Origin of the sequence: Streptosporangium sp. NPDC002721, from assembly GCF_042888905.1 — a bacterium.
Lineage (GTDB): Bacteria > Actinomycetota > Actinomycetes > Streptosporangiales > Streptosporangiaceae > Streptosporangium.
In genome coordinates this window covers 226,215-283,885 of sequence record NZ_JBIAQI010000005.1, presented here as the reverse complement: position 1 = coordinate 283,885, position 57,671 = coordinate 226,215, and the positions used below count along the sequence as shown (strand labels likewise).

The window sequence follows — 57,671 nt, the reverse complement described above, 5'->3', positions numbered from 1 at the left end:
GCTGGAGCACGGCGTCGCCGCCGCCGAGGACGCGCCCGTGTCCGGGACCGGTCCCGAGTGGCGGGTCACCGCCGACCACGGGATCAGGCTGGTGCTGCGCCGCGCCGTGGACCCGGCCGCGGTGAACCCGGTCACCGGGAAGCGGGCCTTCGGGGAGCGGATCGAGGTCCACGGCGCCGAGGAGTCCGAGGCCTCCTTCCACGTCCGCTACTCGACCAGGGACTACACCGCCCCCGACGCCGCCCACCCGCAGGCGCTCGCCGCCAACCGGTGGAACCTGCCGGACGGGCTGGCCGACGCCCCGTTCGCCAAGGTGGACGCCGCCTTCACCGGCAAGGACGGCCTGGTCTACCTGTTCCACGGCGGCCAGTACGCCACCTTCGACAACAAGCGCCGCTGGTGGTCGGAGCCGCAGCCGCTGCGCAGGCAGTGGGACGACCTGCCGTTCGGCCAGGTCGACGCGGCCCTGCTCGGCAAGGACGGCCGGACCTACCTGTTCTCCGGCACGAGCTACGTCCGGTACTCGACCGGCAACCACACCCGGATCGACGACCGCTACCCGGCGACGATCACCCGCTTCTGGGGGAACGTCGTCAGCGCCATCGCCCGCACCGGGCGGGTGGACGCGACCCTCGTGGCGGCCGACACCGGCGCGGACGGCGTCGAGCGCACCCGTACCTACCTGTTCTCCGGCAACCAGTACGTCCGCTACACCGGCACCGACCTGTCCACGCCCGACCTCGGCTACCCGCAGGTCCTGTCCGCGCTGCCGCGCGAGCCCCGGCTGGGCAACCTGAAGGAGGCCCCGGCCGCCCTGGACGCCGCGTTCGCCGACCGGGGCACGGTGTACCTGTTCGGCGGCGGGCGCTGCCACGCGGTCTCCCAGACCGCCTACCGTCGCCACGAGAACGCCCTCCCCGAGCCGGTCGGCTGCGCGTTCGACCAGGACGGCGCGCTGCTGGCCGAGCGGTCCGGCCGGTGGTACCTGCACGGCCAGCCGGAGCGGGGGGCCGTCGAGCCGAGGCGGGCCCGGCCGCGCTTCCCGCGCGCGGTGCCGCCGGACTTCCGCACCGGCCTGGACGCCGTGCTGCACGGCGCCGACGGCAACACCTACCTGTTCAAGGGCACGTCCTGCTTCGACACCCGGCTGGGACGGGCCTACCCGCTGGCCGAGGAGTGGGGCCGGCCGCGCAACAACGTCTACCACGACAACGCGGTGGACGCCGCGTTCGTCGGCACCGACGGGAAGACGTACCTGTTCAGCGGCGACCAGTTCGTGGTCTACGCCGGCGCCGCCACCGTGGACGCCGACGTCGAGGGCGCGCCGCTGCCGATCGCGGCGCACTGGGGCGGGCTGACCCGGGTGACGCTCGCCTACGTGCAGGACGGCACCACGTACCTGTTCGAGCCGCCCGGGGCCGACGGCACGATGCGCTACGTCACCTACACCGGCCGCGACTACACCCGGGCCCCGGAGGGCGGGGTGCCGCGCGTCGCCGCCGCCGGGTTCTGGGGCGTGCCCGAGGAGTACCTGCCCGTCGGGTTCACCGTGCCGGACGCCGTGCTCTCCGTCGGCGAGACGACGCTGCTGCTGTTCGACGGCCAGTACGTACGCAGGGATCCCGCCGACCCGGCGGGCCCGGCCGGGACGGCGACCGGCGGGCCGGTGACCGGGGCGTGGTCGAGCCCGCGCCCGCTGGAGCGCGCCTGGCGCGGGCTGGCCAAGGCCGACGGCCTCACCAGCGCGTTCGTCGGCCGTGACGGCGCCACGTACTTCTTCTTCCCCGGCGAGTTCGCCCGCCACGACGGCACCCTGGCGGCGCGGCGGCCGATCAGGGAGGCCTGGGGCCGGACCCGCAACAACTTCCTGGGCACCGGCGAGGACGTGATCGACGCCGCGTTCGCCGACACCTCCGCCGACGGGAGCCGGGTCACCTACCTGTTCTCCGGCGACCAGTACGTCCGCTACACCGGCACCTCCTACCGGCACGCCGACCCCGGCTACCCCAGGCCGATCGTCGGCAACCTGCGCACCGAGGAGGCGTTCACCGGCCTGCCGGTCTCGTTCGACGAGGACCTGGCCGACCGGCTGGAGACCGACGGGCGGGCCATGGTCGACGCGGTGACCGGGAGCGGGCGCACCGTGCGCGTCCTGTCCGGAACCGTCTGCCACGTGCTGTCGCGCGGCCTGACCGCGAACCTCGACCAGACGGCGCTGGCCAGGGTCCGCAACACCGTCGCCGAGCGGCGGCGGGTCGACGCCGCCCTCGTGGTGAACGGGGACGCGGGCCCGCGCACCCTGCTGTTCTCCGGCGACCAGTACGTCCGCTACTCCGACGCCGGAGGCTACGACCAGGCCGACGAGGGCTACCCCCGGGTCATCGCCGAGGCGCTGCCCGCCGAGCTGGGCGTCGCCGAGCTGCCCGAGGCCTTCCGCGACGCGATCGACGCGGCGTTCCAGGACGCCGACGGGGCCGTGTACCTGTTCGCCGGGTCCCGATACCTGAGGATCGCCGCGGGCCAGGCGGCCGAGGGGGCGATCGCCGGTGCCTGGGGCGTGGTGGACAACGCCTTCCGCCGCCCCGGCGCGACCGTGGAGGCGGCGTTCACCTCCCGCGACGGCGACCTGTACGTCTTCTGCGGCGGCCAGTACGCCCGCTACCGGATGACCAGGCTGAAGACCGTCGAGGACGGCTACCCGAGGCCGGTGGCCGGTGACTGGGGCAACCTGCCCGAGGCGTTCGACGCCGGGCCCGACGCCGCGTTCTCCTTCGAGGGCCGCGCCTACCTGTGCCGGGGCACCGAGCACGTCCGCTACTCCGCCGACCGCTACGACACCCCCGACCGCACCTACCCCCAGCCGTTCGGGCACCGCTGGTCGGGGACGGCCGACTTCCGGCTGAGCGACGTGCGGACGATCGCCCGGTTCGCCGAGCTGGCCCGCGCCCACCCCGGTGACCTGGCCGCCTTCCTGCTGCCCGGCGAGGCCGCCGTCGAGGACCCGTACCGCTACCTGGCCGACCTGTTCGGCTGGGACGCCGACGAGATCCGGTGGTGTCGGCGCCGGGTCGGCCTGCTGACCGCGGGCGCGGCCGACGAGTCGCTGTTCGAGCTGGAGTTCCTGATCCGGATCGCCGCCCTGTTCGCGTTCGCCGCGCGGCTGGGCACCGTGCCGTCCGCGCTGCACGCCGACGTGTGGTCCCGGCTGTACGGCGACGCCAAGGACGGCGGCGACGGCGACGGCACTGTCCTGGACGCGGCCGCCGAGGCGTTGCAGGAGCTGCTGATCCGCCGCAACGCCCCGGCCGACCGGCCCGCGCTGAGGCGCACCCTGCACGACGAGCTGAACGTGCTGCGGCGCGACGCGCTGGTCGCGGCCGTGCTCGCCGGCCGCCCCGGCGACGGGCTGCGCACCCCCAGGGACCTGTTCGACCGGCTCCTGATCGACGTCGAGATGGGGCCCCGGGGCAACACCTCCCGGGTCAGGGAGGCTATCGCCGCCGTCCAGCTCTACGTGCACCGCTACCTGCTCAACCTGGAGTCCTCCGCGCCCGACGGGTCCGCGTCGAACGGGTCCGCGCCCAACGGGTCGGCCTCCACCGTGGTCGCGTTGAACGGGTCCGGCGGGTCCGCGGGCGTCGTCGAGTCCGCCGAGGACGCCCGCCGCCGCATCCGCGAGTGGTGGCGGTGGATGCGCGGCTACCGGCTGTGGGAGGCCAACCGCAAGGTCTTCCTCTACCCCGAGAACTACGTCCGGCCCGAGCTGCGCGCCGACCGCACCCCCGCCTTCCGCGCGCTGGAGGGCGACCTGCTGCAGAACGAGATCACCCCCCTGGCGGTGGAGCAGGCCTACAAGCGCTACCTCGACGAGTACACCGAGGTCTCCCGGCTCACCATCGCCGGAGGGTACGTCTACACCAAGGACCGGGCGGCCGACGGCCCGTACCGGCTGGCGCTGTTCGGGCGCACCAAGACCGACCCCCGGCGCTACTACCACCGCAGGGCGGAGTTCACCAGCCGGGACCGGCTGTCGGCGTCCTGGGAGCCGTGGCAGAAGGTCGGCCTGCAGATCGACGCCGACGAGGTGCACCCGGTGCACGCCTTCGGCCGGCTGTTCGTCTTCTGGGCGGCGGTGGAGCCGGTCGCCGACGACGGGGCGACGACCACCGTGGTGGCCGAGTCCAAGGGCGACGAGCAGAAGGTCAGCGGGAAGCCGCCGACCCGGCAGGTCAAGATCTTCTACTCGTTCGAGAACCTGAACAAGGAGTGGGTGACGGCGCAGACGCTCGGCGTGGGCGCCCCGCGCAGCGGCACGATCGACGACATCACCCTGTTCATCCAGCCGGTGGCCGCCGGTGAGGACCGTACCTCCGTCGTGGTCGCCTGCGCCCACACGGTGACCACGCCGAACCCGCCGGACAAGGACGGCAAGCCGCAGGCCCCGACCGTGTGGCGCACCGGCCTGATGTTCTCGCTCAGCCCCGAGCTCGTCGCCGAGGACCTCACCATGCGGGCCCTGGCCGACATCCCCGGCATCAAGGACCTGCCCTTCGGGATCTTCCACGGCACCGTCCTGGAGGTGCTGGCCGGGGTGTGGGTCGCCGGCGAGACCGACGACAAGGTCGCCCAGGCCCTCACCGCGGCGGCCCAGCGGGTCGCCGAGGTCTTCGTCGACCCGGTCACGGCGGCCGACGTCGTCCGGTTCGACACCCCGATCGCGGCCGAGTCCGGTTCCTGGTTCAGCGTGGACGTCAAGGGCGGCAGCTTCCTGTGCCGCCCGGCCGACGTCGGCCCGGACGACTCGGCCACCCTGCTGCCGCTGGCAGGCAACGAGGACGGGCTGCCCCCGTGGGGGCAGGTGGACGCCGCGGTCGAGCTGCCCGGCGGTGCCCGCTACTTCTTCGACAACACCGCGGGCCAGTACGCCGAGTCGGTGCCGGGCAAGGTTCCGGACGGGGCTCCGGCGGGCACGCCCGCGGGCGCGCTGAGCGGGCGGCTGGCCACCGCCTCCCGGTGGGGCCTGGTCCCCACGGTCCTGCCCAAGGCCGACAAGGTCGACACGGTGCTCACCCGTGGCCAGCACACCTTCGTCTTCTTCGGCCAGCGCTACGTCCGCTTCACCGGCGTCCCGTTCCAGGTCATCGACGAGGGCTACCCGAAGAACATCAGGACCAGCGGGGAGGCCCTCCCGCCGTGGACGAAGGTGGACGTCGCGTTCACCACCCCCGACGGCGTCGAGTACTTCCTCTCCTACGGCCTGGGCCGCTACATGACGTCCGAGGACATCGCCGCCGGGGCGGCCAAGAACCCCCCGGAGGCCCCGGCCGACCACCGGCTGGAGGACCTGCGGATCTTCGAGGACATGCCGAGCACCCTGGGGCAGCTGGACGCGGTGCTGGTCAACGACCGCTACGCCTTCGCCCTCGCCGGGAACTCCTACGCCCGCTTCGTCTGGAGGACCGACTCGAACGGGAACGGGAGAGGACACGGCGGGGGTCAGGGCGAGGGGAACGGCGGGCAGCGGCGGCGCCGGTTCGTCCTCGACGAGCTGCAGGGGCAGGACAGGTACCCGCTTCCCCTCACCGGCAACCGGACCGGCCTGCCGCAGACCCGGGTCAACGCCGCCGCGTGGCGCGACAACGTCACCTACTTCTTCGACAACGGCGACAACGGCACCGTCGGCGGCACCGGCAGCGGCTTCTACCGGAGGATCACCTCCAACGGGACCACCACCCAGCACAAGATCGGCGCCACCACCGCGCTGGCCTCGACCGGCAAGGTCGGCGCGGCCTACACCGGCGACGGCAAGCTGTACCTGACCAGCGGCACCGAGTACGTCCGCTACACCCTGGACGGCGGACTGCCGGGCCGCCTCGTCGACGAGGGCTACCCCAAGCCGCTGACCAGGGAGATCGACACCGCCTTCACCCGCGGCGACAAGGTCTTCCTGTTCTCCGGCGCCACCTACGCCCGGGGCACGACCGGCGGCGGGCCCGACGCGGCCGGTGAGTACCTGCCGGTCGCCGGGGCCTGGGGCGGGCTGCCCCGCGAGTCGCCCACCCCGTTCGACGCCGCGATGGACTCCGACGAGGGCCTGTTCCTGTTCGCCGGAGCCTTCTACGCGCGCCGCACGAGGGCCGCGGCCGTGCCCCGCCCGTACGAGCGCACCGCCCTGCCCTTCGAGATCATCCGGCTGACCACGGGTACCGCCGCCGTGCTCAACCAGCGGCTGCTGTCGGGCGGGGTGGCCGCGCTGCTGGACACCGCCACCCAGGAGAGCGACGAGGTGGCGGTCACCGTCGACCCCGACGCCGTCACGGCGGTCCGGGTCCAGAAGGGCAAGGTCGACGAGGGGCGGCTGCCGACCGGCGCGCACCTGGACTTCCAGAGCGCCAACGGCATCTACTACTGGGAGATCTTCTTCCACGCGCCGCTGCTCATCGCGCAGGCGCTCAACGAGGCGCAGCGCTTCGAGGACGCCAAGCGGTGGTACGAGTACGTCTTCGACCCGACGAACCCGCACGGTCACTGGCGGTTCCTGCCGTTCCTCGGCACCGACCTGCGGGCGCTCGCCGAGGGCTGCGCGCGTGACCTGGAGGTGCTGCGCGACCTCGGCGTCACCGCCACGACGGTCGAGGAGGCCGGGCTGACGGACGTGCTGGCCGCGCTGCGGCGGCTGGCCGACGCCGACGTCGGCGACGGCAAACCCCGCGAGATCGACGTGCTCACCGTCACCGACGAGGACACCCACCACGCCGTCGCCGACGCCGTCACCACGCTGGCCGCCACCGAGGGGCTCACCGCCGGGCAGGCCGCCGCGGTGGCCGCGCTGGGGGAGCGCGTCGCCGTCCTCGCCGACCTGGAGAAGCAGCTCCGCGCCCTGGGCGGCCGGGCCGACCTGCTGCGGGCCTACCGGGAGGACCCGTTCGACCCGCACGCCATCGCCCGGCTGCGCCCGGTCGCCTACCGCCGCGCCGTGGTGATGGGCTACGTCGACAACCTGCTCGACTGGGGCGACATGCTGTTCCGGCAGTACACGCCGGAGAGCGTCGACGAGGCGCGGATGCTGTACATCCTCGCCTTCGACCTGCTCGGCGAGGCCCCGGAGCGGCTGGGTACCGCGCTGCCGCCGAAGACCCGGTCCTTCACCGAGCTGGAGGACGAGCCGGGCGACCTCGACCTGCTCGGCTACCTGACCGGCGGCGGCTCCCTGCTGGAACGGGCGGGCGAGGTGCACGCGGGCGTGGCCGGCGCCTACTTCCACATCCCGGACAACAGCGTGTTCGCCGAGTACTGGCAGCGGGTCGCCGACCGGCTGCGCAAGATCCGCGAGTCGCTGAACATCCTGGGCGTGAGCCAGCCGCTGCCGCTGTTCGAGCCGCCGCTGGACCCGATGCGGCTGGTGCGCGCCGCCGCGGCGGGCACCCCGCTCGGCGAGGCCGCCGCGGCCGCGACGGCCGTGCCGGTGCCGCCGCAGCGGTTCCCGGTGGCCCTGCGCCGGGCCCAGGAGCTGACCGACCGGGTCCGCCAGTTCGGCGCCGACCTGCTGGGCGTGCTGGAGCGGCGCGACGCCGAGGAGCTGAGCCTGCTGCAGGTCAGGCAGGAGGGGACGATCCTCGGCCTCACGCTCGCCGTCCGGCAGGCGCAGGTGCGGATCGCCGAGGAGGACCTGGTCGAGCTGCAGGAGAGCCTGTCCTCGGCGAAGGGGCGCTCCGAGCACTACGGCGACCTCATCGACTCCGGGCTGTCGGCGCTGGAGCACGGCCAGCTCGCGATGATGTCCACCGGCGCGTCCCTGCATGTCGTCGCCGCCATCCTCAAGACCGGCGCGGCGTTCGCCTACCCGGCGCCGCAGGTCAAGGTCGGCCCGTTCATCCTGGGCACCGAGTGGGGCGGCGAGCAGGTCGGCCGTGGCCTGGACAAGGCCGGGGAGGTGTCGGAGTCCGCCGCCGAGGGCCTCAGCATGATCGGCGAGGCGCTGGGCGTGCGCGCCCAGCACGAGCGCTCCGTCGAGGACTGGACGCTGCAGCTGGCCATCGCCGACAGCGACGTACTCCAGATCGGCTACCAGATCACCGCCGCGCAGCACCGGCTGGAGTCCGCCCGGCAGGAGCTGCGGATCCTGGAGCAGGACATCGCGCACAACGCGTCGACGGCGACGTTCATGCGGGACAAGTTCACCGGCGCCGAGCTGTACGGGTGGCTGTCGGCGCGGCTGTCGGGCCTGTGCTTCCAGGCATACGGGATGGCCCACGACGCGGCGCGGGCGGCCGAGGCGGCGTACCGCTTCGAGCGTGGCGTGCGCGACGGCGAGCCCGAGCTGATCCAGCCGGCGTACTGGGAGAGCAGGCGCAGCGGCCTGCAGGCGGCAGAGGGCCTCGGCATGGACCTGGAGCGGCTCGGCCAGGCCTACGCCACCGGCAACACCCGTGGCCTGGAGATCACCAAGAAGGTCTCCCTGCTGGAGCTGGACCCGGTGGCGCTGCTGCGGCTGCGCTCCGGCGGCCGGTGCGAGTTCACCCTGGGCGAGGACCTGTTCGGCCGGGACTTCCCCGGCCACTTCCTGCGCCAGATCCGCACGGTGTCGGTCACCTTCGCCGACGCGGCGGGCGAGCCGCTCGGGCTGAACGCGACGCTGACCCAGCTGAACAGCAAGACCGTGCTGGAGGCCGACCCGAAGGCGGTCAAGTACCTGCTCGACCCGCAGGGCGAGGCCCCCGCCACCCTGCGCGGCGACTGGCGCCCCAGCCAGCGGATCGCGCTGTCCCAGGCCGAGTACCCGCAGGAGAACAACGGCCTGTTCGAGCTGCGCTACGACGACGAGCGCTACCTGCCGTTCGAGGGCACCGGCGCGGTGTCCACCTGGCGGCTGGAACTCGGCGGCGGGCCGCGGGGCATCGCGGCGGCCGGTGCCCTGACCGACGTGGTGCTCACCGTGCGCTACACCGCCGAGCACGGCGGCGACGTGTTCACCGAGTCGGTCAAGGGCATGCTGCGCCCCTACCCGGCGGCCCACCTGGTCGACGTGGCCCGCGACTTCCCGAAGGAGTGGGCGGCCTTCCTCGACGGCGGCGACCGCCTGGTGCTCCCGCTCTCCCCGGAGCGGTTCCCCGGGATGAGCAGCCGCAGGATCACCGGCCTGTACCCGAAGTACGAGTACGCCGGCGAGAGCACGGCGGGCACGGCGCGGCTGGTGCTGGAGACCGGGCGGCGGCTCCCGCTCGCCGACGGCGTCCCGCTCACCACCCCCGGCCTGAGCCTCAACGGCGGCGGCGACCCGTCCCACTGGGCCTTCACCGTCGAGGGCGACCGGAGCGCCCTGAGCAACGTCACCCTGGTGCTGACCTACCAGGCCGCCGTCCGATGACCCGTCCGATGACCCGTCCGACGACCGGCCCGTGCCGGGGCTCCGGGCGGAGGGCCGCCACCCTCCGCCCGGCCGCCCCGGCCGCCGGGAGTACGACGAGGCCGACCACGCAGGAGGAGGAACGATGAGCGGCAGCGGAAGCTCGAGGAGAAAGTCGTTACGGCGCAAGAAGGCCTTCGGTGTCACCGACCTTGGCACGGACTCCTCCGGTGAGGATTCGTCCTCGGAGGAGACCGTCGTCCCGGCCCCGGTGGAGACCGGCGAGACCGGCGAGATCGACGAGATCGACAAGATCGACTGGGACAAGATAATGCGTGACCTGGGCGTGGCGGCGGACTCGTTCACCGTCGACGACGAGTCGGCGGCCGTGAAGACCGACGAGCCGGTCGACCCGGAGATGCAGAAGATCCTGGACGATCTGAACGCGCTCAGCCAGGGGGAGGTCTGGGGGGCCTCGCAGGAGACCCCGCTGGAGACGACCGTGCCCGAGTGGCAGCAGGACACCGAGGAGGTCGGCGAGCTGACGGCCTTGAACAAGCGAGAGGTCTGGGCGGACTTCGACTTCGAGTTCGATTTCGGAGCGCTCCTCGGTGTTCCCGCGTCGAAGGTCAAGCTGGTGGCGCACCCGAAGTTCAAGGCGTCGTCCGAGGCCAGTGCGCCCATCTACGAGCGGATGCCGAACGGCGACCTCGGCGGCGTCCAGGAGGATCCGCTGAAGTACGCCGACTTCCACCTGTACACGATCGACCGGCCGGTGTCCGTTCGCGACGCGAAGGGCGTGCCGATGGTCGCCCTCAGCTATCTTTACGGCGGTGAATTCCTCGTCAGCCGGGACGCTTTCGTCGAGGAGACGTACCAGAAGACGCTGAACGCGATCGACGCGATCGACGCGCTGTCCGACCAGCTGCTCGTGGACTTCTGGACGAAGATGTTCGAACCACTCCAGGAGTTGACGGAGGTGACGCTCTCCGTCCAGCTGATGGGGATCCCCAAGAGCGCGGTGGACCAGCGCCAGGTCAGGAAGACACCGCCCGTCGCCGTCCCGCGGGGAACCTACCGGAAGGTCGGGCTCGTGAACCAGCGGCTGGACCCCACGCAGCGCTCTCCGTTCAGCCTGGTCATCGAGATGGGGGGCCAGGAGATGGTGATCGTCCCCGACTACATCATCGGCGACCTGATCGAGGGAAATCAGACGGGCTCGTCCGAGGAGGAAGTGGGCGCGCCCGAGAAGGTGAGCACGTCCGAGAAGGCGGACGTGCCCGAGGAGAACCCGTTCCAGACCATCGACGTGCCGCCGCAGGTCGCCGAGGGGCTGCAGCAGGTCGTCCCGGAGCCCGAGAAGGCGCGGGCGCCGCGGCTGAACGCGAAGCAGATCGTGGATCTCTTCACCGGCAGCACCGAGCTCGCGAACTACGTGACACTGCCCGAGCGGCCCGACTGGCTCCGCGACGAGCACATCCACTACGTCACCCAGGACCAGCTGGGCGCGGTCTTCGTCCTCGGCAGGATGCCGAACGACCAGCAGGAGATCGACGCCGCGCGTAAGGACGACAGGTTCGCCCAGTCGGAGACCACGAACGGGCTCCAGGTCGGGGAGAAGATCTACGTCCGGGAGGACCGCACCGGCGGCGGCACCGAGTACCACGAGACGGTCCACAAGCTCTCCCACCCGGCGGTGCTGGACGTCCTCGGCTTCTGGTTCAACGAGGGCCTCACCGAGCACTTCACCCGGATTCTCCTGGAGGGCGGGGAGCTAGTCCGGGACAAGAACCAGTACGGCCAGCAGCAGGAGGCGATCACCGCGCTCATGGACTACGCGGGGGTGACCGAGCAGGAGCTGGCCGGCGCCTACTTCCGGGGTGAGCTCCAGCCGCTCTACGACCGGGTCGCCTCCAGGGCCGTCCACGACCCGTTCAGCCGGGACAGCCCGTTCAGCCTCGACGCCTACGTGGCGCGCCTCGACGACAAGCGCTCCTTCGCGGCGCGGCGGACGCTCATGGACGCCTGCGGCATCGTCGAGCCCGCCACCGAGACCGCGATCGAGACCGAGACCGCCACCGAGATCGCCACCGAGGCCGACGACACGATCGACGAGCCCACCACGACCACGATCGACGACACCACCACGATCGTCATCACCCCGTCCGGGAAGACCGGGAGCGAGATCAGCTAGACGAAGGGCTCTGGGGCGGCCGGCCCCGGGGCCGTGTGGCCGTGCCGTCGTGACGGCTGGAAACGGCGGGCGGCGCGGAAGCGGCGGGTGGCGCGGACCGCCCCCGTCCCGGCTCCCGGGACGGTACGGACGCGCGCCACCGGCCGCCTCCCGCCGGATCGTCAGAGCCGGAGCGCGTCCTCCTGGGCCGAGGCGAGGTCGCTGGGCCAGAGCCGGTAGACGTTGAGGCGCGTCTCGTAGTACTTGTCCGTCTCCCCGACCCACTGCATGCCGATGCGCTTGGCCGTCCCCGCGCCGCGGTCGTTGTTCACCCGGACGACCGCGACGAGCTCGTGGGCGCCGATGGAGAACGCCCACCCGGCCAGGGCGCGGCCCGCCTCGGTGGCGTAGCCGTTCCCCCAGGCGTCGGGGGCGAGCTGCCAGCCGATCTCGATGTCCTCCTCGTCGGGCGGCAGGTACCTCAGGGAGAGGCCGCCGACGACCCGCTGGTCGGAGTTGCGGACGATCGCCCAGCGGCCCAGCGGGGGCGTCAGGGTGCTGCGGCTGCGGGTCCACGACTCCAGCGTGGCGCGCATCGCCTGCTCGCCGTCGAGCTGGGTCATCGCCGGGGAGAGCCACCGGGTGACCTCGGGGACGCCGTAGATACTGAGGGCCTCAGCGGCGTCGTCGGGACTCCAGTCACGCACCGTGAGGCGGGCGGTGGTCAGTAGTGCCATGTTTTCCTCTCCCTGACGAGTTGGCCGGCCATGCGGCGACGAGAGGACGCCGAGCTGGAGCAAATATCATTTTCTTGCCGGAAATGTCCGATGTATTGCCCTTGTGAGGGTACGCCTATTCGCCGGGTGACGACCAGGCCGGAGGGAAACTGCCTGGTCACGGACGGATCCGCGCGGAGGGTCAGCCCTCCAGGGCGTACTGCATCACGCGGAGCTTGGCCTGGGCCTCGGCGAGCTCCGAGGCGGGGTCGGAGTCGCCCATGATGCCGCAACCGGCGAACAGGCGGGCCCTGGAGCCCTCGATCTGGGCGCAACGCAGCGCGATGCCCCACTCCCCGTCGCCCCGCGCGTCGATCCAGCCGACCGGCCCGGCGTACCCGGCCCGGTCCATGCCCTCCAGCTCCCGGATCACGCCGAGCGCCGCCCCGGTCGGGGTGCCGCCGACGGCGGCGGTCGGGTGCATGGCCGCCACCACGTCCAGGACCGAGGTCCCCTCCGACAGCCGCCCGCTCACCGGGCTGGCCAGGTGCTGGACGTTAGAGAGCACCAGGAGCTCGGGCTCCTCGGGGATCTTCAGCTCGGCGCAGAGCGGGTCGAGCGCCTCGCGCACCGACGCGACCGCGCAGGCGTGCTCGTAGCGGTTCTTCTCCGAGGTGAACAGGGCCGTGCCGCGCGCCACGTCGTCGGCCTGGTCGGCGCCCCGCGCGATCGTGCCGGCCAGCACCAGCGACTCGACGGTCTCCCCGGTACGCCGGACCAGCAGCTCGGGGGTGGCGCCGACCAGCCCCGCGCAGGAGAAGGTGTAGCACTCCGGGTAGCGCTCGGCCAGGCGGGCCAGCAGCAGCCGGACGTCGATCGGCCGCTGCGCGACGGCGGTCAGGTCGCGGGCGAGCACGGCCTTCTCCAGGTGGCCCGACCTGATCCGCCGGACGGCCCTGGCCACGGCGTGCTCCCACTCGGGCGCGGTCAGGCTGCCGTCGCCGTACCGGATCCTGCCGGGGGAGCGGGGCGGGGCGATCGCGTCGAGCCGCCGGTCGCCGATGGTGGTCAGCCAGGCGTGGCCGTCGCGGCGGGCGAGGATGGTCTGGGGGACGACGAGGACCGAGCCGTGCGCCTCCGGATCGAAGGTGAACGAGCCGAAGGCGACGGGGCCCGAGCCGGGCGCCGCCACGCCGTCGGCGACGTGCGCCTCGCCGAAGAGGTCCGCCAGGCGGTCGCGGGCCCAGTCGAAACGCCGGGGGCCGGGCGGTACGGTCAGGCGGATGGCCTCACCCCAGGCGACCAGGCCCTCGCCGTGCCTGACCCAGGCGTAGGGGGCGGTCTCCGGCAGGCGTGCGAACAGGTCACCGGGGTCGTCGACAGAGGCGGTCGTCACCGCGAGAGGACGGGTTGATCCGAGCGCTACACTCACCCCCGCCACTCTATGCGGGAAACTGAACGTGTTCGACGGTGGTTCCCCCGTCAGCACACCCGCCACGCGGTGTCAAGAAAACCAAGGTACTCGGTCAACGGGCCGTACCGTCCTGGCCTGCGGTGATACATCCGAAGCAGACGCGATCTCTCAGCGGAGGTGTCATGCTTCGCACGACTGTGACAGCATTCACAAGTCTCGGCGCCCTCACGACCGCCCTGCTGGCCCCGGCCGGAGCGGTCCAGGCGGCACAGCCCTGGCGGCCGGTGGTCATGGCCGCGCTCGGCGACTCCATCAGCGCGGGGTTCAACGCCTGCGGCTGGTATCTCACCTGCGCCTCGCGCTCCTGGTCCACCGGTGACCACCGGAGCGTCCGGAGCCAGTACGTCAGGCTGCGAGCCCTGAACGCCGCCCTCGCCGGGCACAACGTGAACCTCGCCGTCCCCGGCTCCACCAGCGCCGACCTCGCCGGGCAGATGACCCGGGCGGTCGGCCGGCGCGCCGACTACGTGACGGTGCTGATCGGCGCCCAGGACGCCTGCGTGTCCGAGGAACGGCTGATGACCCCCGTCGCCGTCTACGAGCGGCGGGTGGCCGAGGCCCTGGCGCTGTTCCGGGCCGGGCGGCCCGGCGGCCGGGTGTTCGTGGCGAGCGTCCCCGACCTCAAGCGGCTGTGGCAGATCGGCAAGGGGAACCCGGTGGCGCGCGGGTTCTGGGCGGTGGGCCGGATCTGCCCCACCATGCTGGCGCGGCCCACCTCGACCTCGGCGGCCGACCGGGCGCGCCGCGACCGCGTGCGCGCCCGGGTGGCCGACTACAACACCGCGCTCGCCAGGGTCTGCGCGGCGTACGGCCCCGCCTGCCGGTTCGACGGCAACGAGGTGTTCAGGCAGCGGTTCACGGTCGACCACCTCAGCCCGTGGGACTTCTTCCACCCCAACGCCGCGGGCCAGAAGCTGATCGCGGAGAAGACCTACGCGATGATGCGCGACTGGCTCACCGAGGAGAGCACCGAGCCCGCCCCGGCGCCCGTCCCGGCGCCCGTCCCGGCGCCCGTCCTGTGATCCCGTCCTCGCGTCGCTCCTTCGACCTCGGAGCAAGATTCGGTGAAGGCGTGCCGGGTCCCTTCCCGGCATCGGCGCCCTGACGCGCCGGGAGGCCCCGAAGACGCGGATCATGGCTCTGCCGGTCCGATCCGCCCGGATCCGGGTGACCAGGAGAGCACGACCACGCCGACGCTCAGCCGGGGGCGGGAGGGCGCGGCCGGGCCCCCTCGGTCTCCCCGCGCAGGCGGTCGGCGTGACGGGCCTGGTTGCGCAGCGCGCGGCCCAGGAACGTCTCGATGAGTTCGAGCTCGGTGACGCTGAACTGGAGAAGCTCGGCCCGGGCGTCGTCGGCGATCGGCCCCCAGACCTCCTGGACGGCTCCTCGGCCCCGTTCGGTCAGACGCACCAGAACGCGGCGCCGGTCCGCCGTGTCACGAGCCCGTTCGGCCAGGCCGGCCCGCTCCAGCCGGTCGATGGCGGTGGTGGCGGCGCCCCCGGTGAGACCGGCGGCGGCCGCCAGCTCGCTCGCGGTGAGCGGGCCGCGCGCGGTCAGCCGGCTCAGGCATCTCAGGTCGGTGCGGTTGAGGCCGAGGCGCCGGGCCGCCAGCTCGTCGATGAGGTCGGTGGCGTCCTGCAGCTCCTGGACGGCCCTGGCCACGGCCTGGATCCTGGATTGCTTTGACAATCTAATCCTTAGAAAGTTGAATTAATGGGGTCGCACGAAGTTTAACCCTCCCGGAGATCGCAATGCCACGACCCTCTCCCGAACTACGACCGGCCACGGCCGGCGACGTCGCGGCCCTGCTGACCCTGATGGACTCCGTCCACGCGTGGCTCGTCGCCCGGAACCGGCCGGAGCAGTGGGGAACGGTGCCCTTCTCCCGCATCCCCGGCTTTCCCGGCCGGGTCGCCGACTGGGCGCGCCAGGGCGTCATCACCCTGGCCGAACGAGACGGCCGCTGCGTCGGGATGCTGGCCGCGGCCCCCGTGGTCCCGCCGCGCGTCCCCGCCGGGGCCGTGCCCGGCGGGTCGATGTTCATCCACACCGTGATGACCGATCGCGGCCCCGACGGCCACGGCGTCGGGGCGGCCCTGCTGGAGGAGGCCGAACGGCTCGCCGGAGCGCACGGCGCTCCCGCGCTGGCCCTGGACCACTGGGCGGGCAGCCCCGAGCTGGGCCGCCTCTACGACGAACGCGGCTACGTCAAGGTCACCGAGTACACCGACGACCAGGCGGACACGCCCATCCGCAACGCCGTACGCGTCCGCTCCCTGCACGTCCCCGGCTGAGCGTGCCGGAACCGGGCGTCCCCGGCCGAGCGCGCCGGAACGAGGCGTCCCCGGCTGAGCGTGCCGGGACCGGGCGTCCCCAGCCGAGCGCGCCGGAACGAGGCGTCCCCGGCCGAGCGCGCCGGTACGAGGACCGCGATCGGTGTGAGCGATCAGAGCCAGCCGTTGTGCCGGGCGGTGCGGGCGGCCTCGATGCGGTTGCGGGTGCCGGTCTTGCCGATCGCGGCGGACAGGTAGTTGCGTACCGTGCTCTCCGACAGGTGCAGCCGCAAGGAGATGTCGGAGATCGTCGCGCCGTCGGCCGCCGCGGCCAGCACGTCCCGCTCGCGATCGGTCAGCGGGCTGGCACCGGTGCTCAGCGCGGCGGCGGCCAGCGCGGGGTCGATTGTCCTCTCGCCCGCGAGGACCCGGCGGATCGCCGCCGCGAGCTCCTCCACTGGGCCGTCCTTGACCAGGAACCCCGCGGCGCCCGCCTCCATCGCCCGCCGCAGGTAGCCGGGCCTGCCGAACGTGGTCAGGATCAGCACCCGGCACCCCGGCAGCCGGTCCCGCAGCTCGGCCGCGGCGTCCAGGCCGCTGCCCCCCGGCATCTCGATGTCCAGCAGGGCGACGTCGGGGCGCGCGGCGAGCGCGGCGGGCACGACCCCGTCGCCCCGGTCGACCGTGGCGACGATCTCGATGTCGTCCTCCAGGCCGAGGAGCAGGGCGAGCGCGCTGCGCATCATGCCCTGGTCCTCCGCCAGCAGCACCCTGATCATGGGAGCGTCACCCTCAGCAGGAAACCGTCGCGGTCGTGGGTCTCCAGCGTCCCGCCGTACGCGACGACCCGCTCGGTGAGGCCGCGCAGGCCGTTGCCCGGCGGGCTCCCGCCGCGCCCCCGGCCGTCGTCGCGGATCTCCAGCATCGTTCCCTCCAGGGTGATCTCACAGGTGCGGGCGGCGCTGTGGCGGACCACGTTGGTCACGCCCTCACGCACGGCCCAGCCCAGCAGGGCGTCGGCCTCCGGTGCCGGCCGGTCCCCGGTGACGGCGACGGTGACGGCGATGTCCGCGTCGGCCAGGACCGTACGCGCCGAGGCCAGCTCGGCGGCGAGCCCCCGGCCACGGTAACCGGTCACCGCGGCCCTCACCTCGGTCAGCGCCTCCCTGCCGACGGCCTCGATGTCGGCGGCCTGCCGCGCCGCCGCCTCCGCGTCGCGGGGGGCCAGCCGCCGTACGGCCTCCGCCTTGACCACCATCACCGACAGGGTGTGCCCGAGCAGGTCGTGCAGGTCGCGGGAGAACCGCAGCCGCTCCTCGGCCACCGCGACGCGGGCCAGCTCCTCCCTGGTCTCCTGGAGCTCGTTGATCACCGAGAACAGCCTCAGGACGATGCTGACCACCAGGCCGCCGGTGGTCGTCCCCCAGGTGGCGAGGGAGATGCTCGCCCAGCTCGCCCCCGCGCGCCACATCACCACGACCAGCGCGAGCGTCAGCCCCGTGAGGAGGAGGTAGACGGACCTGCCGCGCAGCACGGTCCCGCAGGCGATGGTCATCAGCGGCGCGAGGTAGAACCAGTTGTGCGCGAACCCCGCCAGCAGCAGGAAGGCCACCGCGAGCAGCCCGACCAGCGCCACGGTCGCCGCGCGCCGCCGGTCGCGGAAGGAGAGGCGGATGCACAGCGCGTACAGGACGGCGAAGGCGGCGACGCCCAGCGCGGCGGGCAGCGCCGGTCGCACATGCCCCGCGGCGAGGTCGCTGAGCGGGGGATAGACGATCAGCAGCCACGGGTAGAAGGCGAGCTCTCCCGGCCCTCTCCGCCCCCTGCCCCAGGACCAGTCCCGCTTCCCGGCCTTCCGCGCCTGCCGCCTCTCTTGCGGTCTCTGCGTCTTCCCGCTCACCCGGCCACTCCTATCACGCGGCTCACCTCACGCGCCCGGCCCGGCGGTAGCCGTGGACCGCCAGGGCCCCGAAGGCGACCAGCCAGCCGGTCAGGACCAGTGCCGTGCCCACCTCGGGCGCCTCCCCGAAGGCGACCTTCCGCGACAGGTCGGCGTAGCCGAAGCTCGGCGTCCACTCCGCGACGGCCTTCAGCCAGGAGGGGAAGCCCTCCGTGGGCAGCCACAGCCCCCCGACGATCGCCATCGACATGTTGGCCGCGATGTTGAGCACGGCGGCGGTCTGGCCGCTGAACAGGTAGCCGAAGGACAGGCCCAGCAGGGTGAAGGGCAGGGAACCCAGCCACAGCAGGAGCACGATCGAGATCCACTGCCAGGCCCCCAGCCGCACCCCGTTGAGCAGCGCAGCCGACAGGCACACGCCGACGATCACGGGCAGCACCACGAGCATCCCGGTGGCCGTCTTGCCCGCGACCACCCGTACCGGGGCCAGCGGGGTGATCCGCAGCTGACGCAGCCAGCCCGCCGTCCTGTCCTCGGCGATGCCGCTGCCGTTGTTGAAGGCCGAGCCGATCGCGCCGAAGGCGGCCATGTTGACCATCACGTAGAGGGCGGCCCAGACGCGGTCGTCGCCCGCCACGCCGAGGTTGGTGAAGATGAGGTACATCGTCACGGGCATCGCGAAACCCATGATCACGTATCCCGGGTCGCGGAGGGTCCTGGTGACCTCCAGCCGGATGTAGCCGAGCATCACGCCTCCACCTCCGTCAGCGCCGCAGCTCCGGAAACCGGTCCAGGGGGCGACTCCGTCAGCGCGATGAAGGCGTCCTCAAGCGCGGCGGGAACGACCTCGAGGTCCCGTACGGCACCCGCGGCCGCCAGCGCCACGACGGTGGCGTCGGCGTCGCGGGTACGCAGATGGGCCCGCCCGCCCCGGATCTCGGCCGAGACGACCCCGGGCAGGCGTTCCAGGGAGGCGGCGTCCCCGGTGGCGGCGACGCCGACCGTGGAGAGCGCGACCAGGCGCTTGATCTCCCTGCTGGTACCGTCGGCCGCGATCCGGCCCCGGTCGATCACCACCACCCGGTCGGCGTACTCGTCGGCCTCCTCCAGGTAGTGGGTGGAGAACAGGATCGTCTTGCCGCGCGCGGCGAAGGCGCGCATGCTCTCCCAGAACTCCCGCCTGGCCCGTACGTCCAGCGCCGCGGTCGGCTCGTCCAGCAGCATCAGGTCGGGGTCCCCGGCCAGCGCCAGCGCGAAGCGGACCCGCTGCGCCTGGCCGCCCGACAGCCGTTCCATCCTGCGACCGGCGAGCCCCTCCAGCCCGGCGGTCGCCAGCACCTCCTCCAGCGGGAGCGGCGACCGGTAGGTCCCGGAGACGAAACCGACCAGCTCGCGGACCGTGGTCCGGGGGACGAGGCCGCCCTCCTGGGACATCGCCGCCAGCCGCCCGCTCCGGATCGCGCGCTCCGGGGAGTCGCCGAAGACGCGTACCGTCCCGGAGTCGGCGGCCAGCAGCCCGAGCAGCAGCCCGATCGTGGTCGATTTCCCCGCGCCGTTCGGGCCGAGCAGGGCGACGGTCTGCCCGGCGGGGATGTCGAGGCTGAGGCCGTCCACGGCGCGCACCGCCTCGAAACGCTTGGTCACGCCCCTGAGGGAGACCGCGTCGTTCGTATCGTTTGCCATGCGAACGACGCTACGGAGAGCACGTGATCCACAGCAGATCCATAGATCCGGAACCACCCGTGACAAATGTCCTGTCACACCCCGGTTTGCCCGGCCTTCAGGCTTCCCCGGGCCCCGGGACCCGACCCCCTCGGGAGTTCCGCGTGGCCGGGCCCCGGTCCTCCCGAGGGGATTTTCAACGCGGTGCCCCGCCCTCCTCAGCCCGCCGGCGTGGCCAGCGTGGCGGCGAGCTCCTCCGGCCTGGAGAACATCGGCCAGTGTCCGGTCGGCAGCTCGGCGAAGCTCCACTCGGGCCCGGCGAGCTCCGCGAAGAACGGGTGGCCGGAGGCGATCATGGCGTGCACCCGCTCCAGCGGGAACGAGCACGTGACGAGCGTCTTGGGCAGCGCGGCCGCGCCTCCCTTGAGCACCAGGGGCTGGGTGAGCGTCCCGTACGGCTGCGGGGTCGCGCGGGAGGCGAACCACTCGCGCTCGGCCTCACCCAGACCCTCCAGGCCGGCCCCGGCCCGCTCCTGCTCCTCCCAGGAGGGGAGCGGGTAGCTCGCCCCGCCCTCCTCGGCGACCCGCCTCTCGACGAACGCCCGCCAGTCGGGCTCGGTGAGGTCCAGCTGGGTCATGCCGTCGGCCGGAGGCCCGCTCTCGACGTAGACGACCCGGGCGACGCGCTCGGGAATCCGGTCGGCCGCGCCGGTGACCGGGGCGCCGGCCCCGCTGTGGGCGACGAGGATCACCTCGGTCAGGTCCGCGAAGACGACGGTGTTGACGATGTCCTGGATGTGGGTCTCCAGGTCGACCTCCGGGCCCGCCAGGTGAACCCGGTCGCCGAGGCCGGTGAGCGTGACCGGGTGGACGTCGTGCCCGGCCTCGCGCAGCGGCCCGGTGACCTTCTCCCAGGCCCAACCGCCGAGCCAGAAACCGGGGACCAGGACATATGTGCTCATCGTGTCTCTCCTCTGTTCGCCTGAATCTCACCCTAGAATCGAATCCGGACAGTATCGGTCCTGATTTTGAGAGGAATCCAGATGACCGCCGCCCGGGTGCTCGCGCTGCTGGAGCTGCTGCAGGCCGCCCCCGGCCTGACCGGCCCCGACCTCGCCGCCAGGCTGGAGGTGGACGAGCGCACGGTCCGTCGCTACGCGGTGAGGCTGTCGGAGCTCGGGGTGCCGGTCCAGGCCGAACGGGGCCGCCACGGCGGTTACCGGCTGCTGCCCGGCTACCGGCTCCCGCCGCTCATGCTCACCGACGACGAGGCCACCGCCGTGGTGCTGGGGCTGCTCGCCGGGCGGCGGACCGGGCTGGCGGTGGGGGAGGCCGCGACCGAGAGCGCGCTGGCCAAGATCCAGCGGGTGCTCCCGCGCCCGCTGCGCGAGCGCGTCGACGCGGTGTCGGAGACGCTGGGCCACACCGGGAACGCGGCGCCCCGGGTGAGCACCCCGAAGGCGGGACCGCTGCTCACCCTCGCCGACGCGGCCCGGCGCCGGGTCACCGTCCGGCTGGCCTACCGCTCCTGGCGCGGCGACGCCTCCGAGCGCGACCTGGACCCGTACGGCATCGTCTTCCACTCCGGCCGCTGGTACGTCGCGGGGCTCGACCACGGCAGCGGGGAGGTCAGGACGTTCCGGGTGGACCGGGTGGCGGGCGCCACGCACACCGAGCGGGACTTCCAGGTGCCCGGCGGCTTCGACCCGGTGGCCCACGTGGTCGGGTCGCTGTCGGCGGTGCCGTACCGGCACGAGGTCAGGGTGCTGCTGGAGACCACCTTGGAGGAGGCCGCCGCGCGCATCCCGGCCGCCACGGCGACACTGGCCGAGACCTCCGGCGGGGTGCTGCTGTCCACCAGGGCCGAACGGCTGGACGGGATGGCCCAGATGCTCGCCGGCCTCGGCTGGCCGTTCACCGTGATCACCCCCGCCGAGCTGCGCGACGAGGTGAAAGCCCTGGCCGCCCGCCTCGTCGCCTTCGCCTCCCCGCCCTGACCTCGGCCGTCCCGATCGCGAGGTCGAAGCCGACGGCCACCTGTGAACCTCGTGCTCGGTCGCGAAGCAGCCGAACGCAGGCCAGATGTTCGTCGATCCCGTCGATCCCGTCGATCCCGCCGATCCCGCCGATCAAGCGATGGAGATCGCGTCTATCCTGTCCACATGCCGATCACGGACGAGGAAGTGGCCCTCGCGGCGGCGGGAGCGGGAGCCGCCGTCGTAAGGGCCATGTACGGCGCGCCGCTGGAGCGCTTCGCGAAGACCGCGACCGACTTCGCCACCTCCGCCGACATCGACGCGGAGAACGCCGTCATCGGCGTCATCCGCGCCGCCCGGCCGGACGACGCCGTGACGGGCGAGGAGAGCGGACGCGCCGGCTCGGCCGGAGCGGAGCGCATGTGGCTGGTCGACCCCCTGTGCGGCACGCTGAACTACGCCGCGCGCACCACGCAGGTCGCGGTGAACGTCGCCCTGCGCGTCGGCCGGGACCTCACGGCGGCCGCCTCGGCCGACCCGTTCGCCGACGAGGTGTTCTGGACGGACGGCGATCGCGCCCACGTCCGCCGCGACGGCGTGGACGAGCGACTCGTGCCGTCGTCCGAGTCACGGCTGGTGGACCTCAACCTCGACCCGCCCTTCCCGAACGAGCCGGACTTCCAGGTGGCCCGGCTGCTCACCGACCCCGGGTTCGCCGAGCGCTTCCACACGCGCGTCCTGTCCACCTCCCTGGCGCTGGCCTGGGTCGCCGCAGGCCGGAGAGCCGCGTACGTCACCGACGGCCACCCGTGGGACAACGTGCACTTCGCCGCCGGGATCGCGTTGTGCCAGGCCGCCGGGTGCGTGGTGACGGGCATCCACGGGCAGCCCCTGCACACCGGCGCGGGCGGCCTCGTCGCGGCGGCCGACCAGGAGACGCACGCCGCGCTCCTCGAACTCATCGGCGCCCAGTTCCCCGCGACTCCGTGAGCACCCGCACGCTGTGCTCGTCAACCCGTAGCTGCGCTCCTGGATCGAGCCTCCCGCAACTGCTCGGTGAGCCGTACGGCGACGCGTCAGGGCACCGGCGCGGCGACGGTGTCCCGGAACCCGGCGGATCGTGTCGGTGGGCTCTGCCATGATCGCCGCATGATCACACCCCCCGGCGACCACGCCTGGTTCTCCGATTCGGGCTTCGCGGAGTCGTACAGCCTCATCTTCGTCCGCGGGCTCACACCCGAGCAGCTCGTGGCCCGGACGGGTGACCGGGCGGAAGACCTCTCCTGGACGACGCTCGACGCCGGTGCCCGCCACGACCACGAACCCGGGTCCGGCGGGGTGACGACCGTCGGTGACTGGGCGTTCACCACGCACTACTACAGCTGGTTCGGCGCCGACGACGAGTTCCTCGTGCCGCTGTCGGCGGGCACCCGCCTGGTCTCCCTCAGCCGCCTCGACATCAAGGGTCTGGAGGACTTCCGCTGGGTGGAGGACGGGGAGATCCGGTTCGGCTTCTGGGCTCAGGAGGGCTACTCCGAGGAGGTTCCCGACGAACTCGCGGAGACCATGAGGCAGATCGACCACGACTACGGGGAGGACAAGTATGAGCTCTACCGGGGGCCAGGGCTCGTCCTGATCGAGCGCCTCACCGGGATCAGGCTCACCCCCCGGATCCTGGACGGGTCCGCCTAACCGTCGGGAGCCGTCTCCGAGCCACCGGCCACCACGTAGGTGTTCCGGCCGCTCCAGCACGTCAACCACCCCGATGCCGGCTCCCGGTGCCGGGGCCTCGGCGGTTCCGCGGCCCGCGGCCATGCCCTACCGCCCGGCCCCCGGGATGGGAGGGGGCGCGTAGTACCCCGGGCCGGCCACCAGGACGTTGTCGAAACAGGTGTAGCGCTCGCGATCCTCCTCGTCATCGTCCTCATCCGGAACCATGGGGCGCCCCAGGCCGATCGACAGTTCCGGGACGGTACAGCCGTAGCCGTCCTCCTCGATCTCGAAGCGCTCCCGCAGGACCTCCACCACCCACTCGGCCGGTACGGAGAACACGTCCATGCCCAGCAGGAACACCTGAGCCCCGGGACGGGTGTCGAAATCACGGAAGATCTCCACGGTCTGGACGACCCCGGTGGAACCGCAGTGGACGACGGCGTCGATGCCGGACCCTCCGCGGCCGATCCTCCAGTCGAGCGGCAGCGCCCCCGGATACGGTGCGTACTCCACGGGCTCACCCCAGGCACGCAACGCGCGCCCGGCCTCCTCCCGGGGGGAGCCGAGCAGAACCGGCCCGACCGATCCCAGCGGGTCGATCCGGATCGTCAACGGCCCCATCTCCAAACCTCCTCGGTCACCCGGCAGACAGGGTAGTCCTCCCTCACCGGGGAAGAGGCGATCGCGAGCGTGCACGGCTCCGCTGGCGGTTTTCAGGAAGGCGACGTTCCCGGCAGGGACGGGACCTCTCACCGCGGCGGCATCTTTCACGAGCTCGACCACCGAAGATCATTCCGCGCGTGTCCCGCAACGGCTGTTCATCGACCTCGGCGTGCCCGGCACGCTCTCGCAGCCGGTGTGGGCGACGGTCCTACTGACCGGCATACGACCTCTCGGCCCTGTCGATCAGGTAGTCGAATGGATGTCGTGTGCGTCCCCAGGCTGAGCCCTGCGGTAGCGTACCCAGACGTCGCCGGTCTTCACGTGGCCCGTGAGTCGCACGATGACACCGTCGGACGCCAGCGGGACCATGGGACGGTTGTGAACGGCACCCATGGACCGCCTCACGACCTCCCTGTCGTCCACTCTCCAGCCGCGTGGCACCACGATGACGATGTCACCGAACCAGGAGGTGACCTCCACGTCGACGAAGACCTCGCGGTGGGGGCAGTCGGCCGTGGTGAAGTCGATGCGCACCCGGCCGCCCCGCCCGACACGGGCGCTGATGCGCGTTGGCACCCGCCAGCGGCCCTCTTGGCGGAGCTTCCTGCTGATCGTGTGCAGCTGGAGCTCGTCCTCGGCGCCCTCTTCACCGGAGACGACAGGGAGGGCGGATGAGAACCGCGGCAGGTCGGCCACCACCTGATCCAGTTCGCCCAGCGTACGGGCCGCATAGGCGAGGTCGATCCGCTCGGTCAGCTCCTCGAAGTCAATTCGTCCCTCGCTGACGGCGGTCCTGAGCTGCTCGGCGACTCGCTCGCGATCATCGTTCCCCGCGCGCACGTGCCTGCGATCGCTCATGCGTCCACCCTAGAAGGCTACGAAGGCGGCGTACGGTGAAGTGCCTGGCCCGGCAGACAGAACTTGTAAGCCGCCCGCACCCCGTGCGGCCTTCGCGACAACGATCCGTCCTGGAGTGACCGCACCACGTGCACGGCCGGAAAGTACGGCCTTTCGCGCCACTGATGGAAGCACCGGTCGTACGACATAGGAGCAACCCCACTAAGTTCTGTCGGAAAGCCCTGGGTCTGTTGCAGGCAGGGAGACGGGAAACGGTCCGTAAGCGGGAGAACGCCGCCCGAGGTCAGTTCACCTGCTCACCGGAGGGGATGGGGAGCTTGAGTTTCCTCAGGGCGCCGGCGAACTCCTCGGCGGGGTCGCCCTTGTAACCCCATGGAGCGGCTTCCCCGACCCGGTTGCCCACCTGGGCGAGATGCCGTGCCGCGAGGTCGTGCGTGTCGGTCTCCCGGAAGAAGACGCCCCCGAACAGATGGTGGGCGTCGAGGTCCCGGGGGTGTGGCCGCGCGTCGGCCGTCCAGCGACGCTCGGCCTCCTTCAGCTCGCCGATCACCGACTCGGAGAAGTACGTCATGCTGAACTTCATGTAGGCCATCATCTTGTTCTGCTCGACGAGACGCCCCTCCTCGCTGAGGAGATACTCCAGGTGGGCCAGCGGGAGCATCGCGGTGAGCGGATTCCCGGCGGGGGCCAGCGCCACCGCCTTCCTGGCGTGCTCGAACATCTCCTCGTGGGAACCGCCCCACTTCTCGGCCACCGCCTGCAACCTGCCCCAGTGGCCGGCGAACAGCGTGGGGCACCGGGAGGTGAGCTCGTCCCAGATCGCGTCCTGTTCCGGACGGCCGAGCTGCATGCCCAGGGCGAACCAGATCATGCACTCCCAGGGCACGGGGTCCTCCGGCCGCGACCTCGCCGCCTCCAGGAGAGGCTCGTGGGCATTGGACAGGGTCGAGAAGAACATCTTGAACCGGTCGCTGCCGACGGCGTTCGCGTAACTGCCGCCGCGGATCGCCCACGCCTCGTTGATGAGGGTGTTGCCGAACCACAGCAGGATGTCCGCGCTGTCTCCGGCGTCGTCGAGCAGCTCCGCGATCGCCCCGCTCCGGCCCACCGCGGCCTGGCTGAGCGCACCTGTCCTCAGCGAGCGCAGCTCGGGATCCTGGTGGGTCTCGCCGAGAAGGACGACCCCCGCCCTCAGATAACCCTCGCCCACCGCCTCGACCGCCGCGTCCAGAGCGGGATCTCGCCACGTGCGTCCCACGATGAAATTGTCGCCGATGAAAGGCTTGCGCTTTCGCCGCCAAAAGATTCCCATAAGGGGTTATTTTTAGCAGTTCGGGTTTGTCTGGTCGCCATGATTTACGAAATGCTCCCGTCGGACCGGACACCGTGTGGCCGTCCGGTGTCCGGCGGCTCCCCGGCCTCGACGGCGCGTTCCCCGCTCCACAGCCGCCGCATCTCCGGGCAGGTCTTCAGCAGTTCGGTGAGCGGGCCGTGACCGGCGATTCGGCCGCGGTCGAGGACGACGACCTGGTCGGCCCGCTCCAGCGCCGCCCGCCGGTGGGAGACCACCAGCAGCGTTCCCGGCCCGCGCCCGTCGCGGGCGGCGTCGGCGATCCGCTCCCACAGCAGCCTCTCGGTCTCCACGTCCAGGGCCGACGACAGGTCGTCGACGACCAGCAGGTCCGGCGCCCGCACCAGGGCCCGTGCCGCGGTCGCCCGTTGCGCCTGGCCACCGGACAGCCGCACGCCACGGGAACCGACGACCGTGTCCAGGCCCTCCGGCATCCCGGCCAGGTCCTTCTCGAACGCCGCCAGCTCCAGCGCCAGGCCGAGCCGGTCGTCGTCCGGGGGCCGGCCCAGGAGCAGGTTCTCCCGCAGTGACTCGGAGAACAACCGGGGGACCTGGCTCGCGTACGCCGCGCGGCCGGGGATCATGAACGTCCCGGGGTCGCCGACGGGCCGGCCGTTCCAGGTGACCGTCCCGGCGTCCAGCGGCACCAGGCCGAGCAGGGCGCGTACCAGCGTCGTCTTGCCCGAGCCGACGGCGCCGGTGATCACCGTGAACGACCCTCGCGCCACCCGCAGGTCGACCGCCCGCACGCCGCGGCCGCTCCCGCCGTGACGCACGGTCAGCCCGCGCGCCTCGACGACCCGGAGCGCGTCGCCGTGGTCCGGCGGCGTCGTGGCGGGAGGCGGTTCCCGGTGGAACCAGACGTCATCGCCGCGCGAAAGGTCGCCGGCGTCCTCGTACGGCGCCATCAGCCGGGTGAGCCGTTCGGTGGCGACCGCGCCCTGGGGCAGGCGGTGGAGGATCACCCCGATGGTGCGCGGCAGCGCCGTCAGCCAGCCGGCATAGGTGGTGAACAGCGCGAGATCACCCACCGTGAAGTCGCCCCGGCGCATCGCCGACGCGCACAGCAGCAGTACGAGACCGATGCTGATCTCGACGGTCGCGCCCGTCGCGGTATCCAGGACGTCGGTCGCCAGCCGGTCCCTGACGGCCGCGTCGCGCCGCCCCCGGTTGCGCTCGCGCAGCCGCTCCAGCACCGCCTCCTCGGCCCCGGCGGTCTTGATCGCCAGTACGCCGCCGAAAGTGTCGCCGATGTGGGCCGTGACCGCCGCGCCGAGCACCCGGGCACGATGGTGCAGCCGCCGGATCACCTCGTTCAGCAGCCGGCTCAGCACGCCGACCGCGATCATCGGCACCAGCAGCACCAGGGTGATGACGGGGTCGATCGAGGCCATGATCACCAGGGCGGCGCCGCCGAAGAGGGTCGAACCGGCCAGCGGGACGCTCTCGTCGGTGAGGTTGACCAGGTCGCTCACGTCGTCGCGGAAGCGGGCGACGGCCTCGCCCGGCGAGTGCGGCAGCCGGTTCGCGGCGGGTCCCCGGGCGGTGAGGATCGAGCGCAACGCGTTGGCCCGCAGGAGGGTCGCGGCGGCGCACCACCAGTGGACCCCGTAGGACCACGCGACGACGAGCACCAGGCCGCGGACCACCTCCACGCCCACGAACGCCGCGCACAGCCACAGCGACTGCTCCAGGCTCGCGGCACGATGCCCGCTGATCTGGTCGAAGAGCCGCTGCAGCACCAGCCCGCCGGCGAGCGGGATGACGCTGACCGGCATCCACAGCAGGGCGCCGATCAGGTACCGGCGCAGGTCGAAGCGGACGAGCCGGGCGACCACCAGCATCACGGGCCTCATCGGACCACCCCCGAGACGTCCAGCATCCGGGCGAACCGGCTGCGCGGGTCCGCGACGAGGTCCTCACGGCCGCCGTACTCGACGACCCTGCCCCGGTCGATGACGGCGATCTTGTCCACCCGCGACAGGGAGGAGAGCCGGTGCGCGACGAGCACGCCGGTCCGGCCGGTGAGCAGCCGGGTGACGCTCTCCTCGACGTGCCGCTCGGTGGCCGGATCGAGCCGGCTGGACGCCTCGTCCAGCACGACGAGACCGGGGTCGGCCAGGAACGCCCGCGCGAACGCGAGCAGCTGCGCCTCCCCGGCGGAGACGCCACCCACCGGCCCGCTCTCCGGACCGCCGCCCAGCCGGGTGTCGAGCCCGTCGGGCAGGCCGGCCAGCCAGTCGCCGAGGCCGACATCGGTGAGGACGGCGCGCAACCGGTCGTCGTCGGCCAGTGGCCTGAAGAGGGTGAGGTTGTCCCTGACGCTGGCGGCGAAGAGCTGCACGTCCTGGGTGACCACGCACATCCGTCCGCGCACCGACGCGAGATCGGCGTCCCGCAGGTCCAGCCCGCCGACCCGGACGGTGCCCTCGGTCGGGTCGTACAGGCGCAGCACCAGCCGGGCGAGGGTCGTCTTGCCGCTGCCCGTACGGCCCACCAGGCCGAGCGTCTCGCCCGGCGCCAGCGCGATCGTGACGTCCGACAGGACCGGTTCGCCGTCGGCGTACGCGAAACCCACGCCGTCGAGGCACAGGGCGAGCGGTCCGGAGGCGGGCAGCGGCAGCGGGTCGGCGGGGGCGGGGAGCGTGCGCCGCTCGGCCAGCAGGTCGCCGATGCGCGTGATGCCCGCCAGCGCCGCCTGGTATCCCCTCAGCTGGTCGATCAGCCGCTCGAACGGCGCGCGCACCATCTGCGTGTACTGGAAGAGCAGCACGGCGGTGCCGACAGTGAGCGTCCCGGACTCCCGGGTCCACGCGGCGAGGCCGAGCAGGATCGCCGTACCGGCCGCGAACGCCACCGTCGTGCCCGCGAGGATGACGGTCCCGATCCGCGCGTCCCGGAACTCCGCGTGGTACAGGCTCGCGGAGGCACGGTGGAAGCGGTTCACGGCGTGCTCCCCGGCGCCGTTGGCCCGGATGTCCTCCACCCCGGCCAGCCGTTCCTCGAGGCCGCCGAAGAGCGCCGCGAGCTCCGCCCGCGAGCGGGCGGCCGACGGTACGGCGAGCCGCTGCGCGCGGGCCATGCCGAACCCGACCAGCGCGCAGTACGCCAGCAGCGCGCCGCCCAGACGCGCGTCGACGGTGAACACGACGACGAGCACCCCGGCCAGGAGCAGGAGACCGGCCACGACGTCCAGCAGGAAGGCGACGACGAACTCGGCCACGGCGACCACGTCGCCGTCCACCCGCTCGATCATCTCGCCGGGCGTCCGGCGGCCGTGGTAGGCCATGTCGAGGCCGAGCGCGTGCTCGGCGAGGTTCTCACGCAGCCGGTTCGTGCCGTCCCAGGCGAGACGGCTCGCGAGCCAGGCGGTGACCACGCGGGCGGCCTGCCCGGCGAGGGCGAGCGCGAGGTAGCCGAGGGCGATCAGCGTGAGGTGGCGGGTGCCCGCCCCGCCGATCGCGTCGTCGACGAAGCGACGGGTGATCTGGGGCGCCGCCAGCGGCAGCGCCGTCGCGGCGGCGACGGCCGCGGCGAGGGCCACGGCGGAGCGGCGCCCGGGGCGAAGGTGGCGCAGGACGGCGCGCCGGGCCGAGGCGCCGGTCTCGTCGCCGGCCCCGGCGGCGTGGGGCGGCCGCCCGGCCAGGCTTGTCCTACCGGCGTCTACGCGCGCCGAAGTCGTCGGGTCGGGTGTTCTCACCAAGCGTCATGTCCTCTGGATGGATGGGATTTCCGTTCCGGGAAAACACGAACGCTTCGCGCATTTCCTTCTCCTTGATCGACCGGCCGTCGCCAGAAGTCCAGCAGAGGGTCATCCGGGAGGGCAACCGATTTGTTGGAGCCCGGCGGCCCCCGGCCGTTCCTCCGCAGGGTCCGGCTCGGGACGGTCGATCGCGGCGGGGGGAGGCGCCGGTGCGTAGAGTCCGGCACGATCAGACGCACGCCGGATGTACGCCGACACGCCCGGCCCAGCGCACCGAGGAGACCCGATGACCCGTCCGGACCCGGCGCGTGCCGCGCGCGTGACCGCGTACTCGAAGGTGTCCACCCACCTCGCCCTGCTCGGCGACCGCCGGCTCGGGGACCTCGTGGAGGGGGCGACCGGGCTGGGGGCGGGGATCGGCGGCGCGTCGGCGGCGCTGGAGATCGAGGGGGTGCGGGTCTTCGTCAAGAAGGTGCCCCTGACCGAGCCCGAGATGCGTCCCGGGAACGTCATGTCCACCGCGAACCTCTTCGGCCTACCCGCCTTCTACCAGTACGGACTGGGGTCGGCCGGTTTCGGGGCCTGGCGCGAGCTGGCCGCCCACACCATGGCGACCAACTGGGTGCTGGGGGAGGAGCACCGGGGCTTCCCGCTGCTCTACCACTGGCGGGTGCTGCCCGGCCCGCCTCCCTCCGAGGAGGCCGTGTTCGCCGAGTTCGGCGACCTGGAGGGCGCGGTCGGCCACTGGGAGGGCTCACCGGCCGTGCGGGAGCGGCTGGAGGCGATCCGCCGCTCCCCGGCGAGCGTGGTCCTCTTCCTGGAGCACTTCCCCCACACCCTCGCCGCGTGGCTGCCCGGACAGGACCTCTCCGCGTACGCGCGGGTGGACGCGGAACTGGCGGAGACGGCCGTCTTCATGCGGAGCCGGGGTCTCGTCCACTTCGACGCCCACTTCCACAACGTCCTGACGGACGGCCACCGCCTGTACCTCTCCGACTTCGGCCTCGCCCTCAGCTCCCGGTTCGAGCTCTCAGCGGCGGAGGCGGACTTCCTCACCCGGCACCGCGACTACGACCGCGCCTACACGGCGGCGCACCTGGTCAACCAACACCTGGCCGAGCGCGTACGCGGCTGCGTGGACCGCGACCGGTTCGTCCGTGACTGGGCCGACGGCGACAGGCCCCCGGGCGTCCCCGCCGCCGCGGCCCCGATCCTCACCAGGCACGCCCGTACGGCCGTCGTGATGGACGAGTTCCACCGGCGCCTGTGCGACGAGAGCAAGGAGTCCCCCTACCCGGAGACCGAGATCGCGCGCCGCCACGCCCTGTCCGACGGGGCCCGCGCCCTGTCGCGGCGGACGGACACGGCGTCCACGGCTTCACCGGACGGGAGCGCCGCCGGTGCCGGTTCCCGACCGGAGGCCCCGGACCGTCGATGACCGGGGCGAGGCCGTTCCCGGGAGCCTCGGACCACCAAGCCGCGAGAAGGCCGATGGCGTCCCGCGCCCCGGAGAGTGAGGGAGTCACGTGGAGGAGGGCGGGAACCCGAGGGGGAACTGGCGGGGCGGCAGGCGCGGCACCACGAGCCGGGGCCTGGCCGCCGGGTTGGGGGTGTGGGGCGGCTGGAGGACGAGGCGTTCCTTGGCGGCCTCGATCGCCCGGTCCAGCTGGGTGTCCACCCCCGCCGCGTAGTCCTGCGGGGTGATGTCGACCTCGATGTCGGGGTCGGTGCCGTAGTTCTCCACCCGCCAGCCCACGTCGTCGAAGGCGAAGGAGAACTCCGGCTGGGTGGTGACCGTGCCGTCGGCCAGGTTGTGCCGGGGCCAGATGCCGATCACCCCGCCCCAGGTGCGCTTGCCGATCAGGGGCCCCAGGCCCAGCAGCTTGAAGGTGTGGCTGAAGATGTCGCCGTCGGAGCCGGCCCACTCGTTGGTGATGGCCACCATCGGGCCGCGCGGCGACTCGTCGGGATAGGGCTCGGGCACGCCCCAGCGGGGGAAGTCGTAGCCCAGGCGGCGCCGGGCCAGCTTCTCCAGCAGCAGCGCCGACACGTGGCCGCCGCCGTTGAAGCGGACGTCGACCACCAGCGCCTCGCGGTCGTACTCGGCGAGGAAGCCCCGGTGGAACTCGGCGTAGCCCTCCGGGCCCATGTCCGGGATGTGCAGGTAGCCGATCCGGCCGCCGCCGAGCTCGTGGCAGTGGGCCCGGTTGGCCTCCACCCAGTCGCGGTAGCGGCCCGGCTGCTCGTCGCCGATGGCCCGCACGGTGACGGTCCGCCTGTCGTCCCCGCGCCGGATCGTCAGCTGGACCTCCTGGTCGGCCTGGTTGACCAGCAGCTCGTCCGGGCTCGCGTCCGCGCCGACGGGCTGGCCGTTCACGGCCAGCACCGCGTCACCCGGCCGTACGTCCACCCCGAGGCGGTTGAGCGGCGAGGTCGCCTCGGGGTCCCACCGGTCGCCGCCGACGATCCTCGCGATCCGGTAGACGCCGTCCGCGAAGGCCCAGTCGACGCCCAGCTTGCCCTGCCGGTAGTGCGGCCGGGACCGGTAGGCGCCGCCGCTCTCGTAGGCGTGAGAGGTGCCCAGCTCGCCGAGCAGCTCCCACAGCAGGTCGGAGAACTCCCCCCGGGTGGTGACCCGGTCGACCAGCGGCAGGTAGCGCCGGTAGACGCCGTCCCAGTCGAGCCCGGCCATGTCCTCGGTCCAGAAGTTCTCCCGCTGCAGCCGCCAGGCCTCCCTGAACATCTGCCGCCACTCCGCCTCGGGCCGGATGGACACCTTCACCCTGGACAGGTCCACCCACCCGCTCGTACGGCCGGGCGAGTCGTCGTCCTCGGGCTCCTCGCCCGCCCTGACCATCCGCAGCCGCTTGCCCGACTGGTAGAGCAGCGTGGTCCCGTCGCGGCCGAGCGCGAACTCCGACACGTCCCCGACCAGGGTCTCCTGCTTCTGCTTGGCGAAGTCGTAGACGTGCAGGGTGCCGTCGGAGGAGTCGGCGTAGTCGTCGCCCAGGCTGCCCTCGACGGGGAAGGTCAGGTAGACGACCTTGCCCTTGATCCCGGCGATGGTCTCGTAGCGTCCCTCGGGGACGGGGAAGGCGACGACCCGGTTCTCGATGCCCTCCAGGTCGATGACCACCTCGGGCGGTCCCTCGCCCTCGCCCTCCTTCTCACCGCCGCCGCCACTGCCGCCACCGCTGTCGTCGTCGTCATCGTCGTCGTCCCCGAGCGGCCGGGCCTCGGGGACGAAGGGCGAGGTGACGTCGGCGCGGAGCGCGATCGCGTAGGGACGGGAGCCCAGGGGGAAGCCCAGGTCGAAGTGCAGCTCGTCGTAGACCGGGTTGAAGACGCGCCGGCCGACGAAGTAGAGGTAGTCGCCGCCCGGGTCGAAGGCCGGGCGGGCGTCCCACAGCACCGGCCGGGTGGCGAGGAAGGTCTCGCCCGTCTCGACCCGGCACAGCTTCACCGCCGTCGTCTGCGCGGTGTCGCGGCAGGCGTACGCCAGCCAGCGGCCGTCGGGGGACCAGGCCAGGTCCTCGATCGCGCCGAACCTGCTGGAGTCGATCACCCTGCCCCGCGCCCGCTCCTCCCCGCCCGCACGACCGGCGCCCCCGCCGGGAACCCCGCCGACCGTGCCGCCGCTCATGCGACCGGAGGCCCCGCCTCCCGTACGGCCGGATGACACCTCACCGTTCGCGCCGCCGACCGGAGCGCCGGTCGTGAGGTCGACCAGGATCAGCTCGTTGCGGTGGTTGGCCACCGCGACGAGGTCGGCCGTGGGGGAGACCTCCAGCTCGATGGCGCGGCCGGTGTCGAGGTGGTCGAGCCTGGCGGGCTCGGTGGTGCCGTCGGCGGTGAGCACCGTCAGCACCTCGCGGTCGCCCTCGTCGCTGGCCGCCGCCACCAGCCGCTCGCCGTCGTTGAGCCAGTTCAGCAGCCGGTACCGCACCCCGTACAGCGCCCCGTGCTGGCGCACCGGCCCCTCCCAGGCGGCGAAGGAGAACGCCTTGCCCCGGGTGGTGACGGCCAGGCCGACGCCGTCGGGGCTGAGGGTCGCGCTGTCCAGGAAGTCCTCGGCCGGGGCGAAACGGCGGTTGCGCTGGGTGCGCGAGCTGCGCAGCCGCACCTCAATCGGGCGTGACTCCCCGTCCTCCACCAGGTGGAGCTCGCCCCCGGCGTGGTAGACCAGCCTGCGGCCGTCGCCCGACAGGTTGCGGGCGTAGTAGTCGGCGTGGTCGGAGTGCCTGAGCAGGCCGCCGCCGTCCGCGTCGCAGGAGTAGACGTTGCCGACCCCCTCGTGGTCGGAGATGAAGTAGACCCGGTCCCCGGCCCAGCAGGGCGAGGCGAGGTTGCCGGGCAGCGCGGTGAGCCGCCGGAACCGCCCGTCCTCGCCGGTCTCGATCCACAGGTCGCCCATGGTGCCGCCCCGGTAGCGCTTCCAGCGGGCGGGGTCGGCGGTGTTGCGGCCGAGCACGATCCGCGGGCCGTACGAGATGGTGTTGGCCGGGCCGTACGGCAGGCGCTCGGGCACCCCGCCCGGCTCCACCCGGTGCAGCCAGGTGCGGCCGTCGAAGGGCTGGCCCTGGTCGCTGGCGTAGACGACGCCGCCACGGGGATCCCAGCCGGTGACGCTGGAACGCGCCCCGTGGTAGGTCACCCGCTGCGCCGCGCCGCCGTCGGCGGGCATCACGTAGACCTCCTCGGGCCCTTCCTCGCGGCCGACGAAGGCGAGCAGGTCGCCGTCGGGGGAGAAGCGCGGGTATCCCGCCTCGGCCACCCCGGCGGTCAGCCGGAAGGCCCGCCCACCGCCGGCGGTGACCATCCACAGGTCGTCCTCGGCGGCGAAGACGACCATGTCACCGAAGATCGTGGGAAATCGAAGGTAGGCGGGCATCGTGTCACTCCATGATCGGGTGACCGGGTTTCACCCCGGTCACCCGATCATGATTTCACGCCCTCGGCGGCTGGACGGCCCGCGCGCCCTGGTGGGCGGGCCCCGTCTCGGGCACCCTGGCCTCGGGCTGCCCGCTCTGTTTCTTCGCCTCCTTGGCCGAGCGTGTCGCCTTGATCGCGGCCTTCTTGCTCTTCCCCGAGCCCTTCGCGGCCTTGTTCTTGGAATCCTTGGTGTCCTTGGAGTCCGTCATCGTTTCCCCCGTTGTGCTTGATGGACGATGCCGTTGATTAGGCATTCAAAGAGGTTTAATACCCTTTGCGGGCACCAGTCATCCACGCTGAGTGACGAATCGAACACTCAAGGCGACGATACGGTGCGACGGATCAGCTCTTCCTGCCGGAGTGGCGGCCGTGGCGAGTGGAGACCTCGGACCAGGTGGTGAGTCGCTGGGGGAAGGCGGCGGCCAGGTGGGTCTGGAGGCGGGCGTGGCGGAATTGGTACGAGGGGCCGGGGCGACGCAGGACGCCACGGGCGTGGGCGTCGTCCAGGAAGCGCAGGAGACGCCAGGGAAGGTGGCCGCCCAGAGCCAGTCTCAGGCGGGCCGCCAGATAGTAGGGCCAGACGTGCGCGGCCAGGGACATCACGCAGACGATGAGCACGGCGGCCGCCAGGCCGCGGGGAGCGCCCCAGAAGCCGATCGTGACGGGGGTGAGGACGGCGGTGAGGAAACCGGCGCTGACGAGGAAGTCCCGACGGGCCTGGCGGACCGCGAGGCGGGGGGAGCGCGAGTCCAGCAGGTGGAGCTCGTCCCCGAATCCCGTCCTGTCGTTGCCGCCGCGCACCACCCACTGGTTGAACACGCAAACCGCCGTCACCCCGCCCAGGACACCGGCCCCCGCGACGAAGCCACCGGGAGAGGGCAGGCCGGGCACGAGCTCGCGCACGGCCGGCCCGAACATCATGGAGGGCGTGACCACGGCGAACATCAGGAACACCATCTGGAACATGCCCATGACGAGGCCCACGGCCACGTTCCTCCCTGTCCGTATCAGCCACGGCACCCGAGAGAGGATCGCCGCGGACCATCTCCTGATCTTCGGCGGTACGGCGAAGCCGAGGATCGCCCACCCGTAGAGGGCGACGAAAGGAACGAAGGGGTAGTCGCCCAGCCAGGTCAGCCAGCGCGGCGGTGTGACGTCCAGCGGGTAGCCGTCCTTGATGTCCGGCGGCAGCGTGTGCCCCAGGGCCAGGGCCGCCCACCAGAGGATCGTCACCGCGCTGCCGATCAGCGCCCCGGTGCGGGAGGGGCGGACGATCGTGTCGAGTCTCCGCCAGGTCCAGTCCTGGCTCTGTGTCACCTCCAGCTGCCCGGCGAGCAGGCCGAGCCAGGCGGTGGCCCGTTCCGCGTCGTAACGGCGAAGCCCGGAACCGGGCGACCTGTACACGGCGGGGAAGTAGCGGGTGAACAGGAGGTTCTCCAGCGCGGCCCGGTCGAGGCCGGAAGCACGCAACTCATCCGGGTCGGTGTCCATCGGGGTGTAGACGACCCGGGCCAGCCAGGCCATCAGCGGCACGGACAGGACACGGGCCAGCGGGCCGTCCGGGGCACGGCCGAGTGCTTCGATGACACCGTCCCAGTGGGTGTCCCCGGAGACGCGTCCCGCGGTCAGATAACCGGTGATCTCCTTGATTCCCAACGGCTGGAGCCGCACTACCGTGGTGTCGGCGACGGCCACACCCGCTTCGGCGACGGCCCTGGTGAACTCGGCGGGGCGGCAGGTCAGCAGGAAACCGGGAATCTCCACCACGGCCTGGTTCAGCGCCCGCACGGTCCTGGCGTCCACCCCGCCGAAGATCTCGTCGAGCCCGTCCAGAACCGGGACGATCCGGCCCTCGGTCAGCAGACCACGTGCCAGGCTCCTTCGTTCCCCGGCCTCGACGGCCGGGAGCATCTCGGAGACCCGGCTCGCGCACCAGTCCAGCAGCGACTCCCCGCTGCCGGGCGGCCCCGCCGGCGGAGACCACGGGGCCGCCTCCAGCAGGACGGGCACCGGGCCGTCCGTATCCAGCAACCGCAACGTCAGGAGCAGCGCGCTCGCGCTCTTCCCCGCGCCCGCGTCCCCGAGCAGGATCATCCGACGGGGCCGGCGCGCCAGGAACACCTGGTGCAGATCCGACAGCCGGCCCTCCAGGCCGTCCGGAGTGCCCGCGGCGGCCCCCTCGGCATCGGATCGCCAGGACACGTCCAGCGAATGGGGGCCCAGATCCCGTTCCGCCGCCTGCCTGGCAGCCTCCTGGCGAGTCACGGTCTTCAGATGCCGTAGCGCCTGCTCCACCGGCTCGCCGGGAGCGTCGATACGGCCCAGCCAGGTTTCCAGGACCTTGAGACCGATTCCGAACGTCAGGGCGGCGACGATCCAGCGCCAGTCCCAGATGCCGCCGTCCAGGATCTGGTTGACCGCGACACCGCCCGCCACCCCCAGCGAGGCGAGCGCGACCACTCGCAGTCCCCGTCGCACCACACCCATCCGAGATCCCCACCCAGGGCAGGCCCCGACCCGACAAAGCACTCGACCTTCTTCTATCACCGTTCGGTGCCGAGTGGCCGGCCCAATGGTGACGGAGCCGATGAAACATGCCCTGGCGGGTGCCGGTCGGCATGTCGAAGTCCTTCGGGGCGGATGACGGAACCGGCGCGAGGGTGGCCCCTACGGGGGTGGCCGACGACCCGGGCAGGGGTTCTCGCTCACGCCCCGCCCTCGCCGTCCGGATCTCCCGCGAGGGCGCGCGCGGCCGCCGCGTCGCGCTCGCTCATGCCCTCGTACCCGCTGTGCCGGTGCTGCTCGGCCTGGTCGTCGATCCACCGGCCGTGCGCCTCCCACGCGGCCTGCTTGCTCGTGCCCAGGGCCGCGCCGATCTGCGACCACGAGGCCCCCACGGCCCGCGCCGACCGTACGGCGAGCTGGCGCCCGTAGCCCGCCTTGCGTGCGACGACCTCTCCGAGCGCGAGGAGCTCCAGCACCTCGTCGCGGGTGAGGGGCGGCGTCTCAGGATCGGCGGGGTCGTTGGGGTCGTCGGGACGCTCTCCGCCGGTGGCGTCGCCCGCCGCCGGGGCCAGGGCATCGCGCACGCGGAGCTCGTCGTAGCGGGCGGCGGCGGTCAGAAGCGTGAAGTCGCCTTCGAGGCTGTCCGGTGTGAACATGCCCCCGAGCATTTCGTCAAGCTGGCCTGACGTCAAGCCATCCTGACGCCAGAATGACGCCGAACAAGAGAAAGGCGACGTCACGGAAAGTGCTCCCGGCCTGCCGGACGGTACGACGGGGAGGTCCGGGGCGGTGGAATGTCGAGATCGCGGAGAAGGCTGGGAATCGCCCGACACCCCCGGCGGTGCCGCGCCGCCCCCGTGCGAGGGCATGATCGCGTGCTCGGATTGCGTCTGTGAAAAGAAGAGGTAAATCGAGGCCCTCGGAACGGATAATGATCTTCACGATTGGGCAGAACGTCGGCACACGGCTTGCGTTCCGGGAGGTGATGCATGGCCTGGTCACAAGACGAGGAGCGCATGCTGCTGCAGATCGAGCGCCACCTCATCGACGAGGATCCACGGCTCGCCGCGCGGCTGGAGTCGTTCAACGAGCGTGTCCAGCGCAAGGAGGGCGGCGGCCGCGGGCGTGGCGCCGGGAAGGGGCGAGGACGCTCCTCCAGACGTCTCCGCCGCTCCACGGTCATCATCATGTTCAGCTGGTTGCTGATCGCGACGCTGATCGCCACGCTCCTCGTCATGGTCCTGCGTCACGAGGCGGTCGCGGCCCTCCCGCTGTGACCGTGCCCACCGCCACCCCCTGGGGTGGCGGCGTCAGTGCTCGGGGTTGAGCGCGCCGCCGACGAACATCGCGGTCAGCAGCGTGAACAGGAACGCCTGCAGGAACTGGACGAACATCTCCAGGGCCGTGACGGCGATCGTCATCAGCACGCCCGCCACGCCGACCGGCACGCCCAGCGGGGTGGGATGCTCGAACAGGAACCAGAAGCCGACCATGCTGAAGAACGCCAGGATGAGATGGCCCGCGAACATGTTGGCGGCCAGCCGCAGCATGTGCGCGAACAGCGAGGTCACGAAGGTGTAGAGCAGCTCCAGCGGGATGACCAGCACGTACGCCAGGGCGGGCAGCCCGCGTGGGATCAGCCCGCGGACGTAACCCATGGCGCCGTGCCGTCTGACGCCGAGATAGATCTTCAGCACGTAGACGCTCACCGCGATCACCGCGGGGAAGGCCAGGAACGAGGAGACGGGGAGCTGGACGAGCGGGACCACGCCCATCAGGTTCCAGATCCAGACCAGGAAGAACACGCTGAGCAGCAGGCCCATCCACCGGTCGGCGTCCTTGCCGAGGAACGGGCGGGCCACCTGGTCGCGGACGAACACGTACCCCAGCTCGACCGCGTTCTGCAGGCCGCGCGGCACGACCTTGGGGTTGGCGAAGGCGGCCCAGCAGACGCCGCAGACCAGGGCCGCGGCCAGGACGGCCATCAAGATCGGTTTGGTCAGCCAGTACGGCGCGCCCGCCCACAGCGGGGGGAAGTCGAACAGTTCCAGGCCGGGAGCCCGGAATTCGGGCGACGAGGGTGACCCGGCTGATCCGGGCGACGCGGGCGATGTGAACGATGAGGTGATCAGGATCGTCATGAGGCGGTCCCAACGGCAGGGGGATTCTTTGTGAAGGTTTTCACATGACCCCGCAGACGCGGAAATACCTCGGAGGTAAAACCGGCTCCGGGACGGGGAGGGCGCGGCCCCGGGGCTCCCCTCGTCGCGGATCACCTCGAAAGGTTCTCGGAGAACCCCCGGAAGCCTCCGGGGAGGGCCACCGGGACCCCCGCTGTCGCGGATCCTCGTAAAAAGCTCTCGATCCCCGTAAAAAGCCTCCGGGAAAGGCCGTCGTCAGCCCAGGGCGCGCAGGAAGTCGGCGGCCACCGGGGCGGCGACCGCGCCGCCGCCCGAGCCCTCCTCGACGATCACCGCGAAGGCCACCTCGCCGCGGAAGCCGATGAACCAGGCGTGGGTCTTCAGGTCGTCCTGCTGACCGTACTCGGCGGTCCCGGTCTTGCCGCGGGTTCCCGAGGGCAGGCCCGCGTCCTTGGCGGTGCCCTTGGTGACGACCGCGGACATCATCCGATGCATGTCCGGCAGGACGTTCTCGGGCAGGGCCTGCGGCTGCGTCTCCTGCTTGATCGAGGGGACCAGGGTCGGCGGACGCCAGGTGCCGTCGGCCAGCGCGGCGGCGACCGAGGCCATCATCAGCGGGCTGGCGGTGATCCGCCCCTGGCCGAACGACTCGGCGGCCAGCTCCGCGTCGCTCTCGGCCTTGGGGAAGCTGCCCTTGGCGGCCGCGACGCCGATGTCGAGCGGCTTGTTGAAGCCGAACAGCTCCGCGGTGCTCAGCAGCTTGTCGGCGCTCAGCCGCTCCTTGGTCAGCGGGGCGAAGGTGGTGTTGCAGGAGTGGGCGAACGAGTCGGACAGCGACACCGAGCCGTAGGCGGCGTGGTTGGAGTTGCGGATCGGCAGGCCGCCGACCGTGACGTCCTTGGGGCAGGTGACCCGGTCGCCGGGGTTCATCCCCTCGGCCAGCAGCGCGACGGCGGTGACCGCCTTGAAGGTCGAGCCGGGAGGGTAGTTGCCGTCCAGGGCCCGGTTGAAGCCGCCCTGGTTGTTCACCACCGCGAGGATCTCGCCGGACGAGGGCCTGATCGCGACCAGGGCGGCGGTCTTCTTCAGGTCGCGGACGGCCTCGACCGCGGCCCGCTGGACCCGCATGTCCAGGGTGGTCTTCAGGGACTCGCCGTCCTCGCCCTCGATCGTGCCGAGCGTCTTGACCGTCTTCTTGTCCGGGCCGACGAGCTCGATCTCGGTGTCCGGCGTGCCGGCCAGGCGCTCCTGGAAGGTGTGCTGCAGCCCGCTCGCGCCGACCGCGTCACCCACCTTGTAGGGGACGCCCAGCTTCGCGACGCTCTTCGCCGTCGCCTTCTCCAGGTAGCCGACGAGCTGCTGCACCGAGCCGCCCACGTCGGAGCCGTCGATGCGGTCGCCGTCGGCCGAGGTGATCGCGGCCCGTTCGGGCCACTTCGTCTTCAGCGCGAAGGCGGTGGTCGCGGTCAGGTCGGGGTGGACGGCCCTGGGCGACCACTTGACCCGCCAGTGCCGGTCGACGACCGCGAGGTCGACGCTGCCGGAGTAACTCCACTCGCCGACGTCCTTCAGCTTCAGCGTGGCGGTGTAGGCGGCCTGCCCCGTGCCGTCCCCGGTCTCGCGCACCCCGTCGAGCCGCACCGCCGTGCTCTCCACCGCCAGGGCCTTGCGCATGGCGTCGTACGTCGTGGTGAAGGCCGGGTCCGGGGTGCCCAGCTCGGCGCGCATGCCCGCCAGGTTGCCGCTCTGCCAGGCGCCGACGAACCGCTCCGCGGTCTCCTGGGGGGTGCCCCTGGTGTGCAGGTACCACCAGGCGCCGCCCCCGGCGGCCCCCGCCACCAGGACGACGGCGGCCGATGTGATCGCGATCGTCTTGCCTCGTGCCACCTGATCCCCCAGTTCTCTCTTCCCCAGGGCCGCAGCCTAGCGTGACCAAAGCGACATATACCGACAAAGGATCATTTGGTCTGTGTACGACTGGGTGCGTAACTCGTCACGTACTCCTGGCCGGAGAGCTCCTGGATCGCGAACATGATCTCGTCGGTCACGCCGCGCCGGTCACGCGCGCTCGTCTCCGAGCCGGAGAAGGTCATCGGCTTGCCGATGCGCACGTTCACCCGGCCGAGCCTGGGCCTCGTGGCGCCGATCGGCAGCACCTCGCCGGTGCCCTCCATCGCCACCGGGATCACCGGGGCGCCGGTGGCCAGGGCTAGCCAGGCGACGCCGACCTTGCCCCGGTAGAGGCGCCCGTCGGGGGAGCGGGTGCCCTCCGGGTAGATGCCGAACAGCTCGCCGTTCCTGAGCACCTCCGCCGCCGCGTCGAGCATGTCCTGGGCCGAGGTCGGGCTCTGCCGGTCGATGCTGATCTGGCCGGTGGCGCGCATCCACATCGCGGTGACGGGATTGCCGGTGAAGTACTCGGACTTGGCGACGAAGCGGACCTGGCGCTTGAGCACCAGCGGCAGGAAGGTCGAGTCGAGGATCGACAGGTGGTTGGAGGCCATGATGGCCGGACCCGTGACGGGAACGTGCTCGTGCCCGGTGACCGTGGTCGGCCAGAGCAGGTGCAGGATCGGGCCGCCGACAATCTTGGTCAGGCGATAGAGCACGGGCTCTCCTCATGAGACGGGTTACCCAACACTAGGTGGTGGTCCGGCGGCCGGTGGTTGTACGCACCCGCACAAGCGAGGCCGTCAGGTTTGTAGCCCTCCTCCATCGCCACCGCTCTTTTCCGGGGCGAGTCCGGTGAAAATCCTCACCGGACCGGTCACCGAGGAAAGGAAACGCCCCGCGAGCCGGGTGGGCTCGCGGGGCGTGACGTTTGGTGCCGATGTGGCGGTCGCCTCCTCGGCGAGAGGCACAACACGGCTCCAGCCGAACGGTATTCCGTGAAGGCGGTAATTTGCGGCCCGGGGGACACAAACCACATCGGCACGATCACTCTAACGGACGTCTGCCGCTGGTTATTCCGATTTGAGGTCGACGGCGTGTCCGGTGGGACCGCGCGACCCGGGTATCCGCAGGTCACAGCCGTGAAGGTTCGCCCCGAGAACCGTCGGTCAACGCCTTCGGCGCGAGGAGGCGAGGCCGCCGCCCAGGCTCACGGCCGAGGTCCGTGATCGAGGTCTGTGATCGAGGTCCGTGGCCGCGAGGGGTGGTCGAGAGGGGGCGAGAGGGGTGGGACCGTGTGGGGCCGCCCCGTGACCTCCCCGGTCACCGTGGCCGCCTCGATTCCGGGGTCGATTAAAACGTATTACTCGATCAAGGCGAGACCTTCCCCGGGGTGGCGCCGGGCTCGGCCGTTCCCCACCTGCGGGATGGCGTAACGCATTGGAAACGAGGCTTTCATCCCCCATTGACAAGGGAGGCGGCCGGGATTAGCGTCCGCTCATTCTACTAAAACGTTTTTAGGAGATGGAAGAGGTGGCACGGTGACCGTACCGGACGAGGGAGAGGCGCCGCTCCGGCCACCCTCCGGTGAGCCGCCTCCGGTCCTGGCACTGGCCGGGGTGAGCAAGGCGTTCGGCGCCGTGCGGGCGTTGCGTGACGTCTCCCTCGACCTGTACGCGGGAGAGGCGCACGCGCTCGCCGGGGAGAACGGCGCGGGCAAGTCCACCCTGGTGAAGATCCTGGCGGGCGTGCACCGCCCGGACACCGGGCAGGTGCTGCTCGACGGCGAGCCGGTGGAGTTCGGCAACCCCGCCGACGCCCAGCGGGCGGGCGTGGCGGTGATCTACCAGGAGCCCACGATGTTCCCCGACCTGTCGGTCGCCGAGAACATCTTCATCGGCCGCCAGCCCAGGAGCACGCTCGGCCGGATCGACCGCGGGGCGATGCACGCCCGCGCCGCGGAGCTGTTCGCCGGGCTCGGCGTGGCCCTGGACCCCGAGCAGCCGGCCCGTGGCCTGTCCATCGCCGACCAGCAGCTCGTCGAGATCGCCAAGGCGCTGTCGCGGGACGCGCGGGTACTGGTGATGGACGAGCCCACCGCGGCGCTGTCGGGCAACGAGGTCGCCCGGCTGTTCAACGTGGTCAAGACATTGCGCGAGCAGGGGTGCGCGGTCCTGTTCATCTCGCACCGCCTGGACGAGATCTTCGAGCTCTGCCAGCGGGTCACCACGCTGCGCGACGGCGCCTGGATCGCCGGGGAGCCGGTCGCGGGCCTGACGCACGAGCACCTGATCCGCCGGATGGTCGGCCGCGACCTCGACACCCTCTACCCCAAGCAGGAGACCGAGGTCGGCGAGGTGGCGCTCAAGGTCGGCCGGCTCACCCGGGAGGGCGTGTTCACCGACGTCTCCTTCGAGGTGCGGCGGGGCGAGATCGTGGCCCTCGCCGGGCTGGTCGGGGCGGGACGCAGTGAGGTCGCCCGCGCGATCTTCGGCGTGGACCGCTGGGACGCCGGGACCGTCGAGGTGAACGGCAAGCGGCTGCCCGCCGCGTCCCCGACCGCCGCGATGTCCGCGGGCCTCGCCCTGGTCCCCGAGGACCGGCGCCAGCAGGGCCTGGTGATGGATCACTCCATCGAGCGCAACATCGGGATCACCGGCCTGAGGGCACTGCGCCGCGGCCCGGTGATCTCCCGAGCCGCCGAGCGCGACCGCGCCCGTGACTGGGCGATCCGGCTCCAGCTCAAGTTCAACCGGCTGTCGGACACGGTCAACGTGCTCTCCGGCGGCAACCAGCAGAAGGTCGTGCTGGGAAAGTGGCTCTCCACCGGCCCCGACGTGCTCATCATCGACGAGCCCACCCGGGGCATCGACGTGGGCACCAAGGCCGAGGTGCACCGGCTGCTGTCCCAGCTGGCCGCCGACGGTCTCGCCGTACTGATGATCTCCTCCGACCTGCCCGAGGTGCTGGGCATGGCCGACCGGGTCCTGGTCATGCAGGAGGGACGGCTCGTCGCCGAGATCCCGCGCGAGCGGGCCACAGAGGAGAGTGTCATGTCAGCGGCGACCGGGAGGGCCTCGTGATCGAGCGGAACGAGAGCCGCCCCCGACGGCGGCGCACCGGGGGACACGTCCAGGGCACGCGACCGGCGGGGGAGGGCGCATGAGCGCCGTCACCGCCGGGCGGAGCACCCGCGGCCTGGTGGACCTGGTGTTCCGGGCCCGCGAGCTGAGCATCGTGGCGGCGCTGGCCGTCCTGGTGGCGGTGACCGCGAGCACCAACGGCAACTTCCTGTCCGGCCAGGGCCTGACCGACATCTTCCTCAACGCCTCCATCCTGGTGCTGCTCGCCGTCGGCCAGTCCGTCGTCGTCATCACCCGCAACATCGACCTGTCCGTCGGCTCGATCGTCGGCCTGGTGGCCTTCACCGTCGGCGACCTCCTCTCCGCCGACCACGGCAGGGGCGTCGTCTTCGCGGTCGTGCTGGGCGTCGCGATCGGCGCGCTCTGCGGCATGATCAACGGCCTGCTGGTCAGCTTCGGCCGGGTACCGGCCCTGGTGGTGACCCTCGGCACGCTGTACGTGATCCAGGGCGTCGACCACTACATCGCCCACGGGCGGCAGATCAACGCCGTCGACCTGCCCCCGGCGCTGCTCTCCCTGGGCAACGGCTCGGTGTCCGGGGTGCCGTACCTGCCGATCATCGCCGTCGTGGTGATGCTGGCCGTCGGCTACTACCTGCGCTCCTACGCCTCGGGCCGCGACTTCTACGCCATCGGCTCCAGCCCGGAGGCCGCGAGCCTGGCGGGCGTGCCGGTGCGGCGCCGCGTGATGGGGGCCTACCTCTTCAGCGGCGCGCTCGCGGGCCTGGCCGGGGTGCTCTGGCTGTCGCGGTTCGGCACCGTGGTCGCCGACGCAGCCAACGGCTGGGAGCTCCAGGTGGTCAGCGCCGTCGTGGTCGGCGGAGTGGCGATCACCGGCGGCGTCGGCACCGTCTACGGCGCGGCGCTCGGCGCGCTGCTGCTCACCACCATCACCAGCGCGCTGGTCGTGCTCAAGGTCAACCCGTTCTGGCAGCAGGCCATCACCGGGGCGCTGCTGCTCCTGGCGATCAGCGTCGACCGGCTGCTCGCGCTGCGGGTCGCGCGGGTACTGCGGAGGAGGAACTCCCGACATGGCTCCTGACGTGACGACCGTGAAGCCCGAGGCGCGGGCCGTACCGCCGGCCGGACGGCCGGAGCGCGGCTCGCTCGGCCGCCTGCTGCGCTGGGACGTGTTCGTCGGCCTGCTGCTGGTGCTGGTCTTCATCGCCGGTTCGGCCGGATCGCCCGGTTTCGCCAGCGTCGGCAACCTGTCGTTCGCGCTCGGCGACCTGGGGGAGATCGCGCTGATCGCGCTGGCCATGACCATGCTGGTGGTGGCCGCGGAGGTGGACCTGTCGGTGGCCTCGGTGCTGGGCCTGTCCAGCGCGCTGGTCGGCTCGCTCTGGGACGCGGGCTGGGCGATCGAGACGATCATCCCGCTGGTGGTCGTGGTGGGAGCGGTGTGCGGGCTGGTCAACGGCCTCCTGGTCACCCGGCTGGGATTGCCCTCGCTCGCCGTCACCATCGGCACGCTGGCGCTCTACCGCGGCCTCGCCTACGTGGTGCTGGGCGACAGGGCGATCGCGGAGTTCCCGGCGCAGTACACGGAGCTCGCGGTGGGCGACGTGCCGGGCACGCCGATCCCGTACCCGGTGGCGCTGTTCGTGCTGCTGGCCGTGATCACCGCGGTGGTACTGCACGCCACCGGCTTCGGCCGCTCGCTGTTCGCGATCGGCGCGCAGGAGGAGGCGGCGCGGTTCGCCGGCATCCGGGTCAAGCGGATCAAGCTGATCCTGTTCGTGCTCTCGGGCACCGTCGCGGCCTTCGCCGGAGTGATCTTCACCCTGCGGTACGGCAGCGCCCGCGCCGACAACGGCATCGGGCTGGAGCTGGCCGTCATCGCCGCCGTGCTCCTGGGCGGCGTCGACTTCGACGGGGGCAAGGGCACCCTCGGGGGCGTGATCGCCGGAGTGCTGCTCATCGGCCTGCTGCGCAACCTGCTCATGCTCAACGACGTGGCGACCGAGATCCAGTCGATCGTCACCGGCCTGCTCCTGATCATCTCGGTGATCACCCCGCGTCTGGTGAGCGCGGCGTCGCGGCGCAGGCACGCCAGGGCCGTCCGGGACGCGTCACCACAGAGGGCCGACACCTCGTGAGGTGACGAGGTGACGAGGTGACGAGGTGACGAGGTGACGAGGTGACGAGGTGACGAGGTGACGAGGTGACGAGGTGACGAGGTGACGAGCACAGAGCTCCGCGGCCGTGCGGCCTCGCGTCCACGCCATCGGGGCCGTCAGGGTCGTCAGGCACCGGTGGCCGCGGAGGCGAGGAGCGCGACCCCGCGCAGCGGCGCCACCTGCTCGTCGGTCAGGCCGTACCTCTCCTGCAGCTCGGCGACGCTGCCGTGGCTGACCAGGGTACGGCCGGACTCGTCCTGCCAGACGAGGATCTTCAGGGGCAGGTCGAGGGCGAGCAGGGGCGCGGCGACCATCAGCGGGGTGCCCGACGCGGGGTCGCCGAAGATCACCAGCTTGGCGGGCCGCATGCTCAGCCCGGCCTCCGCGGCGGCCACGTCGTGCTCGATGACGGCGAAGAGCCTCAGCCCCCTGTTCGCGATCAGCTCTTCGAGCCGGTCGAGCGTCTCGGTGACGGAGCCGGGCGAGACGCGGGTGACGGTGTTCAACGATGCCTCCGGTGCGGGAGCCCCGGCTTCCGGTCCCCGGGAGAACGGGTTCCCCGAGAGCGGCTCCCCATGGGAAAGGTGCGGGCGGAACGGGCAGGGGGTCTCAGAACAGGAAGGTGAGCGGCAGGCAGCACCCGAGGACGGCGACCGCGGCGCCCGCGCAGGCCGCGATCCGGGTGGTCAGCGGATCGTTGACCAGGGGGCCCATCACCGACCGGTCACGGCAGAAGTGGACGAGCAGGAACAGCGCGACGGGCACGCCGAGCGAGATGACCACCTGGCTCACGATCAGCAGGCTGGTCAGCGGCACGCCGAGCACCAGGGCGAGGACGGCCGGTGTCATCGTCACGACGCGCCGCAGCTGGATCGGTACGCGGACGTTCAGGAAGCCCCGCATCACCACGTCCCCCGCCAGGGTGCCCACCCCGCAGGAGGAGACCCCCGACGACAGGAGCATGACGGCGAACGCGAGGGCGGCGGCGCCGCCGGCCAGGGCCGGCAGCTCCGCGTGGGCGGCGAACAGGTCGCCGGTCCAGGCCCCGCCCGTCGCCGTCCCGAGCCCGGCACCCAGGGCGATCATCGAGACGTTGACGACCGTGGCCGTGCCGAGGCCGAGCAGGCAGTCGATCCGCAGCGCCCGCCGGACGAGCGCGGGCCGCCGCCAGGCCGCGCCGACCGGCCACCCCCGGCCCTGCACCAGCGCGGAGTGCAGGTAGATGGCGTGCGGCATCACGGTGGCGCCGACGATCCCCATGGCGAGGATCAGGGAGCCACTGCCGTCGAGGCGGGGCACCAGCCCACCGGCCAGCCCGGTGACGGACTGCCGGCCCACCGCGACGATGTCGTAGACGACGCCCGCCCCGACGAGCAGGAGGCTCGCGGCGCTGACGAGCTCGAACCGCCGCGTCCGGCCGTGCCGCCGCAGCTGCAGCATGAGCAACGCCACCACGGCGGTGACCACCGCGGACATCGCGGGCGGCATCCCGAAGAGCAGCTGCATCCCGATGGCCGCGCCGACGAACTCGGCCAGGTCCGTGGCCAGCACCACCACCTCGGCCTGGAGCCACAGCAGGAGGCTGCCACGGCGGGAGAAACGCTCGCGGCACAGCCGGGGCAGGCTCCTGCCGGTCGCCATGCCGAGCTTCGCCGCCTGGAACTGCACGAGGAGCGCCACGAGGCTGGCCAGCACGACCACCCACACGAGCAGGTAGCCCGACGTCGCCCCGGCCGTCAGGTTGGTGGCCACGTTGCCGGGATCCACGTAGGCGATCGCCGCGACGAACGCCGGTCCCAGGATCGGGGCCATCCGCGAGCCACCCGGCCGGGAGGGGGGCCGGGGCGCCGAGGCGGGCGGGGGCAGCGTCAGCGTGCCGTCGTCGTTCATCCGTGCCTCCCGGCGCCTCCCGGCGTGCCGTGCCTGCCGCCACCCGTGTTCGGCGGGCGTTCATCGGCGAGCGGGCGTCGAGCTCCGCCCCGGCGGTACGAGACCGCACGACGTCCCGTGCTCGCGAGCGCATAACCGGAAAGTGTGAATTAGCGGTATATCGCAGTCTCAGTGCCGCAAACCAAAGATTACTCAGCCGAAGAATGAAGACAAGCGGCCGAGGTCTGGCGGGGGCAAATAAATAGCCTGCCTCAGGAATCCACCTCTTATGTTTTCAAAGGCGGCAAGTCGCCTAAATGGCGATGGTCTCAGGGACGCCGTGCCGTTGCGCGGCTGGGCCGCTGAGCCGCCGGGAAGCCGTGATCCCGGACGGCCCCGGCCTTCGGGCGCTCGGCCGCTCGGCCGCTCGGACGAGGATCGGGCCCCTCCGGGCGCTCGGGCGGCGGCGGGCCCCGCTCCGGGTGTCAGGCGGGGGCGCTCAGGGACGGCACCGCCTCGGACAGGGGCCCCGGCCCGGACAGGGGCTCGGGCTCGGGGAGGGGGCCCGCCGTCTCGGATCCCACCGTGATGGCCGACCGGGGGGTGCGCTCGCGCACGTCCTCGCTGCGGATCGCCATCACGGCCGGTGGGCTGCCCAGGTCGCCGTACCGGGCGGCGACGGCGGCGGTGATGGCCCGGCCCGCGTCGGCGACCGTCTCCTTCGCCGAACCCGGCGGGTGGGCGGCCGACAGGTGGCCCAGCAGCGCCGCGAACCGCAACTCCTCGGCCGCCGCGCGGGGAGCCCCGTCGTCGGACGGGGGCAGCGGCCGGTCCAGCCAGAACACCCCGCCGCGCAGGAGCGCGGGATACGTCACCTCGCCCCGCTGGAGCGTGAGCACGGAGTCGACCAGTAACCGCCCGAACTCCTTCAGGTCGGTATCGGGTGGCAGATCGGTCGTGACCAGCAGCGAAACCCTCAGCGCGTCAACCATGAGCGGCTATCCCTCCTTGAGGGGCTCATAGTAGGGGGCGCCACCGACAGTTACGGCGCGCCCGGTGGAACGTGTCGGAATCAGGTGCCCGCCGCGGTGCCGTAAGGCCGTGCCGGTGCTGAGGAGAGTGCTGAGGAGACGGTGCCGGGGGAGGGTGGGACGCACCCGGCGGAGGTCCCTCGCGGGCTCGACGAAGAGGGCGGCCGGCGTGCGTACCGTACGGGCCCCGGTGGCTGTTTGTGAATCTACGTTGTAAAGGCGGCGGGGTGGGTTGAGAGACTTTGGGCCGTGTCTAGGTCCATAACGCCATGTCGGAGCCGATGAGTGTGTGATTGGCTGTTCGCAATGGACATCTCATCGCGGGCTTCCGCCTACCTCGCGGCATATGACGAGCAGCTCCGGGCCAGGCCGATGCCGGGCCGCACCGCCGAGCGGATCGGGCCGCTGCTGAGGACCGTGTCGAACGGCCACGGCCAGGGGTTCCTGACGTACCGGGACCTGGGCGGTCTGGAGGGCGCCGAGCTGGACGCCTTCATCGCGCGCCAGCGGGACTTCTTCACCCGGGTCGGGCGCGAGGTCGAGTGGAAGTACCACGGCTACGACCTGCCCGCCGACCTGCCCGAGCGGCTCGTGGCGGCCGGGTTCGAGCCGCGGGAGCGGGAGACGGTGTTCGTCGGCGAGGCGGGCGAGCTGGCCGGTGCCAAGGCGGCGCCCGCGGGGGTACGGCTGCGCGAGGCGGCGGGGCGGGACGACCTGGAGCGCATCCGCGAGCTGGAGGAGACGGTCTGGGACGCGGACCACGGCTGGCTGCCCGGCATGCTGGAGCGCGACCTCGCCGGTCCCGGCGACCCGTGCGCGGTGGTGGTCGCCGAGGCGGACGGGCAGGTGGTGTGCGCGGCGTGGGCGCGCTTCCACGAGGGCACCGACTTCGCCTCGCTGTGGGGCGGCTCGACGCTGAAGGAGTGGCGGGGCAGGGGCGTCTACCGGGCGATGGTGTCGTACCGGGCGGAGCTGGCGGTGGCGCGGGGGTTCCCCCTGGTGCAGGTGGACGCCTCCGACGCCAGCCGCCCCATCCTCGCCAGGCTGGGCCTGGAGGCGATCACGACGACGACGCCGTACGTGTGGGTGCCGCCGACGCTCTGACCACCGGGCACCGGCGGCGCGACGCGCCCGGTGAGCCGGTCGCGGCGCCTGGCCGGGGCCGCCGAGGCGGACGGTCCGTCGTGGCGGCCGGGAGGGGAGACGCCGGCCTTCACGTGAGGGGCGGGCGCCGGGCGGATCTGGATATTCTGGCGCGGATCCGGAAGCGTACGTCATGCCGCGGCGTCGCGGCTCGCCCACGAGAGGACACGCATGCCCGAGGTGCTCAGCAGGCGCGCGCTCAACCGGGCCACCCTGGATCGGCAGCTGCTGCTGACCCGTGCGGAGCTGCCCGCGCTGGAGGCGGTCCGCCACCTGTACGGCATGCAGGCCCAGGCGCCGAACCCTCCCTACGTCGGGCTGTGGACCCGCCTGTCCGGGTTCGCCGCCGACGATCTCGCCCGGTTGATCGACGAGCGCCTGGTGGTGCGGCTGTCGCTGATGCGCTCCACCATCCACCTGGTCACCGCCGACGACTGCCTGGCGCTGCGCCCGCTGCTGGGGCCGACGCTGGCACGGGGCCTGCGGGGTACGGCGCACGGCAGGGGGCTGGCGGGCGTGGACCTGGACGAGCTCGCCGCCGTGGGACGGAAGCTGGTCGAGGAGCGCCCGCTGACCTTCCGCGAGCTCGGCGCGCTGTTGCGCGAGCGCTGGCCGGAGGCTCCCGCCGCCGACCTGGTCGCCGGGGTACGCAACACGCTGGCGTTGGTCCAGGTCCCGCCGAGGGGGATCTGGGGGGTGGGCGGGCAGGCCGCCCACACCACCGCGGAGGCGTGGCTGGGCCGGTCCCAGGACGAGCGGCCCGGCCGCGTCCTGGCCGAGGAGGCGATCGGCCGCTATCTCGCCGCCTACGGTCCCGCCACGGTGATGGACGCCCAGCAGTGGTCGGGCATGACCCGCCTGGGGGAGGTCTTCCGCGAGATGGACCTGCGGACCTTCGTGACCGAGGACGGCGCGGAGCTGTTCGACCTGCCGGAGGCGTCGCGCCCCGACCCCGCGACCCCCGCCCCGGTCCGCTACCTGTCGGAGTTCGACAACACGCTGCTGTCGTTCGCCCAGCGGACCAGGACCCGGATCACCGAGGAGGAGTACCGGGGACGGATCTTCACCGTCAACGGCATCATCAAGGCGACGGTGCTGGTCGACGGTTTCGTACGGGGCATGTGGAAGGTGACGGGGAAACGGGACGAGGCGGTCCTGGAGGTCGAGCTCTTCGCGCCGGTGAGCGAGGGGGAGCGGGCGGAGCTGGAGGTGGAGGGGGCGCGCGTGCTCGACTTCGTCGCCCCGGCGGCGACGTCCCGCGACATCCGCTTCCGGCTCCCGGAGGCCTGAGCGGGCCGTTTGACGGGCCGGGCTCCGCGGACCGCATGCTCCCGGGCCGCACGCTCAGGACACGGGCGTCCTGGGCAGGCCCGAGACGACCATCGCGATCAGCATCTCGTAGCTGGTGTTCAGGTCCTCGTTCAGCCCGAACCCGCCCGCCCCCTCCAGGGAGGCGAAACCGTGCACGGCCGCGCGGACGCAGCGGGTGGCGTGGAGCGCCTGGGCCCCCTCCAGCCCGTAGCCGCGCAGCACGGCGAGGATCACCTCCAGCAGGCGGGTCGCCGTGCCGACCAGGTCGGGATCGATGAGCGGGTTGTCGGGGAAGGCCGCGTAGCGGTGCGGGAAGTCGACCACGTAACTCCGCCAGGCACGCATGAGGGCCGCCATCGCCTCGTCGCGGCTCTTGCCCGTCGCCGCCGTGCCGAGCCGTGCCGCCATGTCGTCCATCACGCGCAGGCCGACGAGCTTGCGCAGCTCGGCCAGGCCACGGACGTGCTTGTAGAGCGAGGGAGCGGCCACCCCGGTGCGGGCGGCCACCGCGGCCAGCGTCAGCGCGCCCGGTCCCTCCTCGTCGATCAGGGCCAGCGCCGCGTCCACCACCGAGCCGGAGGTCAGGCCCGCCCTAGGCACGGACCGCTCCGGCCAGGAAACCCGCCAGGGCGGCGAAGGTGGCCTCGGGCATCTCGGCGTGCGGGTAGTGGCCGGCACCCTCGATCATCGCGACCTCGGCCGTGGCGGCGTACGGCCTCAGCACCTCCCCGGCCAGGCGGGCCTCCGCGGCGGGATCGGGGAAGTCGGGGTCCTTCGACCCCATGACGATCAGCACGGGACAGGTCATGCGAGGGGCGCAGTCGGTCCAGTGGCCCTCGGAGGGGGCGACCACCCCGGAGACGGCGGCCATCCTGCCGGGCCCGCGCAGCGTCGCCCTCAGGTCGCGCAGGTAGCCGGGAAGGTCGGCGGGCTTCGCCGTGGGGTAGAGCGAGCGGTAGTACATCCCCCACAGGAGGGGGCTGGCCATGACGAGATCCTTCACCAGCCGCAGCATCAGGCCGAGCCGCGGCTGCCCGACGAAGGGCGCCAGCATGGCCACGGCGCTCACCTCGCCCTCGGCGGCGGTCGCCGTGGTCCACGCCACCGCTCCCGCGCTGGAGGAGCTGCCGACCAGGACGGCGGGGCCGCCCAGATGGCGGACCAGGGCCAGCAGGTCGGTGCCGATCGACCGGGGGCTGTAATCGGGCCAGCCCGTGCTGGACTCGCCGTGACCGCGCACGTCGATCGCGGCGACCCGGTGGCCCGCCCCCGCCAGTAGCGGCGCGAGGAACCGGAACACCTTGCGGGTGTCGCCCATGCCGTGCGCGCACACCACCAGCGGCCCGTCCTTCGGTCCGGCGACCTCGTACGCCAGCCGCCCGCCGGCCACGTCCAGGAACTCCGTGCCTATCATGCGCACCCCTTGGCTACTGTTCATAGCCTTAAAGCTAAGATGCGTAGCTTCTGTCGTCAAGTGTCCGCCCGCGGTGGAGGGCGGATCCGGGCGAGCCGTCCGGCGGTTGTCCCCGAGGGGCGACCCGGCGGCGGCCCAGGCGCTCGCCGTCCGGCTCGAACCGGGCTTCGGGTGAGGCAGGTGCGCTCTCCGGGTCAACGGGCGCGTAGTGGGGGAGGGGCACGTCCATCCGGAGCTCGTCCGTCGCGTCGGATCCGCTGGGCCGCATGAGGTCACCGAAATCCTTTCCGCCGGCGGCGCCGTGAGCTGCGGACCATGTCGTTGCCCTCCCATGAGAAAGGGCCCTGTACCCTGGGCCTCAATCACACCGGTTTCCAGAACGAAGCCGCCGGCCTGCCACCGGGCCTTCTGGCAGCCTCCCCGACAGCGATCGTCGTCGCCGACCACGGTGACGACTCGAGCGAACATGTCGGCCGACGGGGGTCGGTGATTCGGCAGCCGCCCGGTTTCGAGCGAAAACGCATCTGATCAGGCGCCGTGGTGGGAGAGGACGGACCATGAATGTCGCATATCGCCAGAGACCGGTCTTCTCGGCTCTCCATGGCGTCAGCGAGGGCGACGGGCCAGGGAGCACGGTGACGAACAGCGTCACGTCATGACGGGCGACGAGGGGACGCTCTCCTCGGCGGCGAATTCCTCGACGGGCCGCGCGTCGACGGACCCGGCCTGTACCGGATCGACGGCCCTTCGTCGGTATTCGCCGGTCCGGCCGGTCCGGTAAGGACGCGGTCCACCGTCCGGGAGTCCGACCGGTGAGCACCGTCGCCTTCCTCAACATCGCCATGCACGGGCACGTCAACCCGACGCTGCCGGTCGTCGCCGAGCTCGTCCGCCGCGGCCACTCCGTCGTCTACCACACCTCGCCCGCGTTCTCGGAGGAGATCGCGGCCACCGGCGCGACCGTGTTCCTCTACCCCGGGGGCGACCGGCCGCTCCCCGACCCGCCGATGCCGCTCACGATGCTGGACGGGCTCGCCCGCGCCGCCGTCGGGCTGCTGCCCGCCGTGCTCTCCGACCTGCGTCGCGTACGGCCGGATCTGGTGGTCCACGGCGCCATGTGCCCCTGGGGCGCGGTCGCCGCCCGGGAGCTCAGGGTGCCGGCGGCGGCGACGTTCACCACGTTCGCGTTCAACCGGCACGCGCCCAGCCCCACCCACGCCTCGCGGGAGTTGCTGGTCTCGGCGGTGAGGCGGCCCCGCAACGCCTGGGGCTACCTGCGGTCGCGGTGGGAGCTGTACCGCCGCTACGACACCCGCGGGCTGCCCCTGCTCGACCTGGCGAACGCGCGCCAGCCGCTCAACCTGGTCTTCACCTCGCGCGCCTTCCAGCCCGGCGCCGACGCCTTCGACCGGTCGTACCGCTTCGTCGGCCCGAGCCTCGGGGCCCGTCCGCCCGACCCGTCGTTCCCGGCCGACCGGCTGCGGGACCCGGTGCTGTACGCCTCGCTGGGCACGGTGTTCGACGCCACCCCGTGGCTGCTGCGCCCCTTCGCCGCCGCGCTCGCGCCGCTGGGCGGCACCGTGGTCATCTCCACCGGGCGCACCGACCCGGCCGAGCTGGATCCGCTGCCGGCCAACGTGCTCGCCCGCCGCTTCGTACCGCAACCGGAGGTGCTGGCCCGTGCCGCGCTGTTCGTCACCCACGGCGGGATGAACAGCGTCAACGAGGCCATGCACGCGGGGGTCCCGATGCTGGTGGTCCCCCAGGGGGCGGACCAGCCGCTGGTGGCCCGGCGAGTGGTCGAGCTCGGTGCCGGCCTGTCGATCCGTACCCGGGACGTCGCCGTGGGAACGGTGAACGCCCTCGCCCGGCACCTGCTCCGCGAGCGGCGCTTCCGGGTGGCGTCGGCCACGCTGCGGGTCGCCCAGCGCGAGGCCGGCGGTCATCTGCGCGCCGCCGACGAGCTGGAGCGCTACCTGCACCGGGGTGAACCGGGCGGGCGGGGCGGGCGACCGGCCGCCCCGGCGGACTCGCCGCGGGAGCGCTGACCGATGTCACCCGCGGTGGTCGTCCTGCTGTTGCTCGCGGGGCTGTCCGAGGCCGCCGGGCGGATCCTGCCCCTGCTGGCCCGCCGGTCCTGCGGCGTGCCGCGGTCCGTCGCGATCAGGCTCCTGCTGACCGGTGCCCTGGTGGAGGGCGCGGTGTTCGCGCTGTGGCCGGTGTTCGCGTGGACCCTCGCCGAGCTGCTGGTGCCCGCCACGCGCTCGGGCGAGGCCGCGCTCATCTGGACGCCCGGCCGGGTCGCCCCGCTGGTTCTCGCCGCCGTCCTCGCGTTCCCCCTGCTCGGGCCCCTGCTGCACCTGCTGCTCGTCGTGGGGGTCGGGGCCGGCCTCGCCGCCCCGCTCGCCGAGGCGACGGGGCTGGGCTGGTGGGCCGCCGCGGGCTGCCTGGCCGTCGCCGGGGCCGGGCTCGCCGTCGCGGTCGAGGGCGTCCGGCGGCTGGTCGTGAGGATCAGCACCTCCGGGAGGCGGGAGCCGGTCACATGACCGAGTTCCCGTTTCTCGTCCTGGCCCTGCTCCTGGTGCTCGGGCTGGTCCTGCTCGCCGAGGCCCTGCTCGCCCGCTACGAGGTGCTGGCCTACACCGCCGGCTGGCGGGCTCCCACCGTCGAGCTCCCCCAGGGCATGCCCTACGCGCGGGGCGCGGACCCCGGCCGCCCCCCGGACGCCTACCTGGTCTATCTGGACGGCATCGGGAAACGCCGCTTCCGCGACACCCGCGACGGGGGCCGGTTGGTCGAGGCCCTGATCGCCGGAGCGCCGGAGCTGCGGGTGCTGGGCCAGGTGCAGCCCTACTCCCCGCTGGCCGACCCGCTCGCCGACCGGCCCGTGTGGGACCGGCTCCGCCACCGCGCCGGGCTGCCGCTGTTCCTGCACAACGTCATGCAGATCTTCGTCGCCGCCGACCGCAGGTACCGTCCCCTGTACAACCGGGCGGTGGGCGCCCAGATCGCCGCCCAGCTGCGCCTCGCCGGTTACCGGGAGGGCAGCGGCACGCCCGTGGTGCTGCTCAGCTACAGCGGCGGCGCCCAGGTCGCCACCGGGGCGGTCGAGGAACTGCGCGCCCACCTGCGTGCCCCGCTCCTGCTGATCACCGTCGGCGGGTTCCACAACGGCGCCAACGATCTCACCCACGCCCGTCACCTGCACCAGCTCACCAGCGGTCTCGACTGGATCGAGCGGACCGGCACCTGGATCTTCCCTCAGCGCTGGCGGCTGTTCCGGCGCAGCGGGTGGAACCGGGCCCGCCGCGCCGGAAAGATCACCGTGCACCGGCTCGACCCGGCCACCCACGTCGGGCCGTGCAGCTACATCAGCCCCGAGGCGCGGCTGCCCGACGGCCGTACCCACCTCGACCGCACCGCGGGCACGGTGATCGCACTCATCCGCGCCTACGGCGGCACACCCGCCGTGACAGACGGCCCGCTGCCCGAGGGGCCGGCGGGGCACGGGAGACGTGACAGCGGAAGCGCGGAACCACGGAAGCGCGGAACCACGGAACCGTGGAAGCGCGGAACCGTGGAGGCGCGGAACCGTGGAGGCGCGGTCCGGTTCCGGGCCAATTCCGGGAATTGGCCGTTCTCCCGGCGGGGAGGCTGCCCGATGATGTGCTCATGATCTCTGTCAGCGCTCTCGCGGGCATCGCCGCGGTCGCCCTCGGCCTGGTGCTCACCCCCGGGCCCAACATGATCTATCTGGTGTCGCGGTCGGTGACGCAGGGACGCCCGGCGGGCATGATCTCGCTGGCGGGCGTCGCGGCGGGCTTCCTGGTCTACCTGCTGGCGGCGGTGGCCGGAATCGCCGCGATCTTCGCGACGGTGCCCGCCCTCTACGTCGCGATCAAGCTCGCGGGCGCGGCGTACCTGCTCTGGCTGGCCTGGAGGACGATCCGGCCCGGCGCCGAGCCGATCTTCACGCCCGGCGCCCTCCCCGTGGACCCGCCGTGGCGGCTGTTCTCCATGGGGATGGTCACCAACCTGCTCAACCCCAAGATCGCCATCCTGTACGTGTCGCTGCTGCCGCAGTTCGTCGACCCCGCGCGCGGTGACGTCGGCACGCAGAGCCTCCTGCTGGGGGTCACCCAGATCGCCGTCGCCCTGTCGGTCAACGCGCTGATCGTGCTGACCGCCGGTTCGGTCGCGGCCTTCCTCGGCGGGCGGCCCACCTGGATGCGCGTGCAGCGCTATCTGATGGGCGCCGTACTCGGCGGGCTCGCCCTTCGCGTCGCCACCGACCGCTCGCCCGTCGCGGCCGGGTAGGGGGAGCCGGCCCGGTTCACCAGTGGCGGCCCGTCGCGATGTCGCCC

Annotated in this window: 44 protein-coding genes (2 of these 44 cut by a window edge); 18 read left to right on the top strand and 26 right to left on the bottom strand. The window is 72.3% G+C overall.

Features of this window, described 5'->3' with window-relative positions; all coding sequences use genetic code 11:
- Both ACFYWM_RS08930 and ACFYWM_RS08925 read left to right on the top strand, forming a co-directional pair.
- On the top strand, window positions 1-9,367 hold the 3' portion of the coding sequence (locus tag ACFYWM_RS08930) for a hemopexin repeat-containing protein (RefSeq protein ID WP_389910899.1). It extends 4,829 nt beyond the left edge of the window; only the last 9,367 of its 14,196 coding nucleotides appear in the window; the start codon falls outside the window, past its left edge; the stop codon is at window positions 9,365-9,367.
- Between the two features lie 124 nt (window positions 9,368-9,491).
- Window positions 9,492-11,540, top strand: a complete 2,049-nt coding sequence (locus tag ACFYWM_RS08925; RefSeq protein ID WP_389910896.1) for a hypothetical protein — start codon at window positions 9,492-9,494, stop codon at window positions 11,538-11,540.
- A 161-nt stretch (window positions 11,541-11,701) separates the two neighbouring features.
- Here the strand turns inward: ACFYWM_RS08925 and ACFYWM_RS08920 are convergent, their stop codons facing one another.
- Together ACFYWM_RS08920 and ACFYWM_RS08915 are read right to left on the bottom strand one after the other, a co-directional pair.
- A complete protein-coding gene (locus ACFYWM_RS08920) occupies window positions 11,702-12,256 on the bottom strand; it encodes a GNAT family N-acetyltransferase (RefSeq protein WP_389910893.1) in 555 nt (184 codons plus the stop codon).
- A 181-nt stretch (window positions 12,257-12,437) separates the two neighbouring features.
- A complete protein-coding gene (locus ACFYWM_RS08915; RefSeq protein ID WP_389910890.1) occupies window positions 12,438-13,667 on the bottom strand; it encodes an isochorismate synthase MenF in 1,230 nt (409 codons plus the stop codon).
- Between the two features lie 179 nt (window positions 13,668-13,846).
- Between ACFYWM_RS08915 and ACFYWM_RS08910 the strand changes: the two genes are divergently transcribed.
- Window positions 13,847-14,731, top strand: coding sequence for an SGNH/GDSL hydrolase family protein (locus ACFYWM_RS08910; protein ID WP_389910887.1), 885 nt, complete (start codon window positions 13,847-13,849; stop codon window positions 14,729-14,731).
- 175 nt (window positions 14,732-14,906) lie between these two features.
- On the opposite strand, the gene ACFYWM_RS08905 is transcribed toward ACFYWM_RS08910, so the two are convergent.
- Window positions 14,907-15,398, bottom strand: a complete 492-nt coding sequence (locus tag ACFYWM_RS08905) for a MarR family transcriptional regulator (RefSeq protein WP_389910885.1) — start codon at window positions 15,396-15,398, stop codon at window positions 14,907-14,909.
- 62 nt (window positions 15,399-15,460) lie between these two features.
- Between ACFYWM_RS08905 and ACFYWM_RS08900 the strand changes: the two genes are divergently transcribed.
- On the top strand, window positions 15,461-16,003 hold the full coding sequence (locus ACFYWM_RS08900) for a GNAT family N-acetyltransferase (RefSeq protein ID WP_389910883.1): 543 nt from the start codon (window positions 15,461-15,463) through the stop codon (window positions 16,001-16,003).
- Between the two features lie 152 nt (window positions 16,004-16,155).
- On the opposite strand, the gene ACFYWM_RS08895 is transcribed toward ACFYWM_RS08900, so the two are convergent.
- The 5 genes from ACFYWM_RS08895 to ACFYWM_RS08875 form a co-directional block, all read right to left on the bottom strand.
- Window positions 16,156-16,761, bottom strand: coding sequence for a response regulator transcription factor (locus tag ACFYWM_RS08895; RefSeq protein ID WP_389910880.1), 606 nt, complete (start codon window positions 16,759-16,761; stop codon window positions 16,156-16,158).
- A complete protein-coding gene (locus ACFYWM_RS08890) occupies window positions 16,758-17,882 on the bottom strand; it encodes a sensor histidine kinase (protein ID WP_389910877.1) in 1,125 nt (374 codons plus the stop codon). Before ACFYWM_RS08890 ends, ACFYWM_RS08895 begins: the two co-directional genes overlap by 4 nt.
- Before the next feature lie 22 nt (window positions 17,883-17,904).
- Complete coding sequence (locus ACFYWM_RS08885; RefSeq protein WP_389910874.1) at window positions 17,905-18,630, bottom strand: ABC transporter permease; 726 nt, start codon at window positions 18,628-18,630, stop codon at window positions 17,905-17,907.
- Window positions 18,630-19,565: an ABC transporter ATP-binding protein gene (locus tag ACFYWM_RS08880; protein ID WP_389910870.1), complete on the bottom strand. Its 936-nt coding sequence runs from the start codon at window positions 19,563-19,565 to the stop codon at window positions 18,630-18,632. Before ACFYWM_RS08880 ends, ACFYWM_RS08885 begins: the two co-directional genes overlap by 1 nt.
- Before the next feature lie 197 nt (window positions 19,566-19,762).
- Window positions 19,763-20,506 (bottom strand): alpha/beta fold hydrolase, encoded by a 744-nt coding sequence (locus tag ACFYWM_RS08875; RefSeq protein WP_389910867.1) that lies wholly within the window; start codon window positions 20,504-20,506, stop codon window positions 19,763-19,765.
- An 81-nt stretch (window positions 20,507-20,587) separates the two neighbouring features.
- Between ACFYWM_RS08875 and ACFYWM_RS08870 the strand changes: the two genes are divergently transcribed.
- The 3 genes from ACFYWM_RS08870 to ACFYWM_RS08860 all read left to right on the top strand — a co-directional run bounded on the left by ACFYWM_RS08870 (window position 20,588) and on the right by ACFYWM_RS08860 (window position 23,212).
- The gene (locus ACFYWM_RS08870) at window positions 20,588-21,541 is read left to right on the top strand and encodes a helix-turn-helix transcriptional regulator (protein ID WP_389910864.1); all 954 of its coding nucleotides are present in this window, start codon (window positions 20,588-20,590) and stop codon (window positions 21,539-21,541) included.
- A 165-nt stretch (window positions 21,542-21,706) separates the two neighbouring features.
- Window positions 21,707-22,510 (top strand): inositol monophosphatase family protein, encoded by an 804-nt coding sequence (locus ACFYWM_RS08865; RefSeq protein ID WP_389910861.1) that lies wholly within the window; start codon window positions 21,707-21,709, stop codon window positions 22,508-22,510.
- Window positions 22,511-22,669: 159 nt separating this feature from the next.
- Window positions 22,670-23,212, top strand: a complete 543-nt coding sequence (locus tag ACFYWM_RS08860; RefSeq protein ID WP_389910858.1) for a DUF6461 domain-containing protein — start codon at window positions 22,670-22,672, stop codon at window positions 23,210-23,212.
- Between the two features lie 126 nt (window positions 23,213-23,338).
- Here the strand turns inward: ACFYWM_RS08860 and ACFYWM_RS08855 are convergent, their stop codons facing one another.
- The 5 genes from ACFYWM_RS08855 to ACFYWM_RS08835 form a co-directional block, all read right to left on the bottom strand.
- Complete coding sequence (locus ACFYWM_RS08855; protein WP_389910855.1) at window positions 23,339-23,854, bottom strand: hypothetical protein; 516 nt, start codon at window positions 23,852-23,854, stop codon at window positions 23,339-23,341.
- Between the two features lie 285 nt (window positions 23,855-24,139).
- Window positions 24,140-24,754 carry a DUF1707 domain-containing protein gene (locus ACFYWM_RS08850; protein WP_389910853.1) on the bottom strand — a complete coding sequence of 205 codons (615 nt, stop codon included), beginning with the start codon at window positions 24,752-24,754 and terminating at the stop codon, window positions 24,140-24,142.
- Window positions 24,755-25,037: 283 nt separating this feature from the next.
- A complete protein-coding gene (locus ACFYWM_RS08845) occupies window positions 25,038-26,012 on the bottom strand; it encodes a hypothetical protein (protein WP_389910850.1) in 975 nt (324 codons plus the stop codon).
- Window positions 26,013-26,110: 98 nt separating this feature from the next.
- Window positions 26,111-27,961: an ABC transporter ATP-binding protein gene (locus ACFYWM_RS08840; RefSeq protein ID WP_389910848.1), complete on the bottom strand. Its 1,851-nt coding sequence runs from the start codon at window positions 27,959-27,961 to the stop codon at window positions 26,111-26,113.
- Window positions 27,958-29,805 (bottom strand): ABC transporter ATP-binding protein, encoded by a 1,848-nt coding sequence (locus ACFYWM_RS08835; RefSeq protein ID WP_389911126.1) that lies wholly within the window; start codon window positions 29,803-29,805, stop codon window positions 27,958-27,960. Before ACFYWM_RS08835 ends, ACFYWM_RS08840 begins: the two co-directional genes overlap by 4 nt.
- Window positions 29,806-30,094: 289 nt before the next feature.
- Between ACFYWM_RS08835 and ACFYWM_RS08830 the strand changes: the two genes are divergently transcribed.
- Complete coding sequence (locus ACFYWM_RS08830) at window positions 30,095-31,246, top strand: protein kinase family protein (RefSeq protein ID WP_389910845.1); 1,152 nt, start codon at window positions 30,095-30,097, stop codon at window positions 31,244-31,246.
- Between the two features lie 84 nt (window positions 31,247-31,330).
- On the opposite strand, the gene ACFYWM_RS08825 is transcribed toward ACFYWM_RS08830, so the two are convergent.
- The 4 genes from ACFYWM_RS08825 to ACFYWM_RS08810 all read right to left on the bottom strand — a co-directional run bounded on the left by ACFYWM_RS08825 (window position 31,331) and on the right by ACFYWM_RS08810 (window position 37,901).
- Window positions 31,331-34,699 carry a PDZ domain-containing protein gene (locus ACFYWM_RS08825; protein ID WP_389910842.1) on the bottom strand — a complete coding sequence of 1,123 codons (3,369 nt, stop codon included), beginning with the start codon at window positions 34,697-34,699 and terminating at the stop codon, window positions 31,331-31,333.
- A gap of 55 nt (window positions 34,700-34,754) precedes the next feature.
- Window positions 34,755-34,949, bottom strand: a complete 195-nt coding sequence (locus ACFYWM_RS08820; protein ID WP_389910839.1) for a hypothetical protein — start codon at window positions 34,947-34,949, stop codon at window positions 34,755-34,757.
- Window positions 34,950-35,082: 133 nt separating this feature from the next.
- Window positions 35,083-37,227, bottom strand: a complete 2,145-nt coding sequence (locus ACFYWM_RS08815; RefSeq protein WP_389910837.1) for an NACHT domain-containing protein — start codon at window positions 37,225-37,227, stop codon at window positions 35,083-35,085.
- A gap of 218 nt (window positions 37,228-37,445) precedes the next feature.
- On the bottom strand, window positions 37,446-37,901 hold the full coding sequence (locus ACFYWM_RS08810; RefSeq protein ID WP_389910834.1) for a hypothetical protein: 456 nt from the start codon (window positions 37,899-37,901) through the stop codon (window positions 37,446-37,448).
- 333 nt (window positions 37,902-38,234) lie between these two features.
- On the opposite strand from ACFYWM_RS08810, the gene ACFYWM_RS08805 reads away from it, so the two are divergent.
- Window positions 38,235-38,522, top strand: coding sequence for a DUF3040 domain-containing protein (locus tag ACFYWM_RS08805; protein ID WP_389910831.1), 288 nt, complete (start codon window positions 38,235-38,237; stop codon window positions 38,520-38,522).
- Between the two features lie 33 nt (window positions 38,523-38,555).
- Here the strand turns inward: ACFYWM_RS08805 and ACFYWM_RS08800 are convergent, their stop codons facing one another.
- From ACFYWM_RS08800 to ACFYWM_RS08790, 3 genes are all read right to left on the bottom strand, one after another.
- A complete protein-coding gene (locus tag ACFYWM_RS08800; protein WP_389910828.1) occupies window positions 38,556-39,386 on the bottom strand; it encodes a F0F1 ATP synthase subunit A in 831 nt (276 codons plus the stop codon).
- Window positions 39,387-39,641: 255 nt separating this feature from the next.
- A complete protein-coding gene (locus tag ACFYWM_RS08795) occupies window positions 39,642-41,273 on the bottom strand; it encodes a penicillin-binding transpeptidase domain-containing protein (protein WP_389910825.1) in 1,632 nt (543 codons plus the stop codon).
- Between the two features lie 71 nt (window positions 41,274-41,344).
- Window positions 41,345-41,995 carry a lysophospholipid acyltransferase family protein gene (locus tag ACFYWM_RS08790; RefSeq protein WP_389910821.1) on the bottom strand — a complete coding sequence of 217 codons (651 nt, stop codon included), beginning with the start codon at window positions 41,993-41,995 and terminating at the stop codon, window positions 41,345-41,347.
- Between the two features lie 900 nt (window positions 41,996-42,895).
- On the opposite strand from ACFYWM_RS08790, the gene ACFYWM_RS08785 reads away from it, so the two are divergent.
- From ACFYWM_RS08785 to ACFYWM_RS08775, 3 genes are all read left to right on the top strand, one after another.
- Window positions 42,896-44,359, top strand: a complete 1,464-nt coding sequence (locus tag ACFYWM_RS08785) for a sugar ABC transporter ATP-binding protein (protein WP_389911122.1) — start codon at window positions 42,896-42,898, stop codon at window positions 44,357-44,359.
- Window positions 44,360-44,438: 79 nt separating this feature from the next.
- A complete protein-coding gene (locus ACFYWM_RS08780; RefSeq protein WP_389910818.1) occupies window positions 44,439-45,461 on the top strand; it encodes an ABC transporter permease in 1,023 nt (340 codons plus the stop codon).
- Entirely contained in the window at window positions 45,451-46,518 is a 1,068-nt protein-coding gene (locus ACFYWM_RS08775; RefSeq protein ID WP_389910815.1) for an ABC transporter permease, read from the top strand. Before ACFYWM_RS08780 ends, ACFYWM_RS08775 begins: the two co-directional genes overlap by 11 nt.
- Before the next feature lie 146 nt (window positions 46,519-46,664).
- Here ACFYWM_RS08775 and ACFYWM_RS08770 read toward each other — a convergent pair whose 3' ends face one another.
- The 3 genes from ACFYWM_RS08770 to ACFYWM_RS08760 all read right to left on the bottom strand — a co-directional run bounded on the left by ACFYWM_RS08770 (window position 46,665) and on the right by ACFYWM_RS08760 (window position 49,400).
- Entirely contained in the window at window positions 46,665-47,045 is a 381-nt protein-coding gene (locus tag ACFYWM_RS08770; RefSeq protein ID WP_389910812.1) for a DUF302 domain-containing protein, read from the bottom strand.
- A gap of 103 nt (window positions 47,046-47,148) precedes the next feature.
- Complete coding sequence (locus tag ACFYWM_RS08765) at window positions 47,149-48,429, bottom strand: Nramp family divalent metal transporter (RefSeq protein WP_389910810.1); 1,281 nt, start codon at window positions 48,427-48,429, stop codon at window positions 47,149-47,151.
- Between the two features lie 464 nt (window positions 48,430-48,893).
- On the bottom strand, window positions 48,894-49,400 hold the full coding sequence (locus ACFYWM_RS08760; RefSeq protein ID WP_389910807.1) for a hypothetical protein: 507 nt from the start codon (window positions 49,398-49,400) through the stop codon (window positions 48,894-48,896).
- Window positions 49,401-49,745: 345 nt separating this feature from the next.
- On the opposite strand from ACFYWM_RS08760, the gene ACFYWM_RS08755 reads away from it, so the two are divergent.
- Together ACFYWM_RS08755 and ACFYWM_RS08750 are read left to right on the top strand one after the other, a co-directional pair.
- The gene (locus ACFYWM_RS08755) at window positions 49,746-50,543 is read left to right on the top strand and encodes a GNAT family N-acetyltransferase (protein WP_389910804.1); all 798 of its coding nucleotides are present in this window, start codon (window positions 49,746-49,748) and stop codon (window positions 50,541-50,543) included.
- A 210-nt stretch (window positions 50,544-50,753) separates the two neighbouring features.
- Window positions 50,754-51,872, top strand: a complete 1,119-nt coding sequence (locus ACFYWM_RS08750; protein WP_389910801.1) for a winged helix DNA-binding domain-containing protein — start codon at window positions 50,754-50,756, stop codon at window positions 51,870-51,872.
- A 54-nt stretch (window positions 51,873-51,926) separates the two neighbouring features.
- Here the strand turns inward: ACFYWM_RS08750 and ACFYWM_RS08745 are convergent, their stop codons facing one another.
- The gene (locus tag ACFYWM_RS08745) at window positions 51,927-52,493 is read right to left on the bottom strand and encodes a TetR/AcrR family transcriptional regulator (protein ID WP_389910797.1); all 567 of its coding nucleotides are present in this window, start codon (window positions 52,491-52,493) and stop codon (window positions 51,927-51,929) included.
- A complete protein-coding gene (locus ACFYWM_RS08740; RefSeq protein ID WP_389910794.1) occupies window positions 52,486-53,331 on the bottom strand; it encodes an alpha/beta fold hydrolase in 846 nt (281 codons plus the stop codon). Before ACFYWM_RS08740 ends, ACFYWM_RS08745 begins: the two co-directional genes overlap by 8 nt.
- A 788-nt stretch (window positions 53,332-54,119) precedes the next feature.
- On the opposite strand from ACFYWM_RS08740, the gene ACFYWM_RS08735 reads away from it, so the two are divergent.
- From ACFYWM_RS08735 to ACFYWM_RS08720, 4 genes are read left to right on the top strand one after another with little or no spacing between them, the layout of a single operon-like run.
- A complete protein-coding gene (locus ACFYWM_RS08735) occupies window positions 54,120-55,355 on the top strand; it encodes a macrolide family glycosyltransferase (protein WP_389910791.1) in 1,236 nt (411 codons plus the stop codon).
- Window positions 55,356-55,358: 3 nt separating this feature from the next.
- Window positions 55,359-55,853, top strand: a complete 495-nt coding sequence (locus tag ACFYWM_RS08730) for a hypothetical protein (RefSeq protein ID WP_389910788.1) — start codon at window positions 55,359-55,361, stop codon at window positions 55,851-55,853.
- Window positions 55,850-56,983 (top strand): hypothetical protein, encoded by a 1,134-nt coding sequence (locus ACFYWM_RS08725; protein ID WP_389910785.1) that lies wholly within the window; start codon window positions 55,850-55,852, stop codon window positions 56,981-56,983. The genes ACFYWM_RS08730 and ACFYWM_RS08725 overlap by 4 nt, the downstream gene beginning before the upstream one ends.
- On the top strand, window positions 56,980-57,624 hold the full coding sequence (locus ACFYWM_RS08720) for a LysE family translocator (RefSeq protein ID WP_389910782.1): 645 nt from the start codon (window positions 56,980-56,982) through the stop codon (window positions 57,622-57,624). Before ACFYWM_RS08725 ends, ACFYWM_RS08720 begins: the two co-directional genes overlap by 4 nt.
- Before the next feature lie 16 nt (window positions 57,625-57,640).
- Here the strand turns inward: ACFYWM_RS08720 and ACFYWM_RS08715 are convergent, their stop codons facing one another.
- On the bottom strand, window positions 57,641-57,671 hold the final stretch of the coding sequence (locus ACFYWM_RS08715) for a DUF4865 family protein (protein ID WP_389911119.1). Its footprint extends 551 nt past the window's final position; 31 of the gene's 582 nt are visible here — the last part of the coding sequence; its start codon lies off the right edge, out of view; it ends in the stop codon at window positions 57,641-57,643.

Excerpts from the sequence above, each read along its gene's own strand:
- ACFYWM_RS08870 (WP_389910864.1), top strand. The coding sequence starts at position 20,588 with ATGACCGCCGCCCGGGTGCTCGCGCTGCTGGAGCTGCTGCAGGCCGCC.
- ACFYWM_RS08920 (WP_389910893.1), bottom strand. The coding sequence starts at position 12,256 with ATGGCACTACTGACCACCGCCCGCCTCACGGTGCGTGACTGGAGTCCC.
- ACFYWM_RS08730 (WP_389910788.1), top strand. The coding sequence starts at position 55,359 with ATGTCACCCGCGGTGGTCGTCCTGCTGTTGCTCGCGGGGCTGTCCGAG.
- ACFYWM_RS08740 (WP_389910794.1), bottom strand. The coding sequence starts at position 53,331 with ATGAACAGTAGCCAAGGGGTGCGCATGATAGGCACGGAGTTCCTGGAC.
- ACFYWM_RS08825 (WP_389910842.1), bottom strand. The coding sequence starts at position 34,699 with ATGCCCGCCTACCTTCGATTTCCCACGATCTTCGGTGACATGGTCGTC.
- ACFYWM_RS08720 (WP_389910782.1), top strand. The coding sequence starts at position 56,980 with ATGATCTCTGTCAGCGCTCTCGCGGGCATCGCCGCGGTCGCCCTCGGC.
- ACFYWM_RS08865 (WP_389910861.1), top strand. The coding sequence starts at position 21,707 with ATGCCGATCACGGACGAGGAAGTGGCCCTCGCGGCGGCGGGAGCGGGA.
- ACFYWM_RS08850 (WP_389910853.1), bottom strand. The coding sequence starts at position 24,754 with ATGAGCGATCGCAGGCACGTGCGCGCGGGGAACGATGATCGCGAGCGA.
- ACFYWM_RS08800 (WP_389910828.1), bottom strand. The coding sequence starts at position 39,386 with ATGACGATCCTGATCACCTCATCGTTCACATCGCCCGCGTCGCCCGGA.
- ACFYWM_RS08855 (WP_389910855.1), bottom strand. The coding sequence starts at position 23,854 with ATGGGGCCGTTGACGATCCGGATCGACCCGCTGGGATCGGTCGGGCCG.
- ACFYWM_RS08765 (WP_389910810.1), bottom strand. The coding sequence starts at position 48,429 with ATGAACGACGACGGCACGCTGACGCTGCCCCCGCCCGCCTCGGCGCCC.
- ACFYWM_RS08760 (WP_389910807.1), bottom strand. The coding sequence starts at position 49,400 with ATGGTTGACGCGCTGAGGGTTTCGCTGCTGGTCACGACCGATCTGCCA.
- ACFYWM_RS08725 (WP_389910785.1), top strand. The coding sequence starts at position 55,850 with ATGACCGAGTTCCCGTTTCTCGTCCTGGCCCTGCTCCTGGTGCTCGGG.
- ACFYWM_RS08810 (WP_389910834.1), bottom strand. The coding sequence starts at position 37,901 with ATGTTCACACCGGACAGCCTCGAAGGCGACTTCACGCTTCTGACCGCC.
- ACFYWM_RS08860 (WP_389910858.1), top strand. The coding sequence starts at position 22,670 with ATGATCACACCCCCCGGCGACCACGCCTGGTTCTCCGATTCGGGCTTC.
- ACFYWM_RS08820 (WP_389910839.1), bottom strand. The coding sequence starts at position 34,949 with ATGACGGACTCCAAGGACACCAAGGATTCCAAGAACAAGGCCGCGAAG.
- ACFYWM_RS08900 (WP_389910883.1), top strand. The coding sequence starts at position 15,461 with ATGCCACGACCCTCTCCCGAACTACGACCGGCCACGGCCGGCGACGTC.
- ACFYWM_RS08775 (WP_389910815.1), top strand. The coding sequence starts at position 45,451 with ATGGCTCCTGACGTGACGACCGTGAAGCCCGAGGCGCGGGCCGTACCG.
- ACFYWM_RS08840 (WP_389910848.1), bottom strand. The coding sequence starts at position 27,961 with ATGAGGCCCGTGATGCTGGTGGTCGCCCGGCTCGTCCGCTTCGACCTG.
- ACFYWM_RS08805 (WP_389910831.1), top strand. The coding sequence starts at position 38,235 with ATGGCCTGGTCACAAGACGAGGAGCGCATGCTGCTGCAGATCGAGCGC.
- ACFYWM_RS08875 (WP_389910867.1), bottom strand. The coding sequence starts at position 20,506 with ATGAGCACATATGTCCTGGTCCCCGGTTTCTGGCTCGGCGGTTGGGCC.
- ACFYWM_RS08925 (WP_389910896.1), top strand. The coding sequence starts at position 9,492 with ATGAGCGGCAGCGGAAGCTCGAGGAGAAAGTCGTTACGGCGCAAGAAG.
- ACFYWM_RS08895 (WP_389910880.1), bottom strand. The coding sequence starts at position 16,761 with ATGATCAGGGTGCTGCTGGCGGAGGACCAGGGCATGATGCGCAGCGCG.
- ACFYWM_RS08815 (WP_389910837.1), bottom strand. The coding sequence starts at position 37,227 with ATGGGTGTGGTGCGACGGGGACTGCGAGTGGTCGCGCTCGCCTCGCTG.
- ACFYWM_RS08885 (WP_389910874.1), bottom strand. The coding sequence starts at position 18,630 with ATGCTCGGCTACATCCGGCTGGAGGTCACCAGGACCCTCCGCGACCCG.
- ACFYWM_RS08880 (WP_389910870.1), bottom strand. The coding sequence starts at position 19,565 with ATGGCAAACGATACGAACGACGCGGTCTCCCTCAGGGGCGTGACCAAG.
- ACFYWM_RS08830 (WP_389910845.1), top strand. The coding sequence starts at position 30,095 with ATGACCCGTCCGGACCCGGCGCGTGCCGCGCGCGTGACCGCGTACTCG.
- ACFYWM_RS08750 (WP_389910801.1), top strand. The coding sequence starts at position 50,754 with ATGCCCGAGGTGCTCAGCAGGCGCGCGCTCAACCGGGCCACCCTGGAT.
- ACFYWM_RS08755 (WP_389910804.1), top strand. The coding sequence starts at position 49,746 with ATGGACATCTCATCGCGGGCTTCCGCCTACCTCGCGGCATATGACGAG.
- ACFYWM_RS08780 (WP_389910818.1), top strand. The coding sequence starts at position 44,439 with ATGAGCGCCGTCACCGCCGGGCGGAGCACCCGCGGCCTGGTGGACCTG.